The organism is Stutzerimonas kirkiae, assembly GCF_004327335.1.
GTDB classification, from domain to species: Bacteria; Pseudomonadota; Gammaproteobacteria; order Pseudomonadales; family Pseudomonadaceae; genus Stutzerimonas; species Stutzerimonas kirkiae.
On record NZ_QJUO01000012.1, the window covers coordinates 57,543 to 112,484 of the forward strand.

52 protein-coding genes (1 of these 52 cut by a window edge) are annotated in these 54,942 nt (G+C 63.8%); 20 read left to right on the plus strand and 32 right to left on the minus strand.

Annotated features, from left to right (window positions below):
- The 3 genes from DNJ95_RS08715 to sutA all read left to right on the plus strand — a co-directional run.
- Positions 1-80, plus strand: the end of a protein-coding gene (locus tag DNJ95_RS08715; RefSeq protein WP_131184332.1) for an ammonium transporter. It extends 1,174 nt beyond the left edge of the window; only the last 80 of its 1,254 coding nucleotides appear in the window; its start codon lies off the left edge, out of view; it ends in the stop codon at positions 78-80.
- Positions 81-203: 123 nt separating this feature from the next.
- On the plus strand, positions 204-629 hold the full coding sequence (locus DNJ95_RS08720) for a secondary thiamine-phosphate synthase enzyme YjbQ (RefSeq protein ID WP_131184333.1): 426 nt from the start codon (positions 204-206) through the stop codon (positions 627-629).
- A 73-nt stretch (positions 630-702) separates the two neighbouring features.
- The gene (sutA, locus tag DNJ95_RS08725; RefSeq protein ID WP_131184334.1) at positions 703-1,050 is read left to right on the plus strand and encodes a transcriptional regulator SutA; all 348 of its coding nucleotides are present in this window, start codon (positions 703-705) and stop codon (positions 1,048-1,050) included.
- 154 nt (positions 1,051-1,204) lie between these two features.
- On the opposite strand, the gene DNJ95_RS08730 is transcribed toward sutA, so the two are convergent.
- From DNJ95_RS08730 to lptM, 6 genes are read right to left on the minus strand one after another with little or no spacing between them, the layout of a single operon-like run.
- A complete protein-coding gene (locus DNJ95_RS08730; protein ID WP_131184335.1) occupies positions 1,205-1,903 on the minus strand; it encodes an HAD family hydrolase in 699 nt (232 codons plus the stop codon).
- Positions 1,900-2,814 (minus strand): tyrosine recombinase XerC, encoded by a 915-nt coding sequence (gene xerC / locus DNJ95_RS08735; RefSeq protein WP_131184336.1) that lies wholly within the window; start codon positions 2,812-2,814, stop codon positions 1,900-1,902. Before xerC ends, DNJ95_RS08730 begins: the two co-directional genes overlap by 4 nt.
- A gap of 33 nt (positions 2,815-2,847) precedes the next feature.
- On the minus strand, positions 2,848-3,540 hold the full coding sequence (locus tag DNJ95_RS08740) for a DUF484 family protein (RefSeq protein ID WP_131184337.1): 693 nt from the start codon (positions 3,538-3,540) through the stop codon (positions 2,848-2,850).
- Positions 3,537-4,367 carry a diaminopimelate epimerase gene (gene dapF, locus DNJ95_RS08745; protein WP_131184338.1) on the minus strand — a complete coding sequence of 277 codons (831 nt, stop codon included), beginning with the start codon at positions 4,365-4,367 and terminating at the stop codon, positions 3,537-3,539. Before dapF ends, DNJ95_RS08740 begins: the two co-directional genes overlap by 4 nt.
- 10 nt (positions 4,368-4,377) lie before the next feature.
- Positions 4,378-5,625, minus strand: a complete 1,248-nt coding sequence (lysA, locus tag DNJ95_RS08750; protein WP_131184339.1) for a diaminopimelate decarboxylase — start codon at positions 5,623-5,625, stop codon at positions 4,378-4,380.
- A 35-nt stretch (positions 5,626-5,660) separates the two neighbouring features.
- Positions 5,661-5,801 (minus strand): LPS translocon maturation chaperone LptM, encoded by a 141-nt coding sequence (gene lptM, locus DNJ95_RS08755; protein ID WP_131184340.1) that lies wholly within the window; start codon positions 5,799-5,801, stop codon positions 5,661-5,663.
- A 321-nt stretch (positions 5,802-6,122) separates the two neighbouring features.
- Between lptM and rnk the strand changes: the two genes are divergently transcribed.
- Complete coding sequence (gene rnk, locus DNJ95_RS08760; RefSeq protein ID WP_131184341.1) at positions 6,123-6,530, plus strand: nucleoside diphosphate kinase regulator; 408 nt, start codon at positions 6,123-6,125, stop codon at positions 6,528-6,530.
- A gap of 83 nt (positions 6,531-6,613) precedes the next feature.
- On the opposite strand, the gene DNJ95_RS08765 is transcribed toward rnk, so the two are convergent.
- The 4 genes from DNJ95_RS08765 to DNJ95_RS08780 form a co-directional block, all read right to left on the minus strand.
- Complete coding sequence (locus tag DNJ95_RS08765) at positions 6,614-7,720, minus strand: cytochrome-c peroxidase (RefSeq protein WP_131184342.1); 1,107 nt, start codon at positions 7,718-7,720, stop codon at positions 6,614-6,616.
- A 151-nt stretch (positions 7,721-7,871) separates the two neighbouring features.
- Positions 7,872-10,670: a TonB-dependent receptor gene (locus DNJ95_RS08770; RefSeq protein WP_181953384.1), complete on the minus strand. Its 2,799-nt coding sequence runs from the start codon at positions 10,668-10,670 to the stop codon at positions 7,872-7,874.
- A 287-nt stretch (positions 10,671-10,957) separates the two neighbouring features.
- Complete coding sequence (locus DNJ95_RS08775) at positions 10,958-11,887, minus strand: FecR family protein (protein WP_165491617.1); 930 nt, start codon at positions 11,885-11,887, stop codon at positions 10,958-10,960.
- A 61-nt stretch (positions 11,888-11,948) separates the two neighbouring features.
- A complete protein-coding gene (locus DNJ95_RS08780; RefSeq protein WP_131184344.1) occupies positions 11,949-12,455 on the minus strand; it encodes a sigma-70 family RNA polymerase sigma factor in 507 nt (168 codons plus the stop codon).
- Between the two features lie 172 nt (positions 12,456-12,627).
- Here DNJ95_RS08780 and DNJ95_RS08785 point away from each other — a divergent pair, with 172 nt between their 5' ends.
- The 4 genes from DNJ95_RS08785 to murJ all read left to right on the plus strand — a co-directional run bounded on the left by DNJ95_RS08785 (position 12,628) and on the right by murJ (position 17,100).
- Positions 12,628-13,494, plus strand: a complete 867-nt coding sequence (locus tag DNJ95_RS08785; RefSeq protein ID WP_131184345.1) for an HDOD domain-containing protein — start codon at positions 12,628-12,630, stop codon at positions 13,492-13,494.
- Positions 13,495-13,991: 497 nt separating this feature from the next.
- Positions 13,992-14,324, plus strand: a complete 333-nt coding sequence (gene cyaY / locus DNJ95_RS08790) for an iron donor protein CyaY (RefSeq protein ID WP_131184346.1) — start codon at positions 13,992-13,994, stop codon at positions 14,322-14,324.
- A gap of 197 nt (positions 14,325-14,521) precedes the next feature.
- The gene (gene mutM / locus DNJ95_RS08795; RefSeq protein ID WP_131184347.1) at positions 14,522-15,334 is read left to right on the plus strand and encodes a bifunctional DNA-formamidopyrimidine glycosylase/DNA-(apurinic or apyrimidinic site) lyase; all 813 of its coding nucleotides are present in this window, start codon (positions 14,522-14,524) and stop codon (positions 15,332-15,334) included.
- A gap of 227 nt (positions 15,335-15,561) precedes the next feature.
- Positions 15,562-17,100, plus strand: coding sequence for a murein biosynthesis integral membrane protein MurJ (gene murJ, locus DNJ95_RS08800; RefSeq protein ID WP_131184348.1), 1,539 nt, complete (start codon positions 15,562-15,564; stop codon positions 17,098-17,100).
- Positions 17,101-17,158: 58 nt separating this feature from the next.
- Here the strand turns inward: murJ and prmA are convergent, their stop codons facing one another.
- The 6 genes from prmA to DNJ95_RS08830 all read right to left on the minus strand — a co-directional run bounded on the left by prmA (position 17,159) and on the right by DNJ95_RS08830 (position 22,795).
- Complete coding sequence (gene prmA, locus DNJ95_RS08805) at positions 17,159-18,037, minus strand: 50S ribosomal protein L11 methyltransferase (RefSeq protein ID WP_131184349.1); 879 nt, start codon at positions 18,035-18,037, stop codon at positions 17,159-17,161.
- 104 nt (positions 18,038-18,141) lie between these two features.
- A complete protein-coding gene (gene accC, locus DNJ95_RS08810; protein WP_131184350.1) occupies positions 18,142-19,491 on the minus strand; it encodes an acetyl-CoA carboxylase biotin carboxylase subunit in 1,350 nt (449 codons plus the stop codon).
- A 17-nt stretch (positions 19,492-19,508) separates the two neighbouring features.
- Positions 19,509-19,967 carry an acetyl-CoA carboxylase biotin carboxyl carrier protein gene (gene accB, locus DNJ95_RS08815; RefSeq protein ID WP_131184351.1) on the minus strand — a complete coding sequence of 153 codons (459 nt, stop codon included), beginning with the start codon at positions 19,965-19,967 and terminating at the stop codon, positions 19,509-19,511.
- Between the two features lie 46 nt (positions 19,968-20,013).
- Positions 20,014-20,457, minus strand: coding sequence for a type II 3-dehydroquinate dehydratase (aroQ, locus tag DNJ95_RS08820; RefSeq protein WP_131184352.1), 444 nt, complete (start codon positions 20,455-20,457; stop codon positions 20,014-20,016).
- A gap of 178 nt (positions 20,458-20,635) precedes the next feature.
- Positions 20,636-22,399, minus strand: a complete 1,764-nt coding sequence (locus DNJ95_RS08825; RefSeq protein WP_131184353.1) for a protein-disulfide reductase DsbD — start codon at positions 22,397-22,399, stop codon at positions 20,636-20,638.
- A 60-nt stretch (positions 22,400-22,459) separates the two neighbouring features.
- Entirely contained in the window at positions 22,460-22,795 is a 336-nt protein-coding gene (locus DNJ95_RS08830) for a Rieske (2Fe-2S) protein (protein ID WP_131184354.1), read from the minus strand.
- Between the two features lie 292 nt (positions 22,796-23,087).
- Here DNJ95_RS08830 and DNJ95_RS08835 point away from each other — a divergent pair, with 292 nt between their 5' ends.
- Genes DNJ95_RS08835 through DNJ95_RS08850 form a run of 4 tightly spaced genes read left to right on the plus strand, consistent with a single transcriptional unit; the run spans position 23,088 to position 26,680 of the window.
- Positions 23,088-23,975: a heme/hemin ABC transporter substrate-binding protein gene (locus tag DNJ95_RS08835; protein ID WP_420824390.1), complete on the plus strand. Its 888-nt coding sequence runs from the start codon at positions 23,088-23,090 to the stop codon at positions 23,973-23,975.
- On the plus strand, positions 23,972-25,009 hold the full coding sequence (locus DNJ95_RS08840) for a FecCD family ABC transporter permease (RefSeq protein ID WP_131184356.1): 1,038 nt from the start codon (positions 23,972-23,974) through the stop codon (positions 25,007-25,009). The genes DNJ95_RS08835 and DNJ95_RS08840 overlap by 4 nt, the downstream gene beginning before the upstream one ends.
- The gene (locus DNJ95_RS08845) at positions 25,009-25,776 is read left to right on the plus strand and encodes a heme ABC transporter ATP-binding protein (protein ID WP_131184357.1); all 768 of its coding nucleotides are present in this window, start codon (positions 25,009-25,011) and stop codon (positions 25,774-25,776) included. Before DNJ95_RS08840 ends, DNJ95_RS08845 begins: the two co-directional genes overlap by 1 nt.
- A 10-nt stretch (positions 25,777-25,786) precedes the next feature.
- On the plus strand, positions 25,787-26,680 hold the full coding sequence (locus DNJ95_RS08850) for a ChaN family lipoprotein (RefSeq protein ID WP_131184358.1): 894 nt from the start codon (positions 25,787-25,789) through the stop codon (positions 26,678-26,680).
- 176 nt (positions 26,681-26,856) lie between these two features.
- Here DNJ95_RS08850 and DNJ95_RS08855 read toward each other — a convergent pair whose 3' ends face one another.
- The 15 genes from DNJ95_RS08855 to DNJ95_RS08925 form a co-directional block, all read right to left on the minus strand.
- Positions 26,857-27,477: a TetR/AcrR family transcriptional regulator gene (locus DNJ95_RS08855; protein ID WP_131184359.1), complete on the minus strand. Its 621-nt coding sequence runs from the start codon at positions 27,475-27,477 to the stop codon at positions 26,857-26,859.
- Positions 27,478-27,861: 384 nt separating this feature from the next.
- Positions 27,862-29,187, minus strand: coding sequence for a TRZ/ATZ family hydrolase (locus DNJ95_RS08860; RefSeq protein ID WP_131184360.1), 1,326 nt, complete (start codon positions 29,185-29,187; stop codon positions 27,862-27,864).
- On the minus strand, positions 29,184-30,284 hold the full coding sequence (locus DNJ95_RS08865) for an endonuclease/exonuclease/phosphatase family protein (protein ID WP_131184361.1): 1,101 nt from the start codon (positions 30,282-30,284) through the stop codon (positions 29,184-29,186). The genes DNJ95_RS08860 and DNJ95_RS08865 overlap by 4 nt, the downstream gene beginning before the upstream one ends.
- Positions 30,285-30,361: 77 nt before the next feature.
- Entirely contained in the window at positions 30,362-31,324 is a 963-nt protein-coding gene (locus DNJ95_RS08870) for a S1/P1 nuclease (protein ID WP_131184362.1), read from the minus strand.
- A gap of 46 nt (positions 31,325-31,370) precedes the next feature.
- Positions 31,371-32,084: a purine-nucleoside phosphorylase gene (gene deoD, locus DNJ95_RS08875; protein ID WP_131184363.1), complete on the minus strand. Its 714-nt coding sequence runs from the start codon at positions 32,082-32,084 to the stop codon at positions 31,371-31,373.
- Position 32,085: 1 nt separating this feature from the next.
- On the minus strand, positions 32,086-33,327 hold the full coding sequence (locus DNJ95_RS08880; protein WP_131184364.1) for a phosphopentomutase: 1,242 nt from the start codon (positions 33,325-33,327) through the stop codon (positions 32,086-32,088).
- On the minus strand, positions 33,327-34,646 hold the full coding sequence (deoA, locus tag DNJ95_RS08885; protein ID WP_131184365.1) for a thymidine phosphorylase: 1,320 nt from the start codon (positions 34,644-34,646) through the stop codon (positions 33,327-33,329). Before deoA ends, DNJ95_RS08880 begins: the two co-directional genes overlap by 1 nt.
- Positions 34,646-35,422 carry a deoxyribose-phosphate aldolase gene (gene deoC, locus DNJ95_RS08890; protein WP_131184366.1) on the minus strand — a complete coding sequence of 259 codons (777 nt, stop codon included), beginning with the start codon at positions 35,420-35,422 and terminating at the stop codon, positions 34,646-34,648. The genes deoA and deoC overlap by 1 nt, the downstream gene beginning before the upstream one ends.
- Before the next feature lie 31 nt (positions 35,423-35,453).
- On the minus strand, positions 35,454-36,719 hold the full coding sequence (locus DNJ95_RS08895; RefSeq protein ID WP_131184367.1) for a NupC/NupG family nucleoside CNT transporter: 1,266 nt from the start codon (positions 36,717-36,719) through the stop codon (positions 35,454-35,456).
- A 66-nt stretch (positions 36,720-36,785) separates the two neighbouring features.
- The gene (locus tag DNJ95_RS08900; RefSeq protein ID WP_131184368.1) at positions 36,786-37,205 is read right to left on the minus strand and encodes a cytidine deaminase; all 420 of its coding nucleotides are present in this window, start codon (positions 37,203-37,205) and stop codon (positions 36,786-36,788) included.
- Complete coding sequence (locus DNJ95_RS08905; protein WP_242671955.1) at positions 37,202-38,878, minus strand: bifunctional metallophosphatase/5'-nucleotidase; 1,677 nt, start codon at positions 38,876-38,878, stop codon at positions 37,202-37,204. The genes DNJ95_RS08900 and DNJ95_RS08905 overlap by 4 nt, the downstream gene beginning before the upstream one ends.
- Before the next feature lie 64 nt (positions 38,879-38,942).
- The gene (locus DNJ95_RS08910; RefSeq protein WP_131184370.1) at positions 38,943-39,584 is read right to left on the minus strand and encodes a MotA/TolQ/ExbB proton channel family protein; all 642 of its coding nucleotides are present in this window, start codon (positions 39,582-39,584) and stop codon (positions 38,943-38,945) included.
- Between the two features lie 64 nt (positions 39,585-39,648).
- Entirely contained in the window at positions 39,649-41,937 is a 2,289-nt protein-coding gene (locus tag DNJ95_RS08915; RefSeq protein ID WP_181953385.1) for a TonB-dependent receptor, read from the minus strand.
- Between the two features lie 39 nt (positions 41,938-41,976).
- Positions 41,977-42,720, minus strand: coding sequence for an energy transducer TonB family protein (locus DNJ95_RS08920; RefSeq protein WP_131184384.1), 744 nt, complete (start codon positions 42,718-42,720; stop codon positions 41,977-41,979).
- Between the two features lie 4 nt (positions 42,721-42,724).
- Positions 42,725-43,132 carry an ExbD/TolR family protein gene (locus DNJ95_RS08925; RefSeq protein WP_131184372.1) on the minus strand — a complete coding sequence of 136 codons (408 nt, stop codon included), beginning with the start codon at positions 43,130-43,132 and terminating at the stop codon, positions 42,725-42,727.
- Positions 43,133-43,562: 430 nt separating this feature from the next.
- On the opposite strand from DNJ95_RS08925, the gene aphA reads away from it, so the two are divergent.
- Entirely contained in the window at positions 43,563-44,204 is a 642-nt protein-coding gene (aphA, locus tag DNJ95_RS08930; protein ID WP_131184373.1) for an acid phosphatase AphA, read from the plus strand.
- A gap of 425 nt (positions 44,205-44,629) precedes the next feature.
- On the opposite strand, the gene DNJ95_RS08935 is transcribed toward aphA, so the two are convergent.
- On the minus strand, positions 44,630-46,192 hold the full coding sequence (locus DNJ95_RS08935; RefSeq protein ID WP_131184374.1) for a bifunctional aminoglycoside phosphotransferase/ATP-binding protein: 1,563 nt from the start codon (positions 46,190-46,192) through the stop codon (positions 44,630-44,632).
- A gap of 434 nt (positions 46,193-46,626) precedes the next feature.
- On the opposite strand from DNJ95_RS08935, the gene mrcB reads away from it, so the two are divergent.
- The 7 genes from mrcB (at position 46,627) to pssA (ending at position 54,632) form a co-directional block, all read left to right on the plus strand.
- Complete coding sequence (gene mrcB, locus DNJ95_RS08940; protein ID WP_131184375.1) at positions 46,627-48,948, plus strand: penicillin-binding protein 1B; 2,322 nt, start codon at positions 46,627-46,629, stop codon at positions 48,946-48,948.
- Between the two features lie 37 nt (positions 48,949-48,985).
- A complete protein-coding gene (locus DNJ95_RS08945; RefSeq protein ID WP_131184376.1) occupies positions 48,986-49,729 on the plus strand; it encodes a tetratricopeptide repeat protein in 744 nt (247 codons plus the stop codon).
- Positions 49,729-50,052 carry a YqcC family protein gene (locus DNJ95_RS08950; protein WP_131184377.1) on the plus strand — a complete coding sequence of 108 codons (324 nt, stop codon included), beginning with the start codon at positions 49,729-49,731 and terminating at the stop codon, positions 50,050-50,052. Before DNJ95_RS08945 ends, DNJ95_RS08950 begins: the two co-directional genes overlap by 1 nt.
- A 341-nt stretch (positions 50,053-50,393) precedes the next feature.
- Positions 50,394-52,118 (plus strand): acetolactate synthase 3 large subunit, encoded by a 1,725-nt coding sequence (locus DNJ95_RS08955; protein ID WP_131184378.1) that lies wholly within the window; start codon positions 50,394-50,396, stop codon positions 52,116-52,118.
- 2 nt (positions 52,119-52,120) lie between these two features.
- Positions 52,121-52,612 carry an acetolactate synthase small subunit gene (gene ilvN / locus DNJ95_RS08960; protein ID WP_131184379.1) on the plus strand — a complete coding sequence of 164 codons (492 nt, stop codon included), beginning with the start codon at positions 52,121-52,123 and terminating at the stop codon, positions 52,610-52,612.
- 48 nt (positions 52,613-52,660) lie between these two features.
- The gene (gene ilvC / locus DNJ95_RS08965; protein WP_131184380.1) at positions 52,661-53,677 is read left to right on the plus strand and encodes a ketol-acid reductoisomerase; all 1,017 of its coding nucleotides are present in this window, start codon (positions 52,661-52,663) and stop codon (positions 53,675-53,677) included.
- Between the two features lie 106 nt (positions 53,678-53,783).
- Positions 53,784-54,632, plus strand: coding sequence for a CDP-diacylglycerol--serine O-phosphatidyltransferase (gene pssA, locus DNJ95_RS08970; RefSeq protein WP_131184381.1), 849 nt, complete (start codon positions 53,784-53,786; stop codon positions 54,630-54,632).
- The last annotated feature ends 310 nt before the right edge of the window (positions 54,633-54,942 follow it).

Below are 54,942 nucleotides of genomic sequence, written 5' to 3' on the forward strand. Positions count from 1 at the left end.
CCGAGGAAGAGGAATACGAGGGCGTCGACCTTGCCGAATGCGGCATGGAAGCCTATCCGGAATTCACCAACAAGCGGTGATTTCCAGCGGTATGACAAGGGCGCCTTTCGGCGCCCTTTGTTTTTTCTGAAGCCGCGTTAGAATGCGCGCCATTGGATAGTCGATCGGCCTTTCGCATCGACCCTGTATCGAGCCCTGCGCCTATGTGGCAACAGTCTCTGATCGTCCTGCGGGCGCGCCCGCGGGGGTTTCATCTGATCACCGATGAGCTGTACGAGGCATTACCGGAACTGCGTCGCTACCGGATCGGGCTGCTGCACCTGTGGTTGCGTCATACGTCGGCTTCGCTGACCGTCAACGAAGGGGCCGATGCCGCCGTGCGGAGGGACTTCGAGCGTTTCTTCGAGGCGCTGGCACCGCGCGGTGCGGAGGGTTATGAACACGACTACGAAGGTCCGGATGACCTCCCGGCGCATTTCAAGTCGAGCCTGCTGGGTTGCCAGTTGAGCATCCCCTTATGTGACGGGCGCCTGGCACTGGGGACCTGGCAGGGTGTCTATCTGGGCGAGCATCGTGACCGGGGTGGGGCGCGGCAGTTGCTGGCAACGTTGCAGGGCACGGTCGACTGAGATTTTGGGTGGACACGGAAAGGGCCGTGACACCGGGTTGTAACTTGCTGCTTTGGAAAGCATGAGGTTGAACATGAGCGACGAAGAACTAGAACAAGACGATCTGGAACTGGGCGACGAGGCCGAGGATGAAGCCGAAGAAGCGCTGAGGGCCGCGGATGACAGTGAAGACATCGCCGATGATGACGATGAAGGCACTGACAGCGAGCGTGTGAGCGCCTCGCCGAAAAAGGCCAAGGCCAAGGCGAGCGAGCCCGAGGAACTGCCGAGCCTGGAAGCCAAGCAGCGCGAGCGCGATGCCCTGGCGCGGGCCATGGAAGAATTCCTGGCGCGTGGTGGGCAGGTCCAGGAAGTGGAGGCCAACGTGGTCGCCGACCCGCCGAAGAAACCCGAAGGGAAGTACGGCAGCCGCCCGATCTGATCCCTTGCCTGGCTGCGTCGGGCCGCTTCCACGCGGAAGCGGCCCTGCCGGCCAGGGCTTGCCCGTGAACAGGCCGTGTCGACGACGGAATCCTCGCGGCCAGAGCCCCACCCCACTGCTTGCGTCTTCCGGGTATACCCGGCGCTGGAGCTGCTCAGGCCTCGAGCTTGTGTAGCGTGCCTGGCAGTTCCGCCAGGGCCGCGACCCGCGCATCCGGCCCACCCTGCAGCGGCCAGCCCTGGCCGGATGGATTGAACCAGACGGCGCGCATGCCGACGTCCTGCGCACCGGCGATGTCGTTGGCCGGGTCATCACCGATATGCACGGCCGCCTGGGCCTCGACGCCGGCGCGGCGCAGCGCTTCGCGGAAAGGCCGGGGATCGGGCTTGCCAACCCCCAGCTCTTCGGCGCAGAGGGTGAAGCTGAAGTAATCGCCCAGCCCCAGGCGATGGATATCGGCGTTGCCATTGGTGATGACGGCCAGGCGATAACGGCTGGCGAGAGTTTCCAGGGTTGGCAAGGTATCGCTGAACAGCTCGATACGGTGGCGGGCTTCCAGCATGGCCTGGAAGGCGCCCTCGGCCAGGAGCATGGCCTGACTGTCCTCATAGCCGTCTTCGCGCAGCACCCTCTGCAAGGTCTGGCGGCGCAGGCTGCTGAGGCGATGGCGCAACAGAGGCTGTTCGTCGAGCACTTGCTGGCGCACCTGGCGAAAGTGCTCGATGGATATGCCCTCGCTGGCCGGGGCATGCCGGCGCAGCCAGTCGCGCATGGCCTGCTCGGCATTGGCGATGACCGGGCGATTGTCCCATAGCGTGTCGTCGAGATCGAAGGTGAGCAGTTGGATCTTCATTCTTCCTGGTCCCGGTTTTTTGCACAGCGTCTGGCCCTGGGGTGTGCCTGGTCGTAGACCTTGGACAAGTGCTGGAAATCCAGGTGGGTATAGATCTGCGTGGTGCCGATGTCCGCATGCCCGAGCAGTTCCTGCACGGCGCGCAGGTCCTGGGAGGACTCCAGCATATGGCTGGCGAAGCTGTGGCGCAGCATATGCGGGTGCAGGTGCTGGCCCAGTTCCTGTGCGCCGGCCCTGCCCACGCGCAACTGCACGGCCCGTTCGCCGAGGCGGGTGCCCTTGCGGCTGATGAACAGCGCATCGTCCCGCGGATTCGCCAGGCTGCGTTGTGCCATCCAGGCGCGCAGGGCCTCGCGTGCCTTGCGCCCGACCGGTACGACGCGCACCTTGCCGCCCTTGCCATTGACGCGTACCAGCCCTTCGGACAGGTCCAGTTGCGGCAGGTCCAGGCCGACCAGCTCCGACAGGCGCAGCCCGGATGAATAGAACAGCTCCAGCATGGCCTGGTCGCGCAGGGCGATAAAGTCATCCTCGACCGCGCCATCCAGCAATTGCATGGCACGGTCGGTGTCGAGCACCTTGGGCAGGCGCTTCTCGCGCCTGGGTGGGGTAATGCCGACGGTCGGGTCGTGCCGGCACGTGCCCTCGGCATTGAGATGGCGGTAAAGGCCGCGCAGCGAAGACAGCAGGCGCGCCAGGCTGCGGCTGGATTGCCCCTGGCGATGTTGTTCGGCGATCAGTTGCCGCACATGGCTGGCCTGCAGCGCCGACCAGTCCTGCAGTTCCCGGGCCGCGCAGAAGGCGCCTACCTTGCGCAGGTCGCGCCGATAGGCATCCAGTGTATGCGGTGATACCTGGCGTACGCTGCGCAGTTGCCGCAGATAGGCTTGGACCTCGGTTTCGAGCGTCATGCGCAGGCTCCGCAAGGGCGCCATGCCTGCGCCTCAGCGCACCGAGCGCAGGGGCGTGGCGTGGCGTGGCAGGGTACGGCTGAGGACTTCGGCGATATAGCTCAGGAACAGCGTACCCATCGAACTCTTGTAATGCTGGGGGTCGGGACTACCGATCGCCAGGATTCCCTGTTGCTGGGCCAGGCAGACCATCGCCGCCGAGCCGATGTCGCTGCTGTCTTCCTCGCCGAACAGGAAGCTCAGTTCATGGGGGCGCAGCACGCCACAGAGCGTCTTCTCGTTGCCCAGCAGCCCACCGATGGCCTGTTGCGCATCGGTACCGCTGACGCTGCGTCCGACCGGCAGGGTGGTGTCGCTGAACAGGATCAGGCTGACATAGGGCACCTGGAATTCATGCCGCAGGCTGTCTTCGACGGCGCCGATCAGTTCTTCCAGGCCGTCGGCGTCGAGCATATCCAGCACCAGGCGGCGGGTCTTCTCGAACAGCCGGTCATTGTCGCGGGCGACATCCATCAGGTGTGCCAGGCGATTGCGCATTTCGATATTGCGCTCACGCAGCAGCTTGACCTGACGCTCGACCAGCGATACCGCACTGCCGGGCAGATGGGGAATCCTCAGTTCGGGAATCAGTTCGTCATGGTCGACGAAGAACTCCGGATGGGCACGCAGATAGGCAACGACGGCTTCGGCGCTGATGTTCTCGGGGGTGTCCCGGTTTTCGCTCATAGGCGGATCTGTCCTTCATAAACGCGAACGGCGGGGCCGGTCATGATAACGGGCTTGCCGACGCCCGCCCATTCGATGGACAGACGGCCACCCGGCAGTTCGATCTGCACCGGCGAGCTCATCCAGCCCTGGCGGATGGCCGCGACGGCGGCGGCGCAGGCGCCGGTGCCGCAGGCCTGGGTCTCGCCGGTGCCGCGCTCCCAGACGCGCAGCCGTGCGTTGTGCGGGTCTAGCACCTGCAGGAAGCCGACATTCACCCGTTGCGGAAAGCGCGGATGCTGTTCCAGTCTCGGGCCCAGTTCATGCACCGGCGCGCCGTCGATATCATCGACCCGCAGTACCGCGTGGGGATTGCCCATCGACAGTGCCGCCAGCTCGAGCGTGCGCCCCTCTACCTCGACCGGGTAGCTGAGGGCCTCATCGTCGGCCTGGAAGGGGACCTGTGCCGGCTGCAGGCGCGGGGCGCCCATGTCGACGCTGATCTGGCCATCGGAGCGGATACTCAACTCGATGATGCCGCTCTGGGTTTCGACACGAATGGTGCGTTTGCTGGTCAAGCGCTTGTCCAGCACGAAGCGCGCGAAGCAGCGCGCGCCGTTGCCACACTGTTCGACCTCCGAGCCGTCGGCGTTGAAGATCCGGTAGCGGAAGTCCACGTCGGGGCTGCGTGGCGGCTCGACGAGCAGCAATTGGTCGAAGCCGATGCCGGTGTGCCGGTCGGCCCACTGGCAAACGTGCTTGGCCTGGATATGCGCGTGCTGGCTGACCAGGTCGATGACCATGAAGTCGTTGCCGATGCCGTGCATCTTGGTAAAGCGCAAAAGCATGATCTGGACCTCAGGCTGGCAGCAGGCTTTCGCCGGCGTACAGCTCCTGCAGGGTTTCACGGCGACGCACTTCGAACGTCTGTTCACCGTCCACCAGCACTTCTGCGGCGCGGCCACGGGTGTTGTAGTTGGAGCTCATGACGAAGCCATAGGCGCCTGCCGAGCGCACGGCCAGCAGGTCGCCTTCGGCCAGCGCCAGTTCGCGCTCCTTGGCGAGGAAATCGCCAGTCTCGCAGATCGGGCCGACAATATCGTAGCGACGTGCTTGCGCATCGCGCGGCTGCACGGGCAGCACATCCATCCAGGCCTGGTAGAGGGCGGGGCGGATCAGGTCGTTCATCGCCGCGTCGACGATGGCGAAATCCTTGTGCTCGGTGTGCTTGAGGTATTCCACACGAGTCAGCAGGACGCCGGCATTGGCGACGATGGAACGGCCAGGCTCGAACACCAGCTTGAGGTCACGGCCGGCGATGCGCTGGCGCACGGCTGCGATGTAGTCGGCCGCCAGCGGTGGCTGCTCTTCCCGGTAGCGCACGCCAAGACCGCCACCCAGGTCCAGGTGCTGGATATGAATGCCCTTGCCGGCCAGTTCGTCGACCAGCAGCAGCAGGCGATCCAGGGCATCGAGGAAGGGTGGCAGGCTGGTCAGTTGCGAACCGATATGGCAGTCGACGCCGATGATACGCAGGTTCGGCAGTTCGGCGGCGCGGCTGTAGACGGCGGCGGCGGCGGCGATGGCGATACCGAACTTGTTTTCCTTGAGCCCGGTGGAAATGTAGGGGTGGGTGCCGGCGTCCACATCCGGGTTGACCCGTAGCGAGATCGACGCGGTCTTGCCTTGTTCCGCGGCCACGGTCTGCAGGCGCTCCAGTTCGTCGGTGGATTCGACGTTGAAGCAATGCACGCCGACTTCCAGGGCGCGGCGCATGTCTTCCCGGCTCTTGCCGACGCCGGAGAAGACGATACGTTCCGCGGCGCCACCGGCGGCCAGTACCCGCTCCAGCTCGCCACGGGAAACGATGTCGAAACCGGCACCCAGGCGGGCCAGCAGGTTCAGCACGCCCAGATTGGAGTTGGCCTTGACGGCGAAGCAGACCAGATGCGGGATGCCGGCCAGTGCATCGGCATAGGCGTGGTATTGCGCCTCTATGTGGGCGCGGGAGTAGACGTAGGTCGGCGTGCCGAAGCGTTGCGCCAACTCGGACAGTGCCACACCTTCCGCGAAGAGCTGGCCGTCGCGGTATGAAAAGGCTTCCATGAAAGGCCTCTCTTTTATAGTTCGATAAGCTCGAGTCAGAGTTCGAAGCGGTCTTTGGAGCGCTCTTTGACGGCTTTCTCGTCATCGGGCAGGTACAGAGGGCCTTTCTGGCCACAGGCGCTCAGTATGGAAGCCATTACGGCAAGTGCGACGAAGGGAAGCAGGAAACGCTTCATGGACAGGTAATCCTTGGTGAATCGAGTAGCGGCAGTATACCCAGCGTCCGGTGGCTTGCCTATGAAGCAGCGCCAGGGCGATCGTGCGATGCACGGCAAACAGACGAAAAGAGCGCTGGAAAGCTGGCTGGGCGAGAGAGCGGGGCAGCCGGTGTTTCTTGTCCAGCTTTCCAGCCTCCAGCACTTTTATCGAAGCCCCTTGCCGCTGGCTTGCTTATTCAGTCGGCTGTGATAGTGTCTTTCCCAGGTCACAAAACCCCGCTTTCCGGCGGGGTTTTGTTTTTTTCATCCCGGATAATCACCTGGAGACAAGCCGAACCTATGAGTAGCACACCAGCGATCATCATCACCGAAGTCGACCTGCAACGCCTCGAGCGGCTGCTCGATAGCCTGGACGAGTACGGTCCGGCGGCCGAGGCGCTCGAGCAGGAGTTGTCCCGGGCCCAGGTCGTGCAGCGCAGCGAGATGCCCGCAGGTGTCGTGACCATGAATTCCCGTGTGCATTGCCGCGACGAGGGCTCTGGCAAGGATTATCACCTGACCCTGGTCTACCCACAGCAGGCCGGCAAGGACGGTACCGTCTCGGTGCTGGCGCCCGTGGGCACGGCCCTGCTGGGCCTGAGCGTAGGCCAGCATATCGACTGGCCCACGCCCGCCGGCAAGGTGATCAGGCTGGCACTGCTGGCCGTCGAGTACCAGCCGGAGGCGGCTGGCGATCCCGAACGCTGAGCCGCTTCCCCGCAGGCGTGGGCTTGCCTGCGAATAGCGCGGCATCCGCCAAGAAAGCTTCGCGGGCAAGCTCGCTCCATGGGTTACAGGGTGTCCAGGAAGCTGCGCAGCGCGCGCAGTTCCTCGCTATCGAGCCCCAGCACGTGCAGGCGCTCCGATGTCTTCGGGAACAGCGGGTCGTTCTCCATGCCGGGCGCCGGTTTCGGCCTGGGCATACCGACGTTGTAGAAGTTGAGCACTCCGTTCAGATCGGGGAACAGGCCGTTGTGTATCCAGGGGCCGGTACGGCCGACCAGTCGCAGCGAGGGGGTGCGGAAGCGCCCGACATCCTCGACTTTCCCGGTGATTTCATGACGCCCCAGGTCCTGGTACTTGCGACCGTAGTAGGTCATGCCGGCGTTATGGAACTGGTCGTCGCTCATGGCCGGCCCGAAATGGCAGTTCATACAGCGGGCGCGCGTGCGGAACAGGTGCAGGCCGTGCAACTGCTGGTCGCTGAGCGCGTCGCGGCGACCATTGAGGAAGCGCTCGAAACGGGTGTTGCGGGCCACCCTGACCAGGGTGCGCTGATAGGTGGCCAGCGCGGCGGCAATCTGCCCGCCATCCAGCGGCCCGCTGCCGAAGGCTGCGGCGAACAGCCCGGGGTAGTGCTCGCTGGCGCGCAGGCGACGCACCAGTTGTTCGATGCTGAAGGCCATTTCCAGTGGATCGACCACGGGCATCAGGGCCTGGCTTTCCAGTGTGCCGCCACGCCCATCCCAGAACAGATGCTCGCTGAAACCGCTCATGACCACGCTGGGTGCGTTGCGGCGCCCGGCTGCGCGGTCGTGGCCGAAGGACACCCGGCGGCCATCGGCGAAGGCCAGGTCCGGTTCATGGCAGGAGGCGCAGGCGATCTGCCCGGAGCGTGACAGGCGCGGGTCGAAGAACAGCTTCTCGCCGAGGCTGGCCTTGGCTTCGCTGAAGGGGTTTTGCGCGGGTGCGGGCGCGCGCTCGGGCAGCGGCCCGAGTTCTGTCCATTGCACATCGGCATCGACGTGCGGTGCCGGCCAGCGTTCCGGAGGCTTTCCATAGGCCTCGCGCAGGCAGGCATGACCCGCGGCATCCGGTGGGCTGGTGAGCCGTTGCAGGCAGTCCGCATGGGCCAGCCAGGGAACTGCCAGCAGTAATGTGAGTATCAGGCTTTTCATGGTTTTCTAGTGGCGTGTCAACGATCGAGTGTCACGCTGGATGCGGCGGTTTGCGGGTGCGCCGCACGCACCAGGGCGATCGGCGTCAACCGTTCAACTGCGCACGGCGCACCCTGTCGTGATGACGCCGTGGCAGTGGGCTGGCGATGGATCAGAAGCGGTAGCCGACCTCCAGCCAGAATTGGCGACCAATCTCATAGGTAGGAATGCCGGTGACGTTCACACTGGTGCTGTCGGCGACGATAGTCTTGTCCAGTACGTTGAATACGTCGGCATTGACGAAAAGCGCCTGATTGCGTGCTGTGGGCAGTTCCCAGCTCAGGCGCAGGTCCCAAGTGAAGGCATTGCTGTAGTCACGTTCTTCCCAGACAGCGACTTCCTGCCCTTGATAATCGGCCCTGCGCCCGGTGCTGCCGACTTTGCTGTAGGCGGCACGGTAGCGGAAGAAGTTGCTCCAACTGAGGTTCCACTGAGGTATTTCTGTCATGGTGGTAAGGCGGGCGGTCCAAGGCCTGTTGTAATTGTCAGCCGGACGTTCCGAATAGTGGATGAACTTGCCGTCATACTGGATGATCGGGTCGCTCCAGTAGTCGTCGCCATCCTCGAAGTAGGTTGGTGACGACTTTTTGCTGTCGATCCAGTCGAGCGCCACTTGGCCATTGGTTCGTGTTCCGAGCCATGTGAAATCCTGTAGCGGAGTCACGGTCAGGGTGACGATATCGGTCTCGCTCTTGCCGTCGTTGGTCCAGGTGGTGTAGCTGTTGGCCAGCGTCGGATCGATGGATGGCTCTCCAATGGTAGTGCCGCGAACCTGGATTACTTGGTCGCGTCCCTTGCGATTGACATACTTGAGGCCGAAGTCGAAATCTGCCCAGCGATGGTTGATACCGAAGGTCAGTTCGTCGTCATAAGCGATATCCAGCTTGTTGAACTTGACCTGGTTGGTAGCCAGGTTGCCCATGGTCCATTCGCTGTTCAGGGTTGTTCGAGTCTCGGCATTGTGGCGTAAGCGGTTGCGACCTTCCTTCAAGCGCCAACTGGCGATATTGCGCCCGTAGTAACGGTTGGCGCCAGCCTGTAAGCGGGTGTTGTCATTGCCGAACAGGTCGTAGGCGATGGCCAGGCGTGGTGCCAGGGTGGTTTTGTCCATGTAGCTATCGTCGTCCAGACGTATCCCAGGGCGTACGGTCAGGCGATTTATTTCGATTGAGTCTTCCAGATAGAGCGCATAGCTGGTGGTGCTGAACTCGAACTTGCCAGTGGCGTAGCGGGTCCGGGTGCTTAGGAACTGGCCGTCCCAGCCATCGTATCTGGCGTTCGAGTGATGGGTCGTGCCCAGAGCGCAGGTCAGGTTGTCGGTGATGCCCTGGCTGTTGGTGCAGGTCGAGGTTGCCCTTGGGGAAACATAGGTGCTGGATTCGCTCAGCCGCTCATAGATGACATGTTGGTCGGCCAGCTCCAGGCCGGCCCTGAACTTGTGGATGGCGCCGAACAACTCGGTGGGATTCCACTGTGTATCGAGCCGGTACTGATAGCCGGACTGCTTCTGCTCTATGTCGCCGAATTCGCCTTCCAGGGTATTGTTGCCAACTCCCCATGGCTTTGAGTCGGACTTGTACCATGACATGTAGTCGTCCGACTCCGCATCACGGGAGAGCTCATATTCGCTCCATCCCAGGGTCTGCTCGATCCGACCCCAGTCAGCCTGCCAGTTGGCCTTGAAATTGATCTGGGCACCGCCCCGCTCGATGTCTACCCCGGCACCTCGGATACCTGCACGAAAATAGCTGTTCTCTTCCGGAGCGTAGGTGACGCTGCCTTCCAGGTTCAGGCGTTCGTTGGCTTTCCACACGCCTTTAAGGAAATAGTTGTCGATGCGCCGTCTCTGATCGGCGGTTTCGCTTCCCATCTCGGCGACGTTGTGGGCCTGGTAGAACATGTTGGTAATGTCCGAGCGCTTCGAAGTGAAGTCGGCCAGGATGCCGAAGTCTTCGGTCAGGTGTCCTTCCAGGGTTGTACGCACGGTGAGTTTCTTGAAGTTTGGCTGTTCGTCGTAGGAACTGGAGTTTTCGAAGCTTTCCTCCTGGCTGTCGTCTATGTGGTACTTGGTCCAAGAGGATCGGGTCATCTGGGACGAAACCTTTCCCCTGAAATCCTGACTGGGTTTTCGCGTGGTGGCTTCGATTACACCGCCATTAAAGCGCCCGTAGGCGGCCGAGACATTGCTATCCAGGACCTTTATTTCGTCAAGCAGATCGGTATCCAACGCCATGCCCTGGCTGGTACCGGGAACGCTGTCCAGACGGAAGGGGGTATCTTCCTGGGCAGGGTCGATGTCGTTGTTCATATTCATGCCATCGACTATGAAGGCGTTCTGGTAGAACTTGGCGCCGTTGATGCTGATTTCAGCCGGGCTTATTTCTCCTGGTGTCTTACTGCTCTGTTGCTTGTTATCGAACTGCACGTTCGGATGGATCTTGAGCAGGCTGGTGATATCGCCATTACCGGCCGGCAGGCTTTCGATGAGGTTGCGGCCAATGACGGTTTCGCCCAAGAGCGAGCGGTGGTCGGAAATCTGAATGTTATCCAGTGCCAGTGGGGCGCCATTGGCTTCTTTCAGTGTCAGTAGCCCGCTTTCATCCTCCAGCCAATACAACCCGCTTCCCGACAGCAGGTGTTGCAGGGCCTCGCTGCCGCTGTACTCGCCGTGCAGTGGTAATACTGACTTGTCGCGTAGCAATCGACTGTCCACGCTGACCTGTATCCCAGCCTGCTGGCCGAAATGGATCAACGCGTCGGCCAAGGGCTGGGCGTCGATATCGAAGGCATGGACCTGTTGCAGTGAAGAGCCGAAAGCGGATCCCGTCAATAGCAGGGTGAAGGCGGTAGCGTTGAATAGCGCCCGGGCGCCTTGTCGATGAGCACGGAAATGCTTGGGTAGTTTCGGCACGAACGATTCCCCTTGTTTTCGATGGCAGATGCAAACGAATATCGCTTGCGCCGGACAAAGACGGAGATCGTTGGAAAATTTTCAGAAAATATTCGCACCATGTTCGGCGCAGGAGCATTCCCGTCCTGGCGATCGCGCGATGCCGTTATTCACTGGCAAGGTGCTTCGATAAAAGCGCTGGAGGCTTAAGGCTGGACGAAAAACACACCGGCGGCCAGGCTCTTTCGCCCAGCCTTGAGCCTTCCAGCGCTGTTTTCGGCTGTTTGCCGTGCATGGCGCTGCCTTGGTTAGTTCCCCTCGATGACCAGCACGTACGGCGACCAGCTTTCCACTTTGCCGCCATGGGGGGTGACCAGTGCCTGCAGGGCCGTCAGGGGATCGCTCAGGTCATAGAGCCCGGTCACGCGGCGGCTGGCCAACTCCGGGGCGCGCAAGACGATCCAGCCTGGATAGTGCTGGCGAAACTGCTCCAGCAGTTCTCCGATGCTCTGGTCCTTGGCGATCAACTGGTCGTTGCGCCAGGCGGCGATCTGGCTGGCAGGCAATGCATCGACCTGGGTCAGGCCGCTCTGGCGGTCGAGCCGCCAGCGTTGCCCCTTGCCCAGTTCCGAACGGCCGGCCTGGCTGTCCACGCGCACCGAGCCGTGTGCCACGGCAACCTCCAGGTAGTGCGCTCCCAGGCCGACGGAAAAGCCTGTACCGGTTACCGTCACCTGTTGCCCGGCGGCCTGCACGGTGAAGCTGCGCGGGTCCTTCTTCACTTCGAAGAAGGCATCGCCCCGCAGCAGTTCGAGGTGCCGTTGCCGTTCGTCGAAGTACAGCTCGACGGCCGCGCCACCTCTCAGCCATAGCTGGCTGCCATCTTCCAGCGCCATGTGCCGGGCTGGGCCGGGAGGCGCTTGAAAGTCCGCCTGTGGGCGCAGCAGGAAGATGATGCCGGCCAGCAGCAGGCAAGCGGCCAGTGCCAGCATCCGGCCATGGCGGTTCCTGCGCGGCAGTGCCGCTGTCGCTGCCGGCGGCGCGGGCCAATGGGTGGCGGTCGTCGCCGGCAGTGCGCCGCTCAACGCCCAGACCCGCTGTGCCTTGCGCCAGGCACGGGCGTGCTCCGGCGCGGCCTGCTGCCATGCCTCGCATTCCGCGTGCAGGCGTTCGTCCGCCGGGTCGGCTTGCAGGCGCAGCAGCCAGTCGAGTGCGCTGTCGGTCAGAGGATCGTTCATCGGCATGCCTGTAGGCGCAGGGTCGATAAGGGCATCTTGGTCACAGGGCGGCAATGGTACATCACTCGGGCTCGTCATCCAGACAGGCCGAGCAATGCGCGAGGGCGCTGTGTACCAGTTGATGCGCCAGGCCGACGGAAATCTCCAGGTGGGCCGCGATCTGCTGCAGGGTATGCCCGCCCAGGCGGTGCATCTCGAAGGCGATGCGGGTGCGCATTGGCAACTGCTCCAGCGCTTCGGCGATCAGGCGTAATTCGTCCTGCTGGCAGACTTGCTGTTCCGGGGATGGGGTGCTGGCGACCAGGTTGACGATGGCGGCCTGCGGGTCGTCGGTTCCCGGCGCCTTGCTGGTCTGGCGCAACTGATCCAGCGCCAGGTTGCGGACGATACGGTACAGGTAGGCCTGGGGCTGGTTCAGGGGCTCATGGCTGGCGTGGCTGAAGCGCAGCCAGGCTTCCTGCACGACTTCTTCGGCCTGGGCACGGCAACCGGTGATGGGCGTGGCGTAGTCCACCAGGGCGGTACGGTGCGTCAGATAGAGCTGGAGTTTCTGGGCGTTTTCGTCCACGGAAGGCGTCTGGCTGGGGAGTCCGGCGGCGGGCGATGCTAGCTCAAATGTAGAATCATTATCAATTCTCGTTTTGCCGCCTTGCCGAGCGGATCAACGCTTGAAATGGCATACAGGACTCGCGCAAAGTGCATGCCTGCAAAATGCCTTGCCATTCATCCGAGATTCCTCCATGCCCACCGATCTCAGTGCCGAACAAATCCAGAAAGTCCTGCAGGGCATCAGCGTACCGCCGCAGCCGCAGATCATGGTCGATCTGCAGATGGAGCAGGTCATGCCCAGCCCGGACCTGAGGAACATCGCCCGGCTGATCAGCCAGGACCCGGGGCTGTCCGGTGCGTTGTTGAAGATCGTCAATTCGCCCTATTTCGGCCTTGCCAACAAGGTTGGCTCGATTCAGCGGGCGGTCAATCTGCTGGGTAGCGACTCGGTGATCAATATGATCAATGCCCTGTCGATCCGTGGCGAGATGAGCGATGACACTATCGTCACCCTGAGTCGCTTCTGGGACACCGCGCAGGATGTCGCGATGACCTGCCTGACCCTGGCCAAGCGCATCGGCTGCGAGGGGGTGGATGAGGCCTATACCCTGGGGCTGTTCCACAATTGCGGCATCCCGCTGATGCTCAAGCGCTTTCCGAACTACATGGAGGTGCTGGAAGAGTCCTATGCCAGCGCGCAGGATGGGTCGCGCATCGTCGATACCGAGAACCGGCTGCTCAATACCAACCATGCCGTGGTCGGGTATTTCACCGCCAAGTCGTGGAACCTGCCGCGGCACCTGTGCGAGGCCATCGCCAACCACCACAACGCGCTGTCGATCTTCCAGGACGACAGTGCGCGTGATGCCCAGCTCAAGAACCTGCTGGCGATCCTGAAAATGGCCGAGCACATCTGCAAGTGCCACCGTGTGCTGGGCAACCAGGCCGAGGACCATGAGTGGCTGGCCATCGAATCCCTGGTACTGGATTACGTCGGGCTGACCGAGTACGACTTCCAACTGTTGCGTGAGAATATCCGAGAACTGGGGGTGGCCTGAGCGGCGCCAGGCATAGGCGGCAGCACATTGGCGGCGTGTATCGGGGATGGTGGAGCGCAAAAAAAAGACCCGGCAAGAGCCGGGTCAAAACCGTGATTAGCCTGATGAGGAGATAACCTGAAAGACCGATGCCCGGCTTCCAGCCTATCTGGCCGATCTCGCGATCAGCTGTCTCGAATAATAACGATTATCATTGCCCAGTCAAGTCATTTGATAAATGATTTTGATTTTTATCTTCTCGCGCCCGGGATGGATATCGAAAGTTCCGGGTTGTGGCTCCATACAGGCTTCGAGCGGCAAGCGCTCCGCCGCATGGCAAGGGGAAGCGCCGGACAGTGCAAAAGGTTGCATCGTCGCTGTGCCACGATGCCCCATGCACACAGCGCCGCCTCGAGGCTTTTTCCCGCTGCATGAGTTTGCCGCCTGGAGCTGTTGCGATCGGGCCTGACAGCCCCTAAGCTCGCCAGCCGTTCGACAGTCTTTTTCCGAGGAATACCATGAGTCTCAGCGAAGCCCGTTTTCATGATCTGGTCGATGCCGTACAGGAAGCGGTCGAGGACGTTTTCGACGACAGCGGGCTGGATGTCGATCTGGAGAATTCCGGCGGTGTGCTGACCGTGCGTTTCGACAATGGTAGCCAGCTTATCCTCAGTCGCCAGGCACCCTTGCTGCAGTTGTGGGTCGCCGCGCGATCGGGCGGTTTTCACTTCGATTACGACGAGTCGGAGCAGCTATGGCTCTGCGACACCAGCGGCGAGCGCCTTGGCGATCTGCTGAGCCGCGCCACGCTGGAACAGGGCGGGGAAGGCCTGGACTTCGAAGACCTCTGAAATCATTAGGGTGAGGAGCAACTGGAAGCTTGAATCCATGGGCTGGAAGCGCAATCTCTGGCTTGTCGGTGCGCCTGGCGCAGCCTACGACAGCGCCCATCTCATGGCTGCTTCTACCCATCGCGCCCTTGTCCGTTTTCCTACCGCCCCTTGTAAGGGATGCCTGTGAAATCCCGTTCAATGACAGGCCAATAGCCATGCCGGAACTTCCCGAAGTCGAAACCACCCGTCGCGGTATCGAACCGCATCTCGTCGGGCAGCGCGTCGAGCGTGTGATCGTGCGTGAGCGGCGCTTGCGCTGGCCGATCCCCGAGGACTTGGATATCCGCCTGTCCGGCCAGCGTATCGAGCGCGTCGAGCGGCGCGCCAAGTACCTGCTGATCGGTGCGCAGACGGGTACGCTGATCGCCCATCTGGGCATGTCCGGCAGCCTGCGCCTGGTGCCGGGCGACCTGCCGGCGGCGCGGCATGAGCATGTCGACCTGTTGCTGGAGTCGGGCCTGGCGCTGCGCTATACCGACCCGCGGCGCTTCGGTGCGCTGCTCTGGAGCCTCGACCCGGCCAGTCATGAACTGCTGGCGCGGCTCGGTCCGGAGCCGCTGAGCGAGGTCTTCGATGGCGACCGGCTGTTCCAGGCCTCGCGCGGGCGCAGCATGGCGATCAAGCCGTTCATCATGGATAACGCGGTGGTGGTCGGCGTCGGCAATATCTATGCGAGCGAAGCGCTGTTCGCCGCCGGTATCGACCCCAACCGGGTCGCCGGTACGGTTTCGCGGGCGCGCTACCTGAAGCTTGGCGCAGAGATCAAGCGCGTGCTGGCGCATGCCATCGAGCGTGGCGGCACTACCCTGCGCGATTTCGTCGGCGGCGATGGCAAGCCCGGTTATTTCCAGCAGGAGCTGTTCGTCTACGGTCGTGGCGGGCAACCCTGCAAGTGTTGCGGCACCACCCTGCGCGAAGTCCGCCTGGGGCAACGCTCCAGCGTCTATTGCCCGCGTTGCCAACGTTGATCCCGGCCCAAGTGCTATGCCTGAAGCCCGGGGCGATCGCGCTATGCTGTCATTCATTGGGCAAGGCGCTTCGATAAAAGCGCTGGAGGCTGGAAGCTGGACGAAAAACACTGACGCCACGCTCTCTCGTCCAGCCTCCAGCGCTCTTGTCGGCTGTTTACCGCGCATAGCGCGATGGAGCCCATGGCTGTACTGCTGTACTACACTCTGCGCCAGAAAGGTATTCCATGAATCTGCTCAAGTCGCTGTCCGCTGTCAGTTCACTGACGATGTTGTCCCGTGTGCTGGGCTTCGTTCGCGACACCATCATCGGCCGTATCTTCGGCGCCGGCGTGGCCTCCGATGCCTTCGTGGTCGCCTTCAGGTTGCCCAACCTGCTGCGCCGCATCTTTGCCGAGGGCGCCTTCTCCCAGGCTTTCGTGCCGATCCTGGGCGAATACAAGACCCAGCAGGGTGAGGAGGCGACGCGCACCTTCCTCGCCTATGTCAGCGGCCTGCTGACCCTGGTGCTGGCGCTGGTCACGCTGCTCGGCATGCTGGCGGCACCCTGGATCGTGTGGATTTCCGCGCCGGGTTTCGCCGACGAGGCCGAGCGTTTCGAGCTGACCGTCGACCTGTTGCGAGTGACCTTCCCCTATATCCTGCTGATCTCGCTGTCCTCGCTGAGCGGGGCGGTGCTCAATACCTGGAACCGCTTCTCGGTGCCGGCCTTCGTGCCGACCCTGCTGAATCTCAGCATGATCGTCTTCGCGCTGTTGCTGGCGCCGTACTTCGACCCGCCGATCATGGCCCTGGGCTGGGCGGTGCTGGCCGGAGGTGTGCTGCAACTGTGCTGGCAACTGCCGCACCTGAAGAAGATCGGCATGCTCGTGCTGCCACGCCTGAACTGGCGCGACACGGGGGTGTGGCGGGTGCTGAAGCTGATGGGGCCGGCGATCTTCGGTGTTTCGGTCAGCCAGATCTCGCTGATCATCAACACCGCCTTCGCCTCGTTCCTGGTGGCCGGTTCGGTGTCCTGGATGTACTACGCCGACCGGCTGATGGAGCTGCCGTGCGGCGTGTTGGGGGTGGCGCTGGGCACCATCCTGCTGCCGGCGCTGTCGCGTACCCATGCGCGGGCGGACCATGCGGAGTATTCGCGGCTACTGGACTGGGGCCTGCGCTTGTGCTTCCTGCTGGCGCTGCCCAGTGCGCTGGCGCTGGCGGTGCTGGCCGAGCCGCTGACGGTGTCGCTGTTCCAGTACGGCAAGTTCACCGCCCACGATGCGCAGATGACCCAGCAGGCGCTGATCGCCTATTCGGTGGGGCTGCTGGGGATCATCCTGGTGAAAATCCTGGCGCCGGGCTTCTATGCGCGGCAGAACATGCGCACGCCGGTGAAGATCGCGCTGGTCACGCTACTGGTGACGCAATTGCTCAATCTGCTGCTGATCGGCCCGCTGGCCCATGCCGGCCTGGCCCTGGCGATCGGCCTCGGCGCCTGCCTGAATGCCGGGCTGCTGTTCTGGCACCTGCGCAAGGGCGGTTACTACCGGCCGCTGCCAGGCTGGGGGCGGTTCCTTCTCAAGCTGCTGCTGGCGGTGGCGGTGATGGTCGGTGCATTGCTGCTGGCCTTGCACTACATGCCGGCCTGGGATGAGGGCGGCATGGCGCTGCGTCTGCTGCGCCTGGGCGGCCTGGTGCTGCTGGGGCTGGCGGCTTACTTCGGTAGCCTGGCGCTGCTGGGCTTTCGCCCCGGTGACTTCGCCCGTCGCTCCGTGGCGTAGCTGGGCGCGATCGTTCAGGTGCGCCTGGCGCACCCTGGGTCCCGGGGTGCGTTAGCCGTCAACGGCGGATACCGCTGATCCTGACCCAGCCATCCTTTTCCGCGGTCGGGTCCAGCTCGAAATACTTGTCATAGGCAGCGCGGACTTCCTCGGCCTGCTCGGCGAGGATGCCGGACAAGGCCAGCTTGCCGCCGGAGCGTATCTGGCTGGCGATTTGCGTGGACAACGCCACCAGCGGCCCGGCGAGGATATTGGCGACCAGGATGTCGGCCTGCTGCTGCGGCAGGTGCTCGGGCAGGTAGACCGGGAAGCGCTCGGCCTCGATGCCATTGCGCCCGGCGTTGTCGCGGGAGGCTTCCAGGGCTTGCACGTCGATATCCGTGCCTACGGCACGGCGCGCGCCCAGCAGCAGGCTGGCAATGGCGAGAATGCCCGAGCCACAACCGAAATCGAGCACGTCCAGGCCGTCCAGCTCCTGGCCATCCAGCCATTCCAGGCACAGGGCGGTCGTGGGGTGGGTGCCGGTACCGAATGCCAGGCCGGGGTCGAGTAGCAGGTTGACCGCGTCGGCATCCGGCGCTGCGTGCCAGCTCGGCACGATCCACAGGCGTCGGCCGAAACGCATCGGCTGGAAGTTGTCCATCCAGCTACGCTCCCAGTCCTGGTCCTCGATGCGCTCGATCTGGTAGCTCGGCAAGGCGCCGCTGGTCAGTACGCTGAGGTGGCCGAGCAGTTCGGCTTCGTCGGTACTCTCCTCGAACAACGCCAGCAGGTGGGTGTTGCTCCACAACGGGGTGGTGCCCAGGTCGGGCTCGAAGATCGGTTGGTCTTCGGCATCCATGAAGGTCACCGATACCGCGCCCGCTTCCAGCAGGGCGTCTTCGTAGACCTCGGCCTGGTCGGGGGTGATAGCAAGGCGGACTTGTAGCCAGGGCATAAAAAACCTCATGAAAAACGGCTGGAGGCTGGAGGCCGGACGAGTCGTCGCTTTCTCGTCCAGCCTCCAGCCTCCAGCGCTTCTGTCGTCTTTTAGGGATGCTTTTAGTGCTTGTCCATACCCAGTTTCTTTTCCAGGTAATGGATGTTCACGCCGCCTTCACAGAACCCCTTGTCGCGGGTCAGGTCGCGATGCAAGGGGATGTTGGTCTTGATGCCGTCGACCACGATCTCGTCCAGCGCGTTGCGCATACGGGCCATGGCCTCGTCGCGGGTGGCGCCGTAGGTGATCAGCTTGCCGATCAGCGAGTCGTAGTTCGGCGGAACGCTGTAGCCGCTGTACAGGTGCGAATCGACACGTACGCCATTGCCGCCCGGGGCATGGAAATGCTTGACCTTGCCGGGGCAGGGCAGGAAGTTCGAGGGGTCTTCCGCGTTGATCCGGCATTCCAGCGAGTGACCGCGGAGGATCACGTCTTCCTGCTTGACCGACAGCTTGTTGCCGGCGGCGATATTGAGCATTTCCTTGACGATGTCGATGCCGGTGACCATTTCGGTGACCGGGTGCTCGACCTGCACGCGGGTGTTCATCTCGATGAAGTAGAAGCGGCCGTCTTCGTAGAGGAACTCGAAGGTGCCGGCACCGCGATAGCCGATCTCGATACAGGCATCGACGCAGCGCTTGAGGACTTCGGCGCGGGCCTTCTCGTCGATGAACGGGGCGGGCGCTTCTTCCAGTACCTTCTGGTGACGGCGTTGCAGCGAGCAGTCGCGGTCGTAGAGGTGGATGGCGTTGCCCTGGCCGTCGGACAGTATCTGGACTTCCACGTGGCGCGGGTTGCCGAGGAATTTCTCGAGGTAGACCATCGAATTGCCGAAGGCTGCGCCGGCTTCGGTGCGGGTCAGCTTGGCCGACTTGATCAGGTCTTCTTCCTGGTGGACCACGCGCATGCCGCGGCCACCGCCGCCACCGGCGGCCTTGATGATGACCGGGTAGCCGACTTCGCGGGCGATGCGCAGGGCTTCCTGTTCGTCTTCGGGCAGCGGGCCGTCGGAACCGGGAACGGTGGGGACGCCGGCTTTCTTCATGGCGTCCTTGGCCGAGACCTTGTCACCCATCAGGCGAATGGTGTCGGCTTTCGGGCCGATGAAGACGAAGCCCGAATTCTCGACCTGTTCGGCGAAATCGGCATTCTCCGCCAGGAAGCCGTAGCCGGGGTGGATTGCCGTGGCGCCGGTCACTTCCGCAGCGGCGATGATCGCCGGGATATGCAGATAGGAGTTGGTCGCCAGCGCCGGGCCGATGCAGACGGATTCGTCGGCCAGGGACAGGTGCATCAGCTCACGGTCGGCGGTGGAGTGCACCGCGACGGTCTTGATGCCCAGTTCCTTGCAGGCACGCAGGACGCGAAGGGCGATCTCGCCGCGGTTGGCGATCAGTACTTTTTCCAACATCGCAGGCTCTCCGCAGTTCAAACGATGGTGAACAGCGGCTGGTCGTATTCGACCGGCTGACCATTCTCCACCAGGATGGATTCGATGGTGCCGCTGACTTCGGCCTCGATGTGGTTCATCATTTTCATCGCTTCGACGATGCACAGGATGTCGCCTTTCTTCACGGTCTGGCCGACTTCGACGAAGTTGGCGGACTCAGGCGAGGGCGCACGGTAGAAGGTGCCGACCATCGGCGAGCGGACCACGTTGCCGTTCAGTTTCGGTGCGGCCGGGGCGGCGTCGGCGGCGATGGGCGCAGCGGCTGCGACCGGAGCGGGGGCGGCCGGGGCCGGGGCATAGATCGGTTGCTGGGCATAGGCCGGTTGCTTGCTGTGGCGGCTGATGCGTACGGACTCTTCGCCCTCGTGGATCTCCAGTTCGTCGATGCCGGACTCTTCCAGCAGTTCGATCAGTTTCTTGACTTTGCGAATATCCATGAAGCAGTGACTCCCAGGTGAGTGCTATAGGTTTGCGCTGGCTTCCTCAGGAAGCAGCGAGTTGTTCCAGGGCGGCTTCCAGTGCCAGGCGGTAACCGCTGGCGCCAAGACCGCAGATCACCCCTACCGCCACGTCGGAGAAGTAGGAGTGATGACGGAAAGATTCACGCTTGTGCACGTTCGACAGGTGCACTTCGATGAATGGGATGCTCACGGCCAGCAATGCGTCACGTAATGCGACGCTGGTGTGCGTGAAGGCGGCCGGGTTGATCAGGATGAAGTCGACGCCTTCGCCATGCGCGGCGTGGATGCGATCGATCAGCTCGTGCTCGGCGTTCGATTGCAGGCAGACCAGTCGATGCCCGGCGTCGGCGGCGCGCCGTTGCAGATCCTGGTCGATCCGTTCGAGGCTGGTGGCGCCATAGACACCCGGCTCGCGGACGCCGAGCATATTCAGGTTGGGGCCATGCAGAACCAGGATCGTGGCCATGGGTATTCCTTGTTGTTCTGTCGCGGCGCTTGCGGAGCGTCGCCGGAAAAAAGATGGAAACTATGCCCGAAGGCTGTGCTGACTGTCCAGTCAAGCCGTGTTCGCGGTAAATGTCCGCATTATGGCTGGAGATGGCAGCAGACCCTCGCAGCGTAACAGCCTCAGGCCCGGCAGGCTGCTAGAGGCGCTGCCCGGCCAGGTTCAGGCGCTCGACGAAGCCGGGCCGGTCTATTTCGCCGACCACGCGGGCTTCGACGATTTCCCTGCCCTGGCGGTCGAAGAACAGCAGGGCCGGTGGCCCGAACAGCTTGTGGCGATCCAGCAGGGCGCGCTGCGCGGCGTTGCTTGCGGTGATATCGAAGCGGATCAGGCGATAGTCCTGCAACCGTTCGACCACCTCGGGGGCATTCAGCACTTCACGCTCTATCACCTTGCAACTGATGCACCAGTCCGCATACCAGTCCAGCAGCAGTGGCTGGCCCGAGTTGCGTGCGGCTTCCAGTTGGGCGTCAAGGCCGGCGGGGGTGGAAACTTCATGCCAGCTCTGCTGGCCACCGGCGAGGACGGCTGCTCGTGGCAAGGGGCGCAACGGGTCGGAGCCGCCCTGAAGGGCGCCGGTCCAGGCCGCCAGGGCATAGGCCAGCAACACCAGCCCGAGCAACTGCGCCAGTTTCTGCCGGGGTGTCTTCGGGGTCAGCTCCAGGGTGCCGAGGAACAGCGCCGTGCCGGCCGCCAGCAGCCCCCAGAGCGCCAGGGCCAGTGGCCCGGGCAGCACCCGTTCGAGCATCCAGACGGCGACGGCCAGCAACAATACGCCGAAGGCGTTGCGTACCGTGACCATCCAGGCGCCGCTTTTCGGCAGCAGGGTGCCGCCGCCGGTGGCGAACAGGATCAGTGGCGCGCCCATGCCCAGGCCGAGGGCGAAGAGTTTCAGCCCGCCACCCCAGGCGTCGCCACTGGCGCTGATATAGAGCAGCGCCCCGGCCAGGGGGGCGGAGACGCAGGGCGATACCAGCAGGCTGGACAGGCTGCCGAGCAGTGCCGCGCCGAAGAAGGAGCCGCCCCTGGCATTGCCGGCCAGTCTGTCCAGCCTGCCGCTTAGGGCCTGCGGCAGGCGCAGTTCGAACAGGCCGAACATGGCCAGGGCGAACAGCGCGAAGAACAGCGCGAATGGCACCAGCACCCATGGTGATTGCAGGCGTGCCTGCAGGTTCAGTTCGGCGCCGAACAATCCCATCAATGCGCCCAGTACGGCGAAGCCGCCGGCCATGGGCAATACATAGGCCAGGGCCAGCAGGAAACTGCGCAGCCCGCCGTTCCGGCCGTGCAGGACCACAGCCGAGAGGATCGGCAGCATCGGCAGTACGCATGGGGTGAAGGTCAGGCCCAGCCCGGCGAGGAAGAACAGTGCCAGCGATGTCCAGGAGACTCCCGGCTCTGCCGCATTCGCGCCGCTGCCCGCGCTGTCGTCCGGCGCATTTCCTGTGAGTTGCAGGGTTTCGGTTTCCGGCGGGTAGCACAGCCCCTTGTCGGCACAGCCCTGATAGGAAACCTGGAGCGCCACTGGGCGGTTTTCGGGATTCTCGAAGGGAATGATGATATCCGTGATGCCGTAGTAGACCTCGACTTCGCCGAAGTACTCGTCGACCTTGGGCTGGGCCTCGGGCAAACGTGGCTGGCCGAGGCTGACGGCGGCGTCGCTGCTCTTGAATTGCAGCCGGTGGCGGTACAGGTAGTAACCCGGCGCATTGGTGAAACGCAGCCGCGCCTGGCCTTCCTCGACGCTGACCAGGCTCAGGCGGAAGGCTTCGCGTACCGGCAGGAAATCCGCGCTATTGTTCAGCGGGGCGCCCAGGGACGGGCTGGGGCGATTATCGAACAGGCCCGCCGCGCCGGCGGGCAGGATGAACAGCAGTAGCCACAGGCTCAGCAGTCTGCGCATGGGAATCTCACCGTTGATGATGGCTACATGATAACCAAGCCTGCGGCGGGCTGCGCGGTTTCAACTGTCGCGCTGCGGCAGGCTTTGCAACCAGATACTGCCATCATGCTCGATACAGGGATGTTGTCGCAGGAAATCGCCGCTGCAGGGGCCGGCAACGCACTCGCCGCTTTCGATCAGGAACAGTGCGCCGTGGTGGGCGCACTGGATCATGCTGGCGCTCTGGTCGAGAAAGCGCCCGGCCTGCCAATCGAGACGCACACCCCGGTGCGGGCAGTGGTTTTCATAGACATGGGCCAGGCCATGCTGACGTATCGCCATGAGTGCCAGGCCGTTCACCGTAAAGCTTCGGCTCTGGCCTTCCGGCAGTTCCGTCGAATGGCAGAGTGGGATCATGCGTTGACTTCCTGGGAGGCGGGCCGTGAATTATCCCGTGGCGGGCAGGGTTGATCCAGCCGCACCCTGCACTCGAAGGGCCGTGAGGAGCGGGCTGAACGAAGAGTACCGTCCATGCCCGAGAGTGCCCACGGATTTTCTCCAGCCTCCAGCGCTTTTATGGAAGCATCTTGGCGCGAGGTGCCCGATGGTGTGCTTACCCTGGTTTCATTAAAACTGCGGCACAATCGGTTGACTTTTAAATGCTAGTAATAATCAACTGTGCGGATGATGAAGCCTGGAGCGATAGATGGTGCGTATACGAGCCTTTTGCTGTGGAGTGGGACTGTCATTGCTGGCGCAGGCTGCCCTGGCCCAGTCGGAATCGCCGCAACGCTGGGTCAGCGCCGGCGGGGCGATCAGTGAGTGGGTGGTGGCCCTGGGGGCGGAGCAGCGCCTGGTCGGCGTCGACAGTACCAGCCAGCAACCGTCGTCACTGAGGGAGCTGCCCAGTATCGGCTATCAGCGCCAGTTGGCGGCGGAGGGGATTCTCGCCCTGCGCCCCGACCTGTTGGTGGGGAGCGAGGAAATGGGGCCGCCGCCGGTGCTGGAACAACTCGGGGCCGCAGGCGTACGGATCGAGCGTCTGTCCGCCGCCGGTGACCTGACTGCACTGCAAGGCAATGTGCGGCGCCTGGGTGAATTGCTGGGCGAGCCCGAGCGTGCCGAGGCCGTGCTGGCCGATCTGGACGCCAGGCTGGCGCGTCAGGCGCATTGGCTACGGGAAGCGCAGCGCAGCCAGGCGGTGCCGGGCGTGCTGCTGCTGGTCGGGCAGGGCGGCGGCAATCTGCTGGTGGCAGGCTCAGGCACTTCGGCGGACTGGCTGCTGGAGCATTCCGGTGGGCACAATCTGGCCAGCCATCCCGGCTACAAGGCGTTTTCCAGCGAAGCGCTGGCGGCGCTGAATCCGGAAGTGCTGCTGGTGACCGACCGCAGCCTGCGCGGAGTCGAAGTGCTCAAGGCGGTGCTGGCGCAGAACCCCGGGCTGGCCGCCAGCCGGGCGGTGCGCGAGGAGCGCGTACTGGTGATCGACCCGACCCTGCTGGTCGGCGGGCTCGGACCGCGAACCCTGGAAACCCTGGCAAGCTGGTCGGCGGCCTTCTATCCGCAACAGCCGCCACTGGCTGACGGGGCGCCATGACCCGCCTGCTTTCCCCCCGGACCCTCTTTTGTGCGTTGATCGGCCTCTTGCTGGCGGCGCTGTGGCTATCGCTGGCGCTCGGGCCAGTCAGCCTGCCGCTGGGCGATACCCTGCGGGCGGCCTTGCGCATCGTCGGCCTGCCGATTGCCCCGCAGGGGCTGGAGCAGGCGGAACTGATCCTGGGGCAGATTCGCCTGCCGCGTACTTTGCTGGGGCTGGCGGTCGGTGCCGTGCTGGCGCTGTCCGGGGTGGCGATGCAGGGGCTGTTCCGCAACCCGCTGGCCGATCCCGGGTTGATCGGGGTTTCCAGCGGCGCCGCGCTGGGCGCGGCCTTCGCTATCGTCGGCGGTTCGTTGTTCGGCGGCATTCCCGCGGCGCTGGAGCCTTATCTGCTGTCCGCCTGTGCCTTCGCTGGGGGGCTTGGGGTGACCGCGCTGGTCTATCGCCTCGGCCGCCGCGACGGCCAGACCCATGTGGCGACCATGCTGCTGGCGGGGATCGCGTTGACCGCGCTGGCCGGGGCGGCGATCGGGTTGTTCACCTACCTGGCCGACGATGCCACGCTGCGCACCCTGACCTTCTGGAACCTGGGCAGCCTGAACGGTGCCAGCTATGCCCGTCTCTGGCCGCTGTTGCTGGTCACCCTCGGCGTGTCGCTGTGGCTACCACGCCGGGCGAAGGCGCTGAATGCCCTGTTGCTGGGGGAGTCGGAGGCCCGTCACCTGGGGTTCGAGGTGGAGCGCGTCAAGCGTGAGCTGGTGTTCTGTACGGCGCTGGGCGTCGGCGCTGCGGTCGCGGCGGCAGGCATGATCGGTTTCATCGGCCTGGTGGTACCGCACCTGGTACGGCTGCTGGTGGGGCCGGATCATCGGGTATTGCTGCCGGCCTCGGCCCTGGCCGGCGCCAGCCTGCTGCTGCTGGCCGATCTGCTGGCGCGGCTGGCCCTGGCTCCCGCCGAACTGCCGATCGGTATCGTCACGGCCCTGATCGGCGCGCCGTTTTTCCTGTTCCTATTGCTCAAGGGGCGCGCCTGATGCTGAGAGTCGAAGGGCTGGGGGTCCGGCGCGGTGCCGAGGCGGTGCTGAGCGGCGTCGACTTTTGCCTGTCGAGCGGGGAGGTATTGGGTGTCCTCGGCCCCAACGGGGCCGGTAAAAGCACCTTGCTAGGTGCGCTCTGCGGGGAGTTGCCGGCCAGTGAGGGAAGCGTGTCGCTGGCTGGCCGAGCGCTGGATGACTGGCACGGCCCGGAGCGGGCGCGGCGCCTGGCGGTGCTGCCGCAGATATCGACGTTGAATTTCGCTTTCCGTGTGCATGAGGTAGTCGAGATGGGACGGCTGCCCCACGCCACCGGCAGGCACATCGACCAGCAGGCGCTGCTGGAGGCGCTGGATGCCGCGGATGCCGCGCACCTGGCCGAGCGCAACTACCTGACGCTGTCCGGTGGGGAACGGCAGCGCGTGCACCTTGCCCGGGTGCTGGCACAGCTCTGGCCGGCAGGAGAGGGCAGCGTGCTGTTGCTCGATGAGCCGACCTCCATGCTCGACCCCCTGCACCAGCACAGCACCCTGGGGGCTGTGCGGGCGTTCTCGCGCAGTGGCGGGGCGGTACTGGTCATCCTGCATGACCTGAACCTGGCGGCGCGCTATTGCGACCGACTGTTGCTACTGGCCAGCGGCGGCGTGCATGTCGCGGGTACGCCCGAGGAGGTCTTGCGGCCCGCTCCGCTGAAGGCGGTGTTCGGCCTGGATGTCCTGGTCCAGCGCCATCCCGAGCGGGGCCACCCGCTTGTCATCGCACGTTAGGGGGTTAGCCATGCGCTGTGTGCCGTTGTTTTTACTGCTGCTGCTTTCGGCCTGCCAGGCGAACCTGCCCGCGTTGCCCGAGTGGCAGAGCCCGTTGGGACGCGAGCATGCCGACCTGGGGCGCATTCGCGATCTGCGTAGCGGCGAGTGGTTGGCGCCCGCCCAGTTGCTCGAGCGCCTGGCGGCGGCCCCGCGGGTGCTGGTCGGCGAGCAGCATGACAATCCGGACCATCATGCGCTGCAGGTCTGGCTGCTACAGGCCCTGGCGACGCGCAGGGAGCAGGGCGCTCTGTTGCTGGAGATGCTGACGCCCGACCAGCAGGGCGCGGTGGACGCGGTCAAGGCGCGGCTGGCCAGCGGCCAGGCGGTGACGGACCTGCAGGGCGAACTGGCCTGGGCCAGGGGCTGGGACTGGGCGCTGTACGGGCCCCTGGTTCGCCATGCGCTGCGGCAGCCCTACCCATTGCTGGCGGCCAATCTGGAGCATGGCGAGATGATGCGCATCTACCAGGAGCAACCGCCGCTGGCCGGCAGCGCATCGACGGCGGCGCCCGTTCGCCAGGCCCTGTTGCGGCAGGTCCGCGAGGCACACTGCGGGCTGTTGCCGGAAAGCCGGATGCCGGCGATGCTGGCCATCCAGCAGCAACGTGACCGGCGCATGGCCGAGGCGCTGCTGGCGGCGCCGCTTCCCGCGCTGCTGTTCGCCGGGGCCTATCATGTCCGCCGCGACCTGGGGGTGCCGTTGCATCTGCGGGATCTTGGCGGCGAGGCGGGTACCCAGGTGCTGATCCTGGCGGAGGTCGGCAAGCGCGTGACGGCTAACCAGGCCGATTTCGTCTGGTACAGCGCGGCGCTGCCGGCGCAGGATCACTGTGAGAAGCTGCGGCAGGAGCCGGCGCGCTAGGGCCTGTTGCCGTTTCGGCGCAAGCCGCGTTGTCGCGAGCGAGAAATTCCTCCCGGTCAGGCCGCGCCCGTTGCCGACGGGCTTGCGGCATTCACTCCATCCCTGGGTTTGCGCAGGACGCAGGCAATGGCCACGGCTGTCACCGCGTGCTGCCGGGTATTCGTGCCGCTGGCGCGTCAGGGCTCCAGGCCGATCCCGCGCAATATCACCGCGGTGATGGTCTGCACTGCCTGCTCGAACTGCTGGTCGGAGAGCGGCTGATGGCCGTTCAGCGCGGTGACCTGGTAATCGAAGTCGGCGTAGTGCTGGGTCGAGGCCCAGATCATGTAGAGCAGCGCCGAAGGCTCCACCGGGCGGATGCGTTTTTCCTCCACCCACTGGCGGATCTTGTTTTCCTTGAACTTGGCACCGGCGAACAGGTGCTCGTCGAGGATGTCGCGGAATAGCGGCGCACCGTGCATGATCTCGTTGGCCCAGAGCTTGGAGCCGTGTGGGCGGGTGCGCGAGTGGGTCATCTTTTCACGGATATAGCTGGTCAGCACCACCCGTGGATCGTCGAAGTGCACGAAGCAGGCGCCCTCCCGCTCCCAGACGCTGAGCAGGTTGACCAGCACTTCACGGTACAACTCGTCCTTGGTGCTGAAGTAATAGTGCAGGTTGGAGCGCGGCAGGTCGGCATGCCTGGCGATGTCGGCCATCGACGTGCCGGCATGGCCCTGTTCGGCGAAGACCTTTTCGGCGGCCAGGAGGATTTTCTCGACGTTTTTGCGGCGAATGTTGATCTTGTGGTTTGTCATTCCATCCCCAGGCTTGGTTCCATGGACCAAGACTAACCGAAACATCGGTCGAATTCAGTACCACCGGCAGCCTGCCAATACCGTGCCGCCTCATTCGTGAGGATTGCGGTTTCTCAGGCTTTTTCTGTCAGACGGCGCCGCTAGTGGCTGTGCGGATGCCTGGTGGCGGGGGGCCTTCGCGCCCCAGGGATGGCGGCGAAGGGCTACAGGGAGGTATTCACGCGTACCCCATTCCGCCACCTGGCATTCGCACCGATACGATGACTCCGAGGTCACGCAGTACGCTTCATCGCCAGATACCCCTTTGCCAATCCGCTATCAACGAGCCAGAGCACGATCACCCAGCCTGTAGGCCCGTCTGCCGTGCGCGGGGTGCTCCACCGCTCATGCCTGCTGCGCCAGCCGGGCCTGCCAGGCGTGGGCATTGGCGAGCAGGCGCTGTTCGTCCTGGCGCAGCAAACGCCCGTCATCGAGCAATTGTTCGCCGGCGACCCACAGGTGTCTTACGCAGTCGCGGCCACTGGCGTAGATCAACTGCGAAACCGGGTCGTAGAGCGGCTGCTGGGCGAGGCCGGAGAGGTCGAAGGCGACCAGGTCGGCAGCCTTGCCGACTTCCAGCGAGCCGGTTTGCTCAGCCATGCCCAGCGCCCGCGCACCGTTCAGGGTGGCCATGCGCAGCGCGTTGTGGGCGTTCAGCGCGGTGGCCGAGCCGGCCACCGCCTTGGCCAGCAGTGCCGCGGTGCGGGTTTCGCCGAGCAGGTCGAGGTCGTTGTTGCTCGCCGCGCCATCGGTGCCGACGGCGATATTGATGCCAGCTTGCCAGAGTTTCTCCACCGGGCAGAAACCGCTGGCCAGCTTGAGGTTGGATTCGGGGCAATGCAGCACGTGGGTGCCGCTGTCCCGCAGCAGGTCGATGTCGCTGTCGTCGATCTGCGTCATGTGCACCGCCTGAAAGTGCGGCCCGAGCAACCCGAGCCGCGCCAGTCGTGACAGTGGCCGTTCCCCGCCGGCCTGCACGGCGGCGGCGACTTCGTCGGCGGTTTCATGCACGTGCATCTGGATGCCCGCGCCGTATTCGCGGGCCAGGTCGCGCACCCGCAGCAGGCTGGCGTCGCCGACCGTATAGGGCGCGTGCGGGCCGAACGCCATGCGCAGGCGCGGGTGCCCGCGCAGTTTCTCGAACAGTGGCAGGCCGTCGCGCAGCACTGCTTCGCTATCCGCCGCTCCGGGGATCGGGAAGTCCAGTATCGGCAGGGTGATCTGCGCCCGCACACCGGTTTTCTCCACCAACTCGGCGACCACCTGCGGGTAGAAATACATGTCGGAGAAGCAGCTCACTCCGCTCTTGATCTGTTCGGCGATGGCCAGGGCGGTGCCGTCGTGGACGAACGCCTGGTCGACCCAGCGCCTTTCCGCCGGCCAGATATGCTGTTCCAGCCAGGTCATCAGCGGCAGGTCATCGGCCATGCCGCGCAGCAGGCTCATCGCCGCGTGACCGTGGGTATTCACCAGTCCCGGGGCCAGCAACATGCCTGTCAGTTCGCGTAGCTCCCGGGTGGGGCTTTGCAGCAATCGCTCACGCGGTGCGATCAGTGCGATGCGCCCGTCGCGGATGCCCAGGCCGTGGCCTTCGAGGACCACGCCGGCGGGTTCGACCGGCACCAGCCAAGTGGGTAGCAGAATCAGGTCGAGCGGGGTTCCGGCGGTCATCGGGCAGGCTCCTGGCTACGGAATATTTCCGCGTACAGCGGCCAGTGGTCGGATACGCCGTCGTCATGCTCGCCGCCTGCGAAACGTGCCGGCGAGCCCCATTTGTTCACCTGGTAGCGGTGCTTGTGCGCCAGGCGGATGCTCGCCGTATCGACTTGCCAGCCGTTGAAGCCGTCGTCGAGCATTTCCCGGGGGAACAGGAAAATGTCGAAGAACGACCATTGGCGCAGTGCGTGGTAGTAGTAGCTGCCTTTGCAGCCGGCGCAGCCGATCAGGTGCGAGACGCTCCAGTCGCGGGCCAGGCCCTGGGCGATATAGCCGTGTTGCAGCTCTTCGCCGGCGTTGATATTGAAGTCGCCGCCGACGATCGGCAGCACGTCGGCCGGCAGTCGGCTTTTCAACTCGGCGAGGTACTCGACCGCCTGGCGCCGCAGGTAGCCGGGGCCGCCACCGGAGGGCAGGTGTACGGCGAATACCGAGGCTTTCTGGCCGTCCGGCAGCAGCAGGCGCACTTCGAGAATACCGCGTGTCTTGCCGGTCTTCTGTTGCGGGTCGCCGCCTTCGGCACGGTATGGCACCTGGTGCAGGATGGGGGCGTCCCACTGAGGCAGGCGACTGAGCACGGCGTTGTCGATACCTCGTTCGTCCCAGCCTTCGAGCAGCACCCGGGTCTGGTAGCCGGCCTGGTCCAGGCGGGCGTTCAACTGCTCGACCACGTCGAGGTTTTCCACTTCCTGCAGCAGCAGGATGTCCGGTCCGCGGCCATGCCCGACCTGGCCGATCACCGCGCTCAGGCGCTCCAGCTTCTCGGCCAGCAACGCGTCGTTCCAGTCATTCTGCCGGCATTCCTGGCGCCACTGCGGGACGCTGATCCTGTCACAGGCGGCCAGGTAGTCGGGATTGGCCAGCTTGACGCTGAGCGGCAGGTAGGTGAAGTCGTCCTTGCCCTGGTCGTGGGCGGTGTCGAACAGGTTCTCGACATTGTAGGTCATCAGTGACACGCGCAACTCGCCGGGTTGCGGGGCCGTGGAGGAAAGGCAGCCCGCGAGGGCGAGGATGGTCAGCAATAGCAGGGCGAGCGGACGTAGAGGGTTCATGGGGAATCACTTCCAACGGGCAAAGGAATGACCACCGGCCAGCCCGGACAGACGCTGGCCGGCTGTACACAACGGGGTCAGCGGGCCGGCTGGCCGGCCGTCAGGGCCTGGTCGAGCAGGCGCGCCAGGCGGGCGGCGGCCAGTTCGACGCGCTGCTCGGCGAGCGGGACGAATTTCTTCATGTAGCGGGCGTCGATGGTGTCGTTACCGCGCTTGGTATTCTCGTTCATCAATTTGTCACCACGGCTGTATTCCTTGCCGGTGCGGTTGTACTCCAGGTTTTTCGCCGCGTAGTCGATGCCGCCGTCGTCATTGTCGTCGTATTGCCGGGTCGGCAGCTTGCGGGTGCTGACTGCCTTGGGGTAGATGTCGGCGTCGCGGACGATCCGGCAGGATTCCTGCGACCACTCCGCGGGGCTGGCCGCGCCCGCCGCGGGCAGATCCTTGTGCAGCTTGTCGGCGTAGGCGCCGATGTCCAGTTTCGCGGTGGAGAGCAGGAAGTCGTCCCATACCTGGCGCAGGTTGTAGTTGCGGTTGCCGGCGCGCACCGGGAACCCTTCCCCGCCCTGATCGTCCTTGAAGCTGTTGTTCAATGGCGAGTGGATGTCGGCGACATGTTGCAGCAGGAACAGCAACGCCATCAGCCGTGCCTGGTCCGGCGCCTCGGGGTCGGCCAGGGTGGCCTGGTTGCGCTCGATGGCGGCGACCGTGCAGACCCCGCCCGGGCAGTCGCGCGGCGGCTGGTACTGGCAGTCGTCGGCCTGGTAGGGCACCCGTCGTTCATCGCGGGTCTTCTCCCATAGCTCCCTGGTCTGCGGGTTCTTGTCCAGGTTGCCGGCCCAGTTGGCCACCGTCGCCAATTCGCTCTGCTTGATCAGCCCGAGCAGGCGTGTGGCTTCGGCCCTGGCCTGTGGCGCGAGCTGGCGCTGTGTCAGTTCGGCGACCAGGGCGGTGCCCTGCTGGCCCCAGGCCATGGCTTCGCCGGCCCACAGGCCGACGACCAGCAGCAGGCCGGTATGCAAGGATGTGTTCGCTTTCATTGCTCTGATTCTCCTTTTGCGTGGCGCTGGCTGGCGCCGCCGTGGGTCATGGTGTGGTGAGCAGGGCGTCGAGGGTCAGGCGCAGCATGTCGTGGAAGTCATCCTGGCGTTGCTGCGCGGAGAGTTTTTCGCCGGTGAGGATATGGTCGCTGACGGTCAGCACGGTCAGGGCCTGCTTGCCCAGTTCGGCGGCGACGCCGTAGAGCCCGGCCGCTTCCATCTCCACGGCGAGGATGCCCATTTTCTGCATGCGTTCGAACAGCGCCGGGTCCGGCTCGTAGAACAGGTCGGCAGAGAATACGTTGCCCACATGCAGCTTCTGGCCACGTGCATCGGCGGTCCGCACCACGCGCTCGAGCAGGCGGTAATCAGCGATCGCGGCAAAGTCGAAGCCGCCCAGGCGCTTGCGGTTCACCATCGAGTCGGTGCTCGCGCCCATGCCGATCACCAGTTCGCCCAGCCTGACGTGCGGCTGGGTGGCGCCACAACTGCCGACGCGGACGATGCGCTCGACGCCGAACTGGCTGAACAGTTCGTGGGCATATATCGACAGTGACGGGATACCCATTCCGGAGCCCATCACCGAGACCGGCCGGCCTTGGTAGAGGCCGCTGTAGCCGAGCATGTTGCGCACTCCGTTGACCTGCCTGACGTCGCTGAGGTAGGTGTCGGCGAGCATCTTCGCGCGCAGTGGGTCGCCGGGCATCAGCACGGTTTCGGCGAAGTCGCCCATCTGGGCGGCGATGTGTGGAGTCGGCATGTCAGGCATCTCCGGTGGAGGCAGTGGAAAGAAAAGACCGCCCATGGGAGCACGGCGGCAGCCCGAAGAAATCGGCCAGGGTCTGGCCGATATCGGCAAAGGTTTCCCGTTCGCCGAGGCTGCCGGCGCGCACGCCGTTGCCCCACGCGAGTACGGGGATATGTTCGCGAGTGTGGTCACTGCCCGCTGCACTGGGGTCGCAGCCGTGGTCGGCGGCGAGCAGCAGCAGGTCGCCTGGCCGCATCTGCGCCAGCAGCTCCGGCAGGCGCCGGTCGAAGGCCTCCAGCGCGGCGGCATAGCCGGCGATGTCGCGGCGGTGGCCATAGAGCATGTCGAAGTCGACGAAGTTGCTGAACACCAGGGTGTTGGTTGGGGCATCGCGCAAGGCCTGCAGGGTGGCGTCGAACAGCGCCTCGTTGCCGTTGGCCTTGTACAGGCGGCTGATGCCCTGGTGGGCGAAGATGTCGCCGATCTTGCCTACCGCATGGACCTGGCCGCCGCTGGCGCAGAGGCGTTCGAGCAGGGTCGGTGCGGGTGGCGGCACGGCGTAGTCGCGGCGGTTGCCGGTACGCGCGTAGGTCGCCGGGCCGTCACCGAGGAATGGCCGGGCGATGACCCGGCCGATGTTGTAGGGGTCGCACAGCTCACGGGCCAGTTCGCATAGCGCCAGCAACCGCTCGAGGCCGAAATGCTCCTCGTGGGCGGCGATCTGCAGCACGCTGTCGGCGGAGGTATAGAGGATCGGCTTGCCGCTGCGCACGTGCTCGTCGCCCAGTTGCTCGATGATGGTGGTGCCCGAGGCGTGGCAATTGCCGAGGATGCCCGGCAGGCCCCCGCGTTTTATCAGGCTGTCGAGCAATTCGGCTGGGAAGCTGTTCTCACGGTCGGCGAAATAGCCCCAGTCGAACAGTACCGGCACGCCGGCCATTTCCCAGTGGCCGGATGGCGTGTCCTTGCCGCTGGACAGCTCGCGGGCATAGCCGTAGGCGCCTTCGACCTTTATCCCGGCCTGGAAGCCCGGCGGGAACTCGCCGCCGCTGAGCGCCGCGGCATGGCCGAGGCCCAGCCGCGCCAGGTTGGGCAGGGCCAACGGCCCCTGGCGCGAGGCCGTATCGGCGGCACCGTGGGCACAGGCCTGGGCGATATGCAGCAGGGTGTTGGCTCCGGCATCGCCAAAGCGTCCGGCATCGGCGCTGGCGCCGATGCCGAAGGAATCGAGGACCAATAGCAGGGCGCGTTTCATCAGGCCTCCAGGCACAGGTGGGAGATCAGTTGGCGGGTGTCCTGCGCTGCGTTGGCCACCCGGTAGGCGTTCAGCAGTGCGGCGGCGGCCTGCTCGGCCTGTTGCCGGGTGCGGGCGTGTACCTGTGCCAGCGGGCGATCGGGGCCGACGCGTTCGCCGGGGAAGGCCAGCCCGCTCAGCCCCACCGCGGTGTCGATGCCGTCCTGTGGCCGCCGCCGGCCACCGCCCAGGGCGACGACCGCGAGGCCCACCGCGCGGGTGTCGATGCTTTGCACCAGCCCTTCCCGCGGCGCCTGCACCGGTATCACCACCGGTGCCTGTGGCAGATAGTCCTGTGGTCGTTCGACCAGATCGCCCGGGCCACCGAGGGCACTGACCATTTGGCTGAAGCGCTGCAGTGCGGCGCCACTGGCCCAGGCCTCGAGCAGGCGCTCACGGGCCTGTTCGGCGCTGCTGGCGAGGCCGGCGCAGAGTAATGTCTGCTCGGCCAGCGCCAGGGTCACGTCCCACAGCCGCTGGCTGCGCACTTCGCCACGCAGCAGGGCGATGGCTTCCTCCACTTCCAGGGCGTTGCCCGCCGAGCGCGCCAGCGGCTGGCTCATGTCGGTGATCAGCGCACGGGTGCGCACGCCGGCGCCGTTGGCCACCGCGACGATGCTTTCGGCCAGCGCCAGGGCATCCTCGTCATGGGCCATGAAGGCGCCGTTGCCTACCTTGACGTCGATCATCAGTACATCGAGGCCGGCCGCCAGCTTCTTGCTGAGGATCGAGGCGACGATCAGGTCGATCGACTCCACCGTGGCGGTGACATCGCGGATCGCATAGAGGCGCTTGTCGGCTGGGGCGAGGTCGCTGGTCTGGCCGATGATCGCGCAACCGACCTCGGCCACCACCTGGTACAAGCGCTCCAGGCTCGGCTGGCTGTCGTAGCCGGGAATGCTGTCGAGTTTGTCCAGGGTGCCGCCGGTATGGCCGAGGCCTCGCCCGGAAATCATCGGCACATAGCAGCCACAGGCCGCCAGCAGCGGTGCCAGCGGCAGGCTGACCAGGTCGCCGATGCCGCCGGTGGAGTGCTTGTCGACCACCGGCCCGGGCAGTTTCCAGCTCAGTACCCGGCCGGAATCGCGCATGGCGGTCGCCAGTGCGATACGTTCCTCGACATTCATGCCCTTGAGCAGCACGGCCATGGCGAACGCCGCGGCCTGCCCTTCGCTGATACTGCAATCGGTGATGCCGGCGATGAAGCGCTGGATGTCGCTTTCACTGAGTGCCTTGCCGTCGCGTTTGCGACGGATCGCTTCCTGTGGCAGCCAGTCCATCAGTAGCCTCCTTGCGTCGGCGCGAGCGGCTCGTGGCCCGCCTTGCGCAGCAGGTCGTCGAGCAGGCTGGAGGCACCGAAGCGCAGGTGCCGGGGGCCGACCCACTGGCTGCCGAGCAGGCGCTCGGCCAGCCACAGGTAGACCAGCGCCTGGGCCAGCGTGGCCATGCCTCCGGCCGGCTTGAAGCCGACTGTGGCATCGCTGTCGGCAATGCAGGCGAGCATGATTTGCGCCGCCTCGGCGGTGGCGTTGACCTTGACCTTGCCGGTGCTGGTCTTGATGAAATCGGCGCCGGCGGCGATGGCATCCTGGCTGGCATTGCGGATCAGCACGGGGTCGTTCAACTCGCCGGTTTCGAGGATCACCTTGAGCAGCGCGCGCCCCTCGCAAAGGGCCTTGCAGGCGGCGACCAGGGTGAAGCCGCTGGCGGCATCGCCGGCCAGCAGCGCGCGATAGGGATAGACCACGTCGATCTCGCTGGCGCCGTCCTCCAGCGCCTGGCGGATTTCGGCCAGTACATCGGGCAGGTTCGCGGTGCCGGCGGGAAAGTTGCACACGGTGGCCACCGCAACGCCCTGGCCGCCGATCCGGTCGAGAGTGCGCCGCGCCAGGGCGACGAAGCGCGGGAATACACAGACGGCGGCGACCGGGCCGACCGCTGTCATGGCTTTATGGCAGAGCTGCACGATGCGCGCGTCATCATCGGTATCGTTCAGTGAAGTAAGGTCGAGCAGGGCGATTACCTTGCGAGCGAGCGTTTCATCGTTGTTTGTCATTGCGTGTTCACATGCATTCAGTAGGTTCGGATCAAAGAGAGACGAAGAGGCCGGCTATCGCCGCGCTCATGAGATTGGCCAGGGTTCCGGCGAGCACTGCCTTGAGACCCAGCCGCGCGAGGTCCTGGCGGCGGTTCGGCGCCATCACGCCCATGCCGCCGATGATGATGCCGATCGACGACAGGTTGGCGAAACCGCAGAGGGCGAAGGTGATGATCACCTGGCTGTGCGCCGACAGTACCTCCACACCCTGGGCCGCGGCCCGTACCGGGTCTATCATCGCCGCCATCTGTACATAGGCGACGAACTCGTTGAGCACCAGCTTCTGGCCGATCAGGCTGCCCGCCTGCACCGCTTCGCTCCAGGGGATGCCGAGCAGGAACGCCAGGGGCGCGAACAGATAGCCAAGGATGGCCTGCAGGCTCAGCCCGGGCAGGCCGAAGCAGCCGCCGAGCCAGCCGAGCAGGCCGTTGAGCAGTGCGATCAGGGCGATGAAGACCAGCAGCATGGCGCCGACGTTGAGCGCCAGTTGCAGGCCATTGGCGGTGCCGATGGCGGCGGCGTCGATGACGTTGACCGGCTTTTCGCGATCCTCGAACTCGGTGTGCTCGGCCGGGTCGTCATGCGGCTTTTCGGTTTCCGGGATCATCAGTTTGGCCATCAGCAGGCCGCCGGGCGCCGCCATGAAGCTGGCGGCGATCAGGTAGCGCATGTCGATGCCCAGCGAGGCATAGCCGAGCAGCACCGAGCCGGCCACCGAGGCCAGTCCGCAGACCACCACCGAGAACAGTTCGGACTCTGTCATGCGTGCCAGGAAAGGACGTATGACCAGCGGCGCCTCGGTGGTGCCGACGAAGATATTGGCCACCGACGACATGGTTTCCGTGCGGCTGGTGCCGAGCACGCGGCCCAGGCAGCCGCCGAACACGCGAATGATCAGGCCCATGACACCGATGTGGTAGAGCACCGCCATCAGGCCGCTGAAGAAGACGATCAGTGGCAGCACCTTGAGGGCGAAGATGAAACTCTGGTTGCCGAACAACTGGCCCATCAGGGCGCTATCGTTGAGGCCACCGAAGAGAAAGTCGATGCCTTGGTTGGCGTATACCTCCAGGTTGGACACCGCCGAGGACACCGACTCCATCGCACCCTGTCCCCAGGGCACATAGAGCGCGAAGGCGGCGAAACCGACCTGGAAGGCGAATGCACCGACGATTGTGCGCCAGTTGATCGCGTGCCGTGCGGATGACAGCGCGTAGGCGATCAGGAACAGAACGATGATGCCAAGAAAGGCCATGTTTCGATGACTCCCCACGGAAAGGAAAAACGCGGCAACCTTGTCACGGCTGGCCGCATGACATGTTCATAAGGAATCGAACGCCCCCGGCAGCAGTTGCTCCACCGTCCAGTCGCGGGCGGACTGCGGATCGTGGCCGACACAGAAAACCGGGCAGTCCCTGCCCAGCAGTTCGAGCATGACCTGGCGGCAGGCGCCGCAAGGCGAGATCACTGCGACTTTTGGTGCATACACCAGCATTGCCCTGAAGCTGCCAGGCGCCAGGCCCTGGCTGATGGCGCTGAACAGGGCCGTGCGTTCGGCACAGTTGGTCAGCCCGTAGGAGACGTTCTCCACATTGCAGCCACGGACCACTTCGCCGTTGCCGGTCATCAGGGCGGCGCCCACCGGGAAGTCCGAGTGGGGGCACCAGGCCTTGCCGGCCGCCTCGATGGCCTCCGGCAGCAATCGTTCGTACAACGCTTGCAACTCGTCGCTGCGCTTCATTGCGCCCCCTCCGACAGGCTCGCGCCGACTTTATGGATGCGCCCCCGGGCTTCCTCCGCTCCGGCCGGCGAGCCGGCCCGGTCGCGCTCCTGCAGATAGCCGACCAGCGCCTCCAGGTCGTTGAAACCGGTATCCAGGCGTTCGCCGGCGTTGGCCAACTGGCTGAAGTTGTCGCCACCCTCGGCCAGGAAGGAGTTGACCGTGACCCGGTAAGAGCCTTCGGCGCGCACCGGCAGACCCTCGATCATCAGGCTTTGCGGCACTATCTTGTGGCCGTGCGGGCGGCTGTCGTCCCATTGATAGCTCAGCGAAGAGGACGCTTGCAGCGGGTAGAAGCCCAGCCCGCCGCTCTGCCATTGCTGTTCGAGCAGTTCGCTCAACTGTGCGCCACTGAGGCTGAGGATGGTCAACGTATTGTTGAACGGCTGGATGCTGGCGAGCTGGCCATAGTTGGCCTGGTCTTGGCTATCCTCCAGCAGCAGGTCGGTACGCAGGCCACCCATGTTCATGAACGCCACCTGGGCACCCAGCGAGCGGGTGGCTGCCAACTGTGCATTGGCGATCAGCCTGCCCAGGGTCGATTCCCCTGCATCGTTCAGGGTCCGGTCGAAGGTGCGCGCACCCAGGCGAGCCACGGGCTGATCCAGCCGGGCTTGGCTGCGCTGCAGCAGCGTCCGTTGCAGTTCGGCGATTTCCGGCGAGGCGGCGGCGCTGTAGCGCTCGGGGTCGACCACCAGGTTGTGCGCCTGGACATCCAGCAACTGCCGCCGCCGAGGGTCGAGCGTCAACTTCAGGTGGGTAACCAGCCGGCCGTAGGAACTGCCCTGGGTGACCAGTCGTTCGCCGAGCCGGCACAGATAGCCCTGGTGGGTATGGCCGGTGATCACCACTTTGATCTGTGGATCGAGACGTTCGACCACCTCGACGACATCGCCGCTCAGTTGGCTGCAATCGGGTTTGTCGAAGGCTTCGGGGGTTTCGCCGCCCTGGTGGATAATGGCGATGACGGCATCGACGCCCTGTTCGCGCAGCTCCGGCAATTGAGCATTGATCGCGTCGGCTTCGTCGATCGTGTACAGGCCCTGCATGCTCGTGCCGCTGACGGTGCTGTCGAGCTCTTCGAGCACCGCGCCGACGAAGGCGACCTTCGCCCCGCGCACCTGTTCGATGCGGTAGGCCGGGAACAGGCTCGTGCCGCTGGCCTTGTCCATCAGGTTGGCGGCGATGTAGGAAAACTTCGAGCCCTGGTAGTGTTCGTCGAGCTGGCAGGCCCGCTCCGGGCGCGGCGAATCACAGCCGCCCTCAAGCTGGCGCAGCAACTCGCCCTTGCCATGGTCGAGCTCATGGTTGCCGACCGTACTGAACCTGAGCCCCAGCAGCCCCAGCGCCTTCAGGCTGGGTTCATCGGCCCACATGGCGGAAAGCGGCGGGCTGCCACCGACCATGTCGCCCGCGCCGACCAGCAGCAGCTCGGGGTCGTCCCGGCGCAGTTCGCCGAGCAGGCCGCTGAGCGCTTCGATACCGCCGGCCTTGAGCGTCACTTCGCCGCCCGGGGCCTGCGGATCGGGGTAGCTGAACGGGCTGCTCAGCAGGTTGCCGTGGAAATCGTTGAGGGCCACCACATTGATTTCAACCGGTGTCGTCTCTCCATACCGGCAGCCGGCGGCCAACATGGCCGCGCCTAACAGCAAAACGAAGGGGCGAACAGGGTTGCTACTGCTCATTCTGGCAAGTCCCTCAGGCGGTCTGTAGCGGGGCGGCGGCTGCCTGGACCGACGGCGCGGGGAAGGGCGTACCCATGCCGGCGCGCAGCAGAAGCATTTTCAGGTGATCGTTGATCAGCTCCAGCCGGTCCTGCAGATGGCTGTTGAACACCAGGCCGACCAGGGCAATGGCGATACCCAGGGCCGTGGCGTAGAGCGCGGTGCCGATGCCGCGCGACACTTCGCCGGGGTCGGACACACCGGCCTCGGCCAGCGCCTTGAAGGTATCGATGATGCCGAGGATGGTGCCCAGCAGGCCGAGCAACGGTGCCGCGGCGACTACCGCCTCGAGAATCCACAGGCCGTGCGAGAGCTTTCCGCGCATGGAGATATAGATCGCCTGGCCGAGGTCTTCCAGTTCGTTGTGGGTGTTCAGGCCCTTGCGACCTTCGAACAACTGGCGCAGCAGGCTCAGTGGCAGGCTGTCGCGCTTGCGCAGGTCTTGCGGCAGATCGTCGAAGTCGCGCACCTTCCGTTGCAAGGCGGCTTCCAGCTTGCGCGCCCGGCCCAGGGTATAGGAGAAGAAAATGCCGCGTTCCACCACCACGAAGGCGGCCAGCGCGGCGGCGCCGTACATGATGTAGAACGTGATGTCGTGGAGCAGGTCCATGTTCATTTAGAGGCCCCTTCGGGTAATTCGAACGGATTCGAGCCGGCCAGCGGCCGGCCCTTTCCCAGGGTCAGAAGTTGGCTTCGAACGTGACCGCGACGGTCTGCTCTTCGCCGATGGTGTAGTACGGGGTTTGTGCCCCGGCGTAGGTGCTGCCAGTGCCGTTGTAGCGTGCCGAGTTGACCACCACGGTATTCACGCCGGCCAGGTATTCGCGGTTGAACACGTTGTTCATCGACAAGCGTACGGTGGCGCTCTGCAGGTAATTCTTGTTCACCGGCAGGCGGTAGCCGACGTTCATGTCCACCACGGTGTAGTGCGGGATGGACTGGTCGTTGGTCAGGTCGCCGTACTGGTTATCGACGAACTTGCCGATGACATTGCCGTACCAGCGGCCGTTGTCGTAGCCGAGGCTCAGGTTGAACAGGTTCTTCGGCACACTGGCGACCTGCTTGCCCTTGGTCGGTACGTACACGCCGTAGTACAGGATGTCCTCCTGCTGCTCGGCTTCCGTGTAGGTGTACGAGGCGTAGTAGTTGAAATCATGTGGCAGCAGGCCGCTGAACTCCAGTTCCAGGCCCTTGTTCTCCACCTTGCCGGCGTTGAGCATCTCGTAGTCGCCATCCTGGTTGCGACTGGATATCTGGCGGTTCTCGAATTGCAGATAGAACAGCGTGGCGCTGAGGGCCATGCTGTCGGATGCGTAGCGCCAGCCGAGTTCGTTGTTCCAGCTCAGCTCGGGATCCAGGCTGATCGAGTCGCCGGCGTTGTACAGCACGTAGTTCGGCGGCGTGCGCATGTTGCGGGTCAGGTTGTAGAAAACCGAGTTTTCCGTATCCAACTGGTACTTGGCGCTGAAGTTTGGCAGGAACTCGTGATAGGTCGCGTTGCGCTTCTCCGGCGTGTCGTACAGGCTGGCCTTCATGTTGCCGTCACGTTCCGAATACTCGTAGGCGAGGCCACCGGTGAGCGTCAGATCCGCTGTGGCGTACCACGTGTCCTGGATGAACAGCTTGTGCACCGGCGTGACGGTGAAGTAGTTGCGACCCTGGATCTTGACGCCATTGGCATCTACCGCCGCGTTGGAGTCGGCCCAGATGTCGGTCGGGCTGCCGTCTGCCTTGAGCGAGATGAACGGTTGGGTCTGGCGCTGGCGGGCGCGTTCGTACCAGTAGCCGATATCGAGGGAGTGATCGTCGTTCAGGGCCCAGGTCAGCTTGCTGTTGATGCCGGGGCGCCAGGTTTCGGTCCAGGACGGACGGTAGTAACGGCCGCTGACCGGGTCGCCATCGGCATTGTAGCCCGCCGAGGTATTCAGGTTGCTCAAGTCATAGTTGCCTGAACTGTTGGTGGTGCTGTACAGGGTCGCAGGCGATCCATAAGCGCTGTAGCTGCCGCCATTGGCCCAGTAGTAGTAGGGCGCCACGGTCAGTTGCAGGTCGTCGCGCAACTGGAAGCGGCCAGTCAGCGAGGCGGTGACGTTCTCGAACGGGTTGACCGAGGTCTTGTAGCTGGCGGTGCTCAGTTTGCCGGTGTTGGCGTTGTAGACCGGGGTTTCGGCGAACTCGTACTGGTGGTTGGAGCGGTACTGCGCGAGGCTTGCGGTGGCGTAGCGATTGTTCTCCTGCTTGTGGTACTTGATGATGGCGTTGAGGCTGTTGCCCTCGCCGAACTTGTACAGGCTGTTCAACTCGACCTTTTCGGCATCCAGTTCACCCTTGCCTTTCCACTTGTCGCTTTGCGTCTTGGACACGGAGATGTAATTGCTCAGCCCCATGTATTCGCCGGTGTTCAGGCGGACGAAGGTCTTCTGCAGGTTGTTGCTGCCCAGCGTCTGCTTGAAGGCCACACCGAAATCCTTGGTCGGGCGCATCGACACCAGGCCGATGTTGCCGCCACTCGAACCGATATGGGGGCCGTCGATTTCAGCGGAGCCCTGGGTAGCGAAGACTTCCGCCAGATTGTCCGGATCGCCCAGCAGGTTCGGATACAGCGCGTAGTTGCCCGAGTCGTTGATCGGAATCCCGTCCATGGTCACGCCGACCTGGTCAGACTGCATGCCGCGCATGCTGAAGTTGAAACCGCTCAGGCCGGAGCTGTCGTCGCTGGAGACATTGAGGCCCGGTGTGTACTTGAGCTTGTCGATACCGTTGCCGGTAGGTGACATCTTTTCCAGCGCTTCCCTGGTCACAGTGGAGCGTGACTTGGCCGCTTCCTCCTGGACCATCTGGCCGTTGCCCAGGCTCTGTCCGGTCACTTCGAGTTCGCCGATATCGACCGAGTCCTGAGCCAGGCTCGACGCTGTCCAGCTGCCACAGCCGGCAACCAGCAACATGCTAAACATCCTATTGAGTTTCACGGAGTCATCTCTCTCTGTATCTAAGTAGGAGGCAATTGGTTAGTTTTCGATGTTGTAAACAAGTGTTGCGTTGAAACGGTATCTATCCTTGCCGCCGAAAACGTCCCTCGGGAACGGCCTTACTTTCTCGATGCGGCGCAAACTCGCTTGCGCCGCCCGGTTTAACAGCAGGTTCGAAGCTTTCTTCTCTATGCCCGAGTCGAGCACCTTTCCGCTGCGGTCGATCAGCAGCCAGACGACCACATCGCCGACCGGGCGCTGCAGCGAGGCTTCCCGGCCACGCGGGTATTGCTTGTATTTCTCCAGTTCCGCATACAGTGCGGCGATATAGCTGCTCTCCAGGGCCGCGATATCGACCTTGGGGGCCTGTACCGCGGCGGGAGCCGGAGCCGGTTTCGCGGCTGGTGCAGGCTGTGGTGCCACTGGTGCGGGCGCCGGCTTGGCTACCTGGGGTTTCGGCGCGACCGGCTTCGGTGGCTGCGGCTTGGGCTCCGGCGGCTTGGGCTTCGGTTTGGGGGGCGGTGGCGGCAACTCGACCACCGGCTCGGGATCGGGCTCTGGCAGTGGTTCCGGCTCCGGCTCCGGGGCCGGAGGTTCGGGCTCTGGCTCGGGTTCGGGGGGCAGCAATTGATCCAGGTCGATCAAAGCCACTTCGACGGTGCTTTCATCGTATTTCGGCGTGATCTTCAATTCCGATTCGAGAGAGCTATGGACCGCCACCGCCAGCAGACAGACCGCCGGCAGGGATGCAATGGCCTTGCGGGACTTGAATAGAACAGACATGGCGTTACAGCTTGCGTGTAGCAATGGAAACGGAAGAGAAGCCATTGCTCTTGAGCAGATCCATGACCCTGACCAGACGCCCGACTTCCACGCCTTCATCGCTGTTGAGGATGATCACCAGCTTCTCGCCGCTACCCTCCAGCACCTTCAACTGTTCCACCAGCGCCTGCTCGGCGAGATCGACACCATCGAGCTGCAGGCGGTCATCCAGCCCCAGGGTGATTACCGCTTTGTTCTGCGGTTTCAGTTGCTGTGCATGGGCGGCGCCCGGCAACTGTGTCTTGATCCCCAGCGCCGGAATCACGTTAAGGCTGATCAATACGAAAAACACCAGCAGGAACATCATCACGTCGATCATCGGGATGATCTCGATGTGCAAGCGCTTTTTCTTCGGCTCTTCCCAGTTACGCATCACTTCGCCACTCCACGACTGCGGCGTCGGCGGCCACTACGGCGGCTCCGACTTCATGTTTGCAGAGAGCATCAGCACGGACTGTGCCAAAGCTGTCTCTTGTGTCAGGAATAAGCTATGCGTGGAAGGTTTCAGTTTGATTAAGCTGGGATCATTGAGAGTGAAAAGAGGATTTTCGTGTAGGTGCTTGAGGTGAGTTGGTGAATGATCGTCCAGATTTGCCCCATAAATGCTCATTTTATGAGGTGTTCTGCACCAGGCTGGGACTCTCGGGGGAGTTCCGGCAGAGGTGCGCGAAGGTTCGAAATATAATTGACATCAGTGACAACTATTGTGCGTGCCACGGGCTCGGTCAGCGGTCTGCAGGCTCGGTGTGCCGGCATGCCATTTGCTGGTGGCAGGCTCCTGATTCTTTGAGCAAGAGGTTCTCGTGCAAATCTCCAGATTCTTCTCGGTCAGCTTCCTTGGGTTGCTGTTATTGGGCTGTACTTCGTATCAGCCACAACCCGATATCCGCTGGATATCCATCCCCGATCTCGCTGGCAGCGTGCAGGGGCGTGCACCCATGGCGGTCGGTTTCGATATCGACGATACCGTGCTGTTTTCCAGTCCATGCTTCTATTACGGGCAGCAGAAGTATTCTCCCGGTAGTGACGATTACCTGAAGAGCCAGAGCTTCTGGAATGAAATCAACGGTGGCTGTGACCGCTACTCGATACCCAAGGACGTAGCGCGGGCGCTTATCGAGCTGCACCAGCAGCGCGGCGATACCCTGTATTTCATCACTGGGCGTCCATATACCGAGGGCGAGCAGTTGACCGGCATCCTGCAGAAGACATTCGCTATCGTCGACATGCGACCAGTGGTCTTCACTTCCGGGCCGGAGAAGTCCCGCTTCATTCGCGAGCGTGGCCTGCGCATTTATTATGGCGATGCAGACAGTGACATCATCTCCGCCCGCGAGGCGGGCGCCCGGCCGATACGTGTGATGCGCGCGGGGAATTCGAGCTACCTGCCCCTGCCGGACAACGGTGCTCTCGGTGAGGAAGTGCTGGTCGATTCTCAGCGCTGAGGTGGGCGTGGAGCCTGCCAATGATGGCGAGGCATGGAACGCAGGCAAAAAAAGACCCGGCAAGAGCCGGGTCAAAACCGTGATTAGCCTGATGAGGAGATAACCTGAAAGACCGATGCCTGGCTTTCAGCTTATCGGCTGATCTCGCGATCAGTTGCTGCAATAATAACAATTATCATTAACCGGTCAAGCCGTTTTTCAAATGATTGTGATTTTTTTTACCATGCGTGCCTGTGGGCCGTCTGGAGCTGGAGGGGTGAGGGGCTTCCCCTGAGGAAATGCGCAGGCAGGGTATCCGCGTCGGCTGCCGCTGTAGGCTGCTGGAGCCAGGGCCGGTGCCCATCATGAAATGATATCGGCAGGCGGCACGCTTCCGGTGGCGGGCCACCGGAAGTCGGCTGTCGAACGCGCTCCAGCCGTTGAGCTCAGATCTCTGGCAGGTGCTTCCTGATGGCCGTGACCAGGCTGTCGAGGCTGGCGGCGTCCGGTGTATCCACATGGCGGCTGTTGGCCAGTTCCTCTTTCGTCAGGGGCTCGCGAGCAGCCTGCTGGGCCTTGATGACGCTCAGGGTTGCATCCGAGGGGTCGCCACCCTGTTGCTGGCGCTGTGCCAGCCATTGCTCGATGACCGGAACCGGTGCATGGCAATCGACGATCAGGAAGGGGACGCCAGTCGCCTCGGCTATTTGCCAGGCGGCATGCCGTTGCGCCTGTTGCAGGTAGGTTGCGTCGATGACCACGGGAAAGCCCGCGTTCAGCGCCATTGTCGCGAGCTGGTGCAAACGCTCATAGGTCGCGCGAGTGGCTGCCGCGTCATAGATCCCCGCGCCGATACGGCCGGCCTGTTCCTCGCCCTGGGGGCCATGCAGGCGCTTGCGTTCGACATCCGAACGCAGCCGTAGCGCGCCCAGCGCCTCGACCAGGCGCAGGGCGACCTGGCTCTTGCCGACAGCCGAGACGCCGTGGGTGATCGCCAGAAAGCGCGAAGGGATGGCGCTGTAGCTTTCCGCCAGGCTGGCATAGCGGCGGTACTGGCGCAGGATCACCGCGCGCTGTACGGCGTCCTGCTCCTGGTCGAGGCGGAACAGCGCGACCTTGGCTCGCACCAGCGCACGGTGGGCCTTGTACAGGTTGAGCAGTTGCAGGGAACCGTAGTCGCCCGTGTGCTCCAGCCAGAGACTGATCAGGCGCCGTGACATGTTCTTGAGGCCGCGGTCCTCCAGGTCCATCGCGAGGAAGGCGATATCCAGCGCGATGTCCGACAGGCGGAAGGCTTCGTTGAATTCGATGCAGTCGAAGAGCGTGGCGCGGCCGGCGAGCAAGGCGGCATTGCCCAGGTGGATGTCGCCATGGCATTCGCGGATGAAGCCCTCGGCGGCGCGCGCCTCGAGTACCGGCCAGAGCCGTTCGAGGTCGCTTTCCACCCAGCTCTCCAGGGCGTCCAACTGTTGCAGGTCAGCCTTGTCGGTCAATATCGGGCGGATCTGCTCGAAGTTCTGCCGTAGCGGCGCGATGATCGCGTTGGCATTGCACAGCGGGTGGTCGAGAGCGACCTGCGGTGCCTTCAGGTGGAAGCGGGCGATCTGTGCGGCCAGGGTGTCTATGTGTGTTTCGTTCAGTTCTCCGCGCGCCTGCACCTGGTCGAGCAATTGCTCCTGCGGGAACTGGCGCATCTTCAGCGCATACTCGATGACCGGACCGTCGCCGTCCAACTGCGGGGCCTCGGGCGTGCCGGTTATCGGCAGCACGTCCAGGTACAGGTCCTCGGTGAGGCGAGGGTTGAGGCGCAGCTCTTCATTGCAGAAATGCTTGCGGGCTTCCAGTCCGGTGAAGTCGAGGAAGCCGAAATCCACCGGCTTCTTGATCTTGTAGGCATAGGGGCCGGTCAGCAGTACCCAGGAGATATGAGTCTCGATAACCTGGAAAGCCTCCACCGGGTGGGGATACAGGGCCGGATTCTGCAACGCGGCTATCAGGGTTTGGCTCACGGGGGGATCCTTGAGGTTGCAGCGGATAGATGTCCCGGCATTATGGCGGTTGGGGCTCTCCGTGCAAACTGTCGGGCCATGTGCTGCAAGCGGTGCCCTGTCGCCCGTGCTGCCGCGTACCCGGCCAGCCCCGCTACGAGACACGCATGACCCCGTCGTTCATATGAATAGAAGGGAGCGTTCTTCGGTGGCGCCTTTGTCGGCGGAGGCCCCGCCCCGCTACCAGGCATTCGCACAGGGACGATGAGCCCGAGATCACGCTCTACGATCCAGAAGCCAGCCAGACACACGATTGCCAATCCGGTCGCACTGTCTCGCCCCCTGAAGCAGGGCATGTGCCTGCCCGGTAGCGTAGGTGAGCGCTTGTGCGATCGCCCTGTGCAAACCGTCGCCCTGCCTGCTCGTGGTCGGCAAAGTGCGTATAATGCCGCGCCATGACTCGTACCCGATCTCCCCGCTCTCGCTCCAGGCAGCGCTCCCGTGGCATGAAGCCCTGGCTTGGCTGGCTCGTCAAACTGTCCATCGTCGGCCTGGTGATCCTGGCCGGCTTCGCCATCTATCTCGACGCTATCGTGCAGGAAAAATTTTCCGGCAAGCGCTGGACCATTCCGGCCAAGGTCTATGCGCGGCCCCTGGAGCTTTTCGTCGGGCAGAAGCTGGATCGCCAGGACTTTCTCTCCGAGCTGGATGCCCTCGGCTATCGCCGCGAGAATGCGGTGAGCGGACCGGGCGTGGTGTCCGCGGCGGGGAATAATATCGAGTTGCACACCCGGGGCTTCCAGTTCTACGAGGGCGCCGAAGAGGCCCGTCGCATCCGCGTGCGCTTTTCCGGCGATTTCGTTGCCGGCCTGGGGCGCACCGATGGTGGCGAACTGGCTGTCGCACGCCTGGAGCCGCTGCTGATCGGCGGGCTTTATCCGGCGCACAACGAGGATCGCATCCTGATCAAGCTGGATCAGGTCCCTCCCTACCTGGTCGAGACCCTGATGGCGGTGGAGGACCGCGAGTTCTTCCGGCATTTCGGTGTCTCGCCCAAGTCCATCGCCAGGGCCGTCTGGGTCAACCTGACATCGGGCCAGGTGCGCCAGGGCGGTAGTACCCTGACGCAGCAGTTGGTGAAGAATTTCTACCTGACCAACGAGCGCAGCCTCACCCGCAAGGGTACCGAGGCGATGATGGCGGTATTGCTGGAGTTGCATTACGACAAGCCGGAAATACTCGAGGCCTACCTCAACGAGGTATTCCTCGGCCAGGATGGAAACCGGGCGATTCATGGCTTTGGCCTGGCCAGCCAGTATTTCTTCGGGCAGCCGCTGTCGGAGCTCAAGCTGCACCAGGTCGCCCTGCTGGTCGGCATGGTCAAGGGCCCCACCTATTACAACCCCCGGCGCCAGCCCGAACGAGCGCTGGAGCGACGCAACCTGATCCTTGACATGCTGGTCGAGCAGCAGGTAGTTGCGCCCGAGCAGGCCGAGGCGGCGAAGAAGCTGCCACTGGGTGTCACCAGCCGGGGCAGCATGGCCAACAGTTCCTATCCGGCGTTCCTCGACCTGGTCAAGCGCCAGTTGCGCCAGGACTATCGCGAGGAGGACCTGACGGAGGAGGGGCTGCGCATCTTCACCAGCTTCGATCCGATCCTGCAACTCAAGGCCCAGGGTGCCATGAACGACACCTTCAAGCGCCTGGCCGGGCGCCCCGATCTGGACAAGGTCGAGGCCGCCATGCTGGTCACCAATCCGGAAACCGGCGAGGTCCAGGCCATGCTGGGCAGCCGCCAGGCCGGGTTCGCCGGTTTCAACCGGGCCCTGGATGCGGTACGGCCGATCGGCTCGCTGGTCAAGCCGGCCATCTACCTGACGGCCCTGGAAAAGCCCAGCCAGTACACCCTGACTTCCCGGCTGGAAGATGAGCCTTTTTCGGTCAAGGGCGCGGACGGCCAGGTCTGGCGACCACAGAACTATGGGCGCGAGGCCCATGGTAGCGTCTTCCTCTATCAGGCGCTGGCCAATTCCTACAACCTGTCCACCGCGCGGCTCGGCCTCGACCTCGGCGTGCCCAGCGTGCTCAAGACCCTTGGCCGGCTGGGTGTCGAACCGGACTGGCCGGCCTATCCGTCCATGCTGCTGGGGGCGGGGGCGATGCGCCCGGTCGAGGTGGCGGATATCTACCAGACCCTGGCCAATGGCGGTTTCAATACCCCACTGCGCGGCATCCGCAACGTGCTTGCGGCCGATGGCGAGCCGCTCAAGCGCTATCCCTTCCAGATCCAGCAGCGCTTCGATGCCGGGGCCATCTACCTGACGCAATACGCCATGCAGCGCGTCATGACCGAGGGCACCGGCCGTTCGGCCTATAACCAGCTCCCCAGGTCGCTGGCCCTGGCCGGCAAGACGGGGACGACCAATGACTCGCGTGACAGTTGGTTCGCCGGTTTCAGCCAGGACCTGCTGGCGGTCGTCTGGATGGGCCGCGATGATAATGGCAAGACGCCGCTGACCGGCGCCACCGGGGCCTTGCAGGTGTGGGCGGACTTCATGCGGCGGGCCGATCCTCTGCCGCTGAATATGCCGCGGCCCGACAATGTCGTGATGGCCTGGGTGGATGGCACCACCGGGCAAGGCTCTGCCGAAGGTTGTCCGGGCGCTGTGCAGATGCCTTATATCCGTGGCAGCGAGCCGGCGCCGGGTGCCGGCTGTGGCGGGCAGGGAGGTGGCGAGGATCCGCTGATGGACTGGATTCGTGGCTGGTTGCCTTGAGGTGACGGCGCCTGTGAATGTATCTGGAATGCTCTGAATGAGGTTCGAACAAGTGAACAAACGTCAAGTGAACAGGCAGTGCTGGGCAATACTGGCGGCCCTGGTGGTTCTCCAGGGATGTTCGACCGCAAGGCAGGGGGGGATTCCTGTCGTCGATGCCGGCGCGCCGGTTTCGGAAAATGCCATCGCGCGCAATGCGCCAGCGACCGGGTATGCGCAGCCAGCCGCCCAGGCGCCGCAGGCCGCCAGCCAGGACAGTGGCGTAACGGTCATGGTGCCGCAGGGCGGCTCCGCCCCTCTGACGTTCGCCGCGCCGGATGTGGCCCCGTTGTCGGGCAGTTCGACAGATGCGGCGGCGGGGAGCTGGAGTGCGCCGGCAGCGTCCGTGGCGGCGCCGGTTGCCAGCCAGCCGACCGGTATTCCTTCCGCGGCGGGCGGGTTGGCTGCCGACGAGCGGCTGGATGGCCCGGTCCTGGCACTGTTGACCACCGCCCAGCAACAGCAGAGCGGCGGCGACTTCAATGGCGCCGCCTCCAGCCTGGAGCGGGCCCAGCGTATCGCACCGCGTGAGCCGCAGGTGCTCTATCGCCTGGCGCAGGTACGGCTGGAGCAGGGGGATGCGACCCAGGCCGAGCAATTGGCGCGCCGTGCCCTCAGTTATGCGGGCGATCGCCCCGCCCTGCAGGCCAGCCTGTGGGAGTTGATTGCCCAGTCCCGCCAGAGCCAGGGGGATGCCGCCGGTGCGGCGCAAGCGCGCGAGCGGGCCAAGGTGGCGCTCTGATGGATGCGCGGGTGCCGGCCGTGGCCGAGCAGCTTCTGCTGATCGAACGGGAACTGCGGCTGCTGTCGCTATGGGCGGAAACGCCGCCAGCCCCCGAGGCGCTGGCGAGCGAGCAGCCGTTCTGTGTGGATACGCTGAGTTTCGAGCAGTGGTTGCAGTGGATATTTCTGCCGCGCATGAAAAGCATCATCGAAGAGAGCCATCCGCTGCCAGCCGTGTCCGGCATCAGGGCGATGGGCGAGGTGGTATACCGCGAACGAATGGCGGAAGCCTCTTCGCTGCTGGGGGCGCTGGGCGACTTCGATCGCTTGCTTGGCGCCTGAGTCGTCGCATCTTTATGCGCTTTGGTGCTTTGATTATCACGCCAGGCTTGACTTGGCGTGGGCGAATCCGAACAATTCGGGGCTTGTTGTCCGGATTGTCCGCCGCAAGCGGGCCGTTTCGCTCGACAAACAAGGTGCTACCCGCGCCGATCCGCACTACCCGCAACGCGTTACCTCGCGCTGGGTGGGATGCCCCGCAACGCTCTGGGCCGTCCCAATACTTGCCAATCCAGTGGCTGACGTAGTCGGCGACCACCCGTCGCTCATGCGCTGTCTGGCAGTAAACCTATTCCTGGCCGCTCCGACGCGGGCGGTTATCTGGCGTTTCAGAGGTGAACAACGTGGAACTCTTATCCGGCGCTGAAATGGTCGTCCGCTTCCTGCGTGACGAAGGCGTTAAGTACATCTATGGTTATCCGGGCGGCGCCCTGCTGCACGTCTATGACGCACTGTTCAAGGAAAAGGAAATCTCCCATATCCTGGTCCGTCACGAACAGGCGGCGACCCACATGGCCGATGGCTATGCGCGTGCCACCGGCAAGGCTGGCGTGGTACTGGTGACCTCCGGTCCGGGCGCCACCAATGCCATCACCGGCATCGCCACCGCCTACATGGACTCGATCCCGATGGTGGTGCTCTCCGGCCAGGTGCCCAGCAACATGGTCGGCACCGATGCCTTCCAGGAAACCGACATGATCGGTATCTCCCGGCCCATCGTGAAGCACAGCTTCATCGTCAAGCACGCCTCGGAGATTCCCGAAGTCCTGAAGAAGGCCTTCTACCTGGCCCAGTCCGGCCGCCCCGGCCCGGTGGTGGTGGACATTCCGAAGGATGTCACCAATCCGGCGGAGAAATTCGAGTACGTCTATCCGAAGAAGGTCAAGCTGCGCTCCTACAGCCCGGCCCTGCGCGGCCATTCGGGGCAGATCCGCAAGGCGGCCGAACTGCTGCTGTCGGCCAAGCGCCCGGTTCTCTACTCCGGTGGTGGCGTCATTCTCGGTGGTGCCTCCGCGCAACTCACCGAACTGGCGAAAATCCTCAACCTGCCGGTGACCAACACCCTGATGGGGCTGGGTGGTTATCCGGGCAGCGACCGCCAGTTCGTCGGCATGCTCGGTATGCACGGCAGCTATACCGCCAACCTGACCATGCACCATGCCGATGTGATCCTGGCGGTCGGGGCGCGTTTCGATGACCGCGTGATCAACGGCCCGGCCAAGTTCTGCCCGAACGCCAAGATCATCCATATCGATATCGACCCCGCTTCGATCTCCAAGACCATCAAGGCCGATATCCCCATCGTTGGGCCGGTGGACAGCGTATTGAGCGAAATGGTCGCCATCGTCAAGGAAATCGGCCAGGTCCCCAATGCCGAAACCGTTGCCAGCTGGTGGAAGCAGATCGACGAGTGGCGTGGCAATCGCGGCCTGTTCCCCTATGACAAGGGCGATGGCAGCATCATCAAGCCGCAGACCGTCATCGAGACCCTGTGCGAAGTCACCCGGGGCGAGGCCTTCGTGTCATCCGATGTCGGCCAGCACCAGATGTTCGCCGCGCAGTACTACAAGTTCGACAAGCCGAACCGCTGGCTCAATTCCGGCGGCCTGGGCACCATGGGCTTCGGCTTCCCGGCGGCGATGGGCGCCAAGCTCAACTTCCCCGATGACGATGTCGCCTGCGTGACCGGCGAAGGCAGTATCCAGATGAATATCCAGGAACTGTCGACCTGCCTGCAGTACGGTCTGCCGGTGAAGATCGTCAACCTGAACAATGGCGCCCTGGGCATGGTTCGCCAGTGGCAGGACATGAACTACGAGAGCCGTCATTCGCACTCCTACATGGAATCGCTGCCGGACTTCGTCAAGCTGGCCGAAGCCTATGGCCATGTCGGTATGCGCGTCACCGATCTGAAGGATCTCAAGCCTGCACTGGAAGAAGCCTTCGCCCTGAAGGATCGCCTGGTGTTCCTGGACATCGTGGTGGACACCAACGAGCACGTCTATCCGATGCAGATCAAAGATGGCGCCATGCGTGACATGTGGCTGAGCAAGACGGAGCGGACCTGATCATGAGACATATCATCTCCCTGTTGCTGGAAAACGAGCCGGGCGCCCTGTCTCGCGTGGTAGGCCTGTTCTCCCAGCGCAACTACAACATCGAAAGCCTGACCGTGGCGCCGACCGAGGACCCGACCCTGTCGCGTCTGACGCTGACCACTGTCGGCGACGATGAGGTGATCGAGCAGATCACCAAGAACCTCAACAAACTGATCGAAGTGGTCAAGCTGGTCGACCTGTCGGAAAGCGCCCACATCGAACGCGAACTGCTGCTGATCAAGGTCAAGGCGACCGGTGCGTTGCGGGCCGAGGTCAAGCGCACCACGGATATCTTCCGTGGGCAGATCGTCGATGTCACGCCGAGCGTCTATACCATCCAGCTTGCCGGCACCAGCGACAAACTGGACAGTTACATCCAGGCCATCGGTGCGACTTCCATCCTCGAAGTGGTGCGCAGCGGTGTGACCGGGATTTCGCGTGGCGACAAGGTTCTGAGCATTTAACCATTCATCCGGACGGCTCCGATGGGGCCAGCAACCAAGGGTAATTCAATGAAAGTTTTCTACGACAAAGATTGCGACCTCTCCATCATCCAGGGCAAGAAAGTCGCAATCATCGGCTACGGTTCGCAGGGCCATGCGCACGCCTGCAACCTGAAGGATTCCGGTGTCGATGTCACCGTCGGCCTGCGCGCCGGCTCCTCCTCCGTCGCCAAGGCCCAGGCCCATGGCCTGAAGGTCAGCGAAGTGGCGGCTGCAGTGGCCGATGCCGACGTCGTCATGGTCCTGACCCCTGATGAGTTCCAGGGCAAGCTGTACAGGGAAGAGCTGGAGCCGAACCTGAAGAAAGGCGCGACCCTGGCCTTCGCCCACGGCTTCGCCATCCACTACAACCAAGTCGTACCGCGTGCCGACCTCGACGTGATCATGATCGCGCCGAAGGCCCCGGGCCATACCGTTCGTTCCGAGTTCGTGCGTGGCGGCGGCATCCCCGACCTGATCGCCATCTACCAGGATGCTTCGGGCAATGCCAAGAATGTCGCCCTGTCCTACGCTTCGGGCGTGGGCGGCGGCCGTACCGGTATCATCGAAACCACCTTCAAGGACGAGACCGAAACCGACCTGTTCGGTGAGCAGGCCGTTCTCTGCGGCGGCACCGTCGAACTGGTCAAGGCCGGTTTCGAAACCCTGGTCGAAGCCGGCTATGCGCCGGAAATGGCCTACTTCGAGTGCCTGCACGAGCTGAAGCTGATCGTCGACCTGATGTTCGAAGGCGGTATCGCCAACATGAACTACTCGATCTCCAACAATGCCGAGTACGGTGAGTACGTCACCGGTCCCGAAGTGATCAACGCCGAGTCCCGCGCCGCCATGCGCAATGCGCTCAAGCGTATCCAGGATGGCGAATACGCCAAGATGTTCATCACCGAAGGCGCTGCCAACTACCCGTCGATGACCGCCTACCGCCGCAACAATGCCGCCCATGGCATCGAAGTGGTCGGCGAGAAGCTGCGCGCCATGATGCCCTGGATCGCCGCCAACAAGATCGTCGACAAAAGCAAGAACTGACAGTCCGACTGTCATGAAAGAACGCGGCCAAGGCCGCGTTTTTTCGTTTGGCGGGGTGCATCTGGTATAAAACCCACATACAAGGTCGTTGCAAGGTGGAAACTGTATGAGCGAGCAAGTCGAAGACCCGAAAAAACCTGTCGAACCGGAAAGCCTGCTGCCTATCGACGAGCATGTCGAGGAAAGCCAGGATGCCGAGGGTCGCAAGGTCCGGCACCGAGGGGTCTACCTGCTGCCGAACCTGTTCACCACGGCCAACCTGTTCGCGGGCTTCTTCTCCATCGTGATGGCGATCAATGGCAACTTCTACGTGGCGGCCGCCACCGTGTTCGTGGCCATGGTGCTCGACAGCCTCGATGGGCGGGTGGCCAGGTTGACCAATACCCAGAGCGCCTTCGGCGCCGAATACGACTCGCTCTCCGATATGGTTGCCTTCGGGCTGGCGCCCGCGCTGCTGGCCTATCAATGGGCGTTGTCCGAGCTGGGCAATGTCGGGCTCACGGTCGCCTTCATCTATGCGGCCTGCGCCGCACTGCGGCTGGCGCGGTTCAATACCCAGATCGGCAAGGTGGACAAGAAATGGTTCATCGGCCTGGCCAGTCCTGCCGCAGCCGGGGTCGTGGCAGGCTGCGTATGGGCCGTCTGGGCGCTGGACGAGCCGGGCATCAAGGGAACTGACCTGCCATTGGCAATCGTCATGCTGTTCGCCCTGGTCGTGGCGGCGGCGGGCCTGCTGATGGTCAGCAACGTGAAGTACTACAGCTTCAAGGACCTGGACCTCAAGGGGCGAGTGCCTTTCGTTGCCATACTGGTGGTCGTGCTGGTCTTCGCCGTAGTCTTCAGTGACCCTCCACGCATTCTCCTGCTTATCTTCCTGGCGTACGCCGTCTCCGGCCCGGTGCAGTTACTGATGCGCCGCCGCCGTAAGCAGGAAGGCACCGCAGAAGAAAAGTGAAAACAGCGCTTGACGTGAGATTTGCCTGGCCTATAATGCGCACCACTTCCGGCGCGGTAGCGAAGGAAAACAGCTTTCAAATCAACAAGTTACATTAGGTTTGAGTGGTTTTCCGGTGTGCCGGGAAGGTCGATCCGGTCAACGGGTTGAAGCGGAAAAAGGTGGTTGACAGTTCTCTTGTGGGCTGTAGAATTCGCCTCCCGCTTCAGTCGGGGTCGAAGCGCAAGGGGTTGAGAAGAAACGAAAAATTCTTCGAAAACGACTTGACGAGAAACAAGGCTGCTGTAGAATGCGCGGCCTCGGTTGAGAC

Excerpts from the sequence above, each read along its gene's own strand:
- DNJ95_RS08740 (WP_131184337.1), bottom strand. The coding sequence starts at position 3,540 with ATGAGCGAAAACCGGGACACCCCCGAGAACATCAGCGCCGAAGCCGTC.
- prmA (WP_131184349.1), bottom strand. The coding sequence starts at position 18,037 with ATGCCCTGGCTACAAGTCCGCCTTGCTATCACCCCCGACCAGGCCGAG.
- DNJ95_RS08765 (WP_131184342.1), bottom strand. The coding sequence starts at position 7,720 with ATGAAAAGCCTGATACTCACATTACTGCTGGCAGTTCCCTGGCTGGCC.
- deoC (WP_131184366.1), bottom strand. The coding sequence starts at position 35,422 with ATGACAAACAACGATGAAACGCTCGCTCGCAAGGTAATCGCCCTGCTC.
- DNJ95_RS08870 (WP_131184362.1), bottom strand. The coding sequence starts at position 31,324 with ATGAAAGCGAACACATCCTTGCATACCGGCCTGCTGCTGGTCGTCGGC.
- sutA (WP_131184334.1), top strand. The coding sequence starts at position 703 with ATGAGCGACGAAGAACTAGAACAAGACGATCTGGAACTGGGCGACGAG.
- DNJ95_RS08850 (WP_131184358.1), top strand. The coding sequence starts at position 25,787 with ATGCGCTGTGTGCCGTTGTTTTTACTGCTGCTGCTTTCGGCCTGCCAG.
- DNJ95_RS08900 (WP_131184368.1), bottom strand. The coding sequence starts at position 37,205 with ATGAAGCGCAGCGACGAGTTGCAAGCGTTGTACGAACGATTGCTGCCG.
- xerC (WP_131184336.1), bottom strand. The coding sequence starts at position 2,814 with ATGACGCTCGAAACCGAGGTCCAAGCCTATCTGCGGCAACTGCGCAGC.
- cyaY (WP_131184346.1), top strand. The coding sequence starts at position 13,992 with ATGAGTCTCAGCGAAGCCCGTTTTCATGATCTGGTCGATGCCGTACAG.
- DNJ95_RS08825 (WP_131184353.1), bottom strand. The coding sequence starts at position 22,399 with ATGCGCAGACTGCTGAGCCTGTGGCTACTGCTGTTCATCCTGCCCGCC.
- DNJ95_RS08860 (WP_131184360.1), bottom strand. The coding sequence starts at position 29,187 with ATGACCGCCGGAACCCCGCTCGACCTGATTCTGCTACCCACTTGGCTG.
- DNJ95_RS08830 (WP_131184354.1), bottom strand. The coding sequence starts at position 22,795 with ATGATCCCACTCTGCCATTCGACGGAACTGCCGGAAGGCCAGAGCCGA.
- ilvC (WP_131184380.1), top strand. The coding sequence starts at position 52,661 with ATGAAAGTTTTCTACGACAAAGATTGCGACCTCTCCATCATCCAGGGC.
- DNJ95_RS08910 (WP_131184370.1), bottom strand. The coding sequence starts at position 39,584 with ATGAACATGGACCTGCTCCACGACATCACGTTCTACATCATGTACGGC.
- deoD (WP_131184363.1), bottom strand. The coding sequence starts at position 32,084 with ATGCCGACTCCACACATCGCCGCCCAGATGGGCGACTTCGCCGAAACC.
- DNJ95_RS08905 (WP_242671955.1), bottom strand. The coding sequence starts at position 38,878 with ATGTTGGCCGCCGGCTGCCGGTATGGAGAGACGACACCGGTTGAAATC.
- DNJ95_RS08775 (WP_165491617.1), bottom strand. The coding sequence starts at position 11,887 with ATGAACGATCCTCTGACCGACAGCGCACTCGACTGGCTGCTGCGCCTG.
- dapF (WP_131184338.1), bottom strand. The coding sequence starts at position 4,367 with ATGCTTTTGCGCTTTACCAAGATGCACGGCATCGGCAACGACTTCATG.
- DNJ95_RS08865 (WP_131184361.1), bottom strand. The coding sequence starts at position 30,284 with ATGAACCCTCTACGTCCGCTCGCCCTGCTATTGCTGACCATCCTCGCC.
- deoA (WP_131184365.1), bottom strand. The coding sequence starts at position 34,646 with ATGGACTGGCTGCCACAGGAAGCGATCCGTCGCAAACGCGACGGCAAG.
- DNJ95_RS08845 (WP_131184357.1), top strand. The coding sequence starts at position 25,009 with ATGCTGAGAGTCGAAGGGCTGGGGGTCCGGCGCGGTGCCGAGGCGGTG.
- DNJ95_RS08785 (WP_131184345.1), top strand. The coding sequence starts at position 12,628 with ATGCCCACCGATCTCAGTGCCGAACAAATCCAGAAAGTCCTGCAGGGC.
- DNJ95_RS08880 (WP_131184364.1), bottom strand. The coding sequence starts at position 33,327 with ATGAAACGCGCCCTGCTATTGGTCCTCGATTCCTTCGGCATCGGCGCC.
- accB (WP_131184351.1), bottom strand. The coding sequence starts at position 19,967 with ATGGATATTCGCAAAGTCAAGAAACTGATCGAACTGCTGGAAGAGTCC.
- DNJ95_RS08855 (WP_131184359.1), bottom strand. The coding sequence starts at position 27,477 with ATGACAAACCACAAGATCAACATTCGCCGCAAAAACGTCGAGAAAATC.
- ilvN (WP_131184379.1), top strand. The coding sequence starts at position 52,121 with ATGAGACATATCATCTCCCTGTTGCTGGAAAACGAGCCGGGCGCCCTG.
- lysA (WP_131184339.1), bottom strand. The coding sequence starts at position 5,625 with ATGGAAGCCTTTTCATACCGCGACGGCCAGCTCTTCGCGGAAGGTGTG.
- accC (WP_131184350.1), bottom strand. The coding sequence starts at position 19,491 with ATGTTGGAAAAAGTACTGATCGCCAACCGCGGCGAGATCGCCCTTCGC.
- DNJ95_RS08895 (WP_131184367.1), bottom strand. The coding sequence starts at position 36,719 with ATGGCCTTTCTTGGCATCATCGTTCTGTTCCTGATCGCCTACGCGCTG.
- DNJ95_RS08730 (WP_131184335.1), bottom strand. The coding sequence starts at position 1,903 with ATGAAGATCCAACTGCTCACCTTCGATCTCGACGACACGCTATGGGAC.
- rnk (WP_131184341.1), top strand. The coding sequence starts at position 6,123 with ATGAGTAGCACACCAGCGATCATCATCACCGAAGTCGACCTGCAACGC.
- aroQ (WP_131184352.1), bottom strand. The coding sequence starts at position 20,457 with ATGGCCACGATCCTGGTTCTGCATGGCCCCAACCTGAATATGCTCGGC.
- murJ (WP_131184348.1), top strand. The coding sequence starts at position 15,562 with ATGAATCTGCTCAAGTCGCTGTCCGCTGTCAGTTCACTGACGATGTTG.
- DNJ95_RS08720 (WP_131184333.1), top strand. The coding sequence starts at position 204 with ATGTGGCAACAGTCTCTGATCGTCCTGCGGGCGCGCCCGCGGGGGTTT.
- mutM (WP_131184347.1), top strand. The coding sequence starts at position 14,522 with ATGCCGGAACTTCCCGAAGTCGAAACCACCCGTCGCGGTATCGAACCG.
- DNJ95_RS08840 (WP_131184356.1), top strand. The coding sequence starts at position 23,972 with ATGACCCGCCTGCTTTCCCCCCGGACCCTCTTTTGTGCGTTGATCGGC.
- pssA (WP_131184381.1), top strand. The coding sequence starts at position 53,784 with ATGAGCGAGCAAGTCGAAGACCCGAAAAAACCTGTCGAACCGGAAAGC.
- DNJ95_RS08925 (WP_131184372.1), bottom strand. The coding sequence starts at position 43,132 with ATGCGTAACTGGGAAGAGCCGAAGAAAAAGCGCTTGCACATCGAGATC.
- DNJ95_RS08945 (WP_131184376.1), top strand. The coding sequence starts at position 48,986 with ATGAGGTTCGAACAAGTGAACAAACGTCAAGTGAACAGGCAGTGCTGG.
- mrcB (WP_131184375.1), top strand. The coding sequence starts at position 46,627 with ATGACTCGTACCCGATCTCCCCGCTCTCGCTCCAGGCAGCGCTCCCGT.
- DNJ95_RS08950 (WP_131184377.1), top strand. The coding sequence starts at position 49,729 with ATGGATGCGCGGGTGCCGGCCGTGGCCGAGCAGCTTCTGCTGATCGAA.
- lptM (WP_131184340.1), bottom strand. The coding sequence starts at position 5,801 with ATGAAGCGTTTCCTGCTTCCCTTCGTCGCACTTGCCGTAATGGCTTCC.
- DNJ95_RS08920 (WP_131184384.1), bottom strand. The coding sequence starts at position 42,720 with ATGTCTGTTCTATTCAAGTCCCGCAAGGCCATTGCATCCCTGCCGGCG.